This is a genomic window from Actinosynnema sp. NPDC004786, assembly GCF_053601135.1.
Genome location: NZ_JBSGBG010000039.1, coordinates 56,545 through 97,580, shown reverse-complemented (window position 1 = coordinate 97,580; position 41,036 = coordinate 56,545). Strand labels below are relative to the sequence as shown.

Genomic DNA, 41,036 nt, shown 5'->3' with positions numbered 1-41,036 from the left:
GGGGAAGAGCGTCCCGCCAGGCCTGCCGGCTTCGTCCAGCCTAAGGCACCCGAACCCATGTCAAATCGAGCCTCGGTGGTGGTGTGGCGGGTCCGATGTGGGCGGGTTGGTGGGGTTGTTGTGGATGGTGAAGGGTCCGTTGTTGTGGGTGGTGGCGGGTCCGTTGGGGGTGGGGTGGGGAACGCCCGGCTCGGTGATTGACGAGTCGTGGGAGTTCCGATGGGCTGGTGATCGTGGAGCACCGCGTGCTGTCGGCCAAGACGATCGTGCTCTGGGCGGTCGGGTTGGTGGTCGTGGCGGTCGGGTCCGTCGTCCTCCTCCTGGTCACGTTGGGTTCCGGGGAGCCGCGGGACGGGGTGCGGTTGGACGTGGTCCGCACGGCTTCCAGCATCGTCATCGGCACCGGTGGGGCGGCGGCGTTGTTGCTCACGGCGCGCCGGCAGCGGTACGCCGAGTTGGACCTGGTGCAGAAGGACCACGATGCGACCGAGCGGCGCGTCACCGAGTTGTACGGCAAAGCCGCCGATCAGTTGGGCAGTGACAAGGCTCCCGTGCGGTTGGCCGGGCTGTACGCGCTCGAACGGCTGGCGCAGGACAACCCGGCGCACCGGCAGACGATCGTGAACCTGGTCTGCGCCTACCTCCGGATGCCGTTCACGCCGCCGCCGGAGGCGCGGGTCCGCACGCGGGTGGGGCCGCGGGACGCGCATCGCTTCCAGGAGCTGGAGGTGCGGCAGACGGCGACCTCGCTGCTGGCCGCGCACCTGCGGCCCGATCGGCCCGAGGCGTTCTGGGGCGACATCGCGCTCGACCTGTCCCACGCGACGCTGGTCAAGCTCACCCTGACGCACGCGCTGATCAGGTCCGCGTCGTTCGCGGGCACCACGTTCGTCGGGCCGGCGACGTTCCGCGGCACCCGGTTCGCCGGCATGGCGGACTTCCGCGACACCTGGTTCCGCGACCTGGCGGACTTCCGGCGGGTCGCGTTCGGCGAGTCGGTGTTCCGGGGCGCGGTGTTCGAGGGCGGCACGGACTTCGGCGTGCACACGGAGGCGTCGCTGGTCGGGGCGCGGGCGCGCACCGGGGGCGCGCGGCGGAAGTGGCCGGCCGGGTGGGTGGAGGAGGCGGTGGAGCCCGGGGTCGCACTGCTCGTAGCCCGGCGGTGACGCCTGTTGACCTGAACGGGGGACGTATCCCCGGACGCGCCGCCGGTACCTTCACAGTGTGACTACCCGTGAGCGGAGGTGTGACGTGTGCGCCTACTTCCGCATGTCCCTCCGCGTGACCGCGGTCAGCTGAGCAGTCGTCCTTCCAGGACCGCTCCGGATTCTCCCACGCACGGATGCCGTCGCACGGCCCTCGACGGGCCACGCGGGTAGTCCGCCCGGCTTGCCGGTCGGGCAGCCGCCCGCGGGACCGTCACGAAGGCCGGTCGCCGATCCGGCTCCCGCTCGCCGGTGAACCAACGCGCGACTTGCCGGTCACGCGCACCGCGGTGGGACGTCGTCAGGCGACGGGCGGGGCGCCGGCGGGAGGGATGACGGGCAGCCCCGGGGGCGACCCCTTCTCCAACAACGCCCACACCGCGTCGGTGTCGAGGTGGTCGGCGACCAGGTCGCCGAGCAGGTCGAGCTGCGCGGCCCGCCGACCGGCGAAGTCGACGTCCGGCGCGGGGGTGAATCCTTCCCGGTCCGCGTGACCGGCGGCCCAGCGCAGGAACGCGCGGCGGAAGCCGTCGTTCTCCAGCAACCCGTGCCAGTGCGTGCCGGCGACCCGGCCGCGCACCGCGCCCTCCGGCGTGCCGTCCGGCAGGGTGATCAGGCCCTGCTCGCCGTTGCGGGTGACCACGCCGTGGTGGATCTCGTAGCCCGTGACGGGTTCGCCGAACGCGTGCCCGCGCGGCCGGTTCAGCGTCTTGTCCACCTCGAACCGCACGTCCACGTCCAGCAGGCCGAGCCCCGGCACCACGCCCGCGCGCGATTCCACCGCGTCCTCGACCGTCCGGCCGAGCATCTGGAACCCGCCGCAGATGCCCAGCACCGGCCCGCCGTGCGCGGCGATCGCGTCGGCCAGGCCCGTGGCGCGCAACCAGCGCAGGTCCGCCACCGTCGCCTTCGAGCCGGGCACCACCACGAGGTCCGCGTCGGCCAGCCGGGACGGCTCGGTGACGAACCGCACCGACACGCCCGGCTCGCAGGCCAGCGCCTCCACGTCGGTGGCGTTGGAGATCCGCGGCAGCCGCACGACGGCCACGCGCAGCCACCGGTCGCCGTGCGGCGGCTCCGGCCTGCCGATCACCCCGTCCGCCGCGTACGACAGGGAGTCCTCCGCGTCCAGCCACAGCTCTTCCCGCCACGGCAGCACGCCGAGCACGGGACGCCCGGTCAGGGCCCGCAACTGCCGCAGCCCCGGTTCCAGCAACGCCGGGTCGCCGCGGAACTTGTTCACCACGAACCCGCCGACCAGCGCCTGGTCGGCGGGGTCGAGCAGCGCGAGCGTGCCGAACAGGTGCGCGAACACCCCGCCCCGGTCGATGTCGCCGACGACGAGCACCGGCAGGTCCGCCGCCCGCGCCAACCCCATGTTGGCGATGTCGTGGGCCCGCAGGTTGATCTCGGCGGGCGAGCCCGCGCCCTCGCAGACCACCACCTCGAAGTCGTCCCGCAGGCCGTCCAGCGTGGCCAGGACGGTCCGGAACAGCTCGGCCTTGCGCTCGCGGTAGGACAGCGCCGACACCTCGCCCACGGCCCGGCCCAGCACGACGACCTGCGAGCTGCGGTCACCGCCCGGCTTGAGCAGCACCGGGTTGAACCGCACGCTCGGCTCCAACCCGCACGCGGCCGCCTGCACGGCCTGCGCCCGGCCGATCTCGCCGCCGTCCGGCGTCACCACCGAGTTGTTGGACATGTTCTGCGCCTTGAACGGGGCGGTCCGCACGCCGCGCCGGGTGAGCCACCGGCAGAGGCCGGCGGCCAGCACGCTCTTCCCGGCGTCCGACGTCGTGCCGGCCACCAGCACCGCGCTGCGCACAGGACCCCCTCACGTCGGCCGAACCGACACCCGGGCTTTTGTCGGTCGCGGCTGACATCATCCACGGCATGGTCGACGTCCCCGCCACCGCGGTCCTGGTGCACAGCCCCTACCTCGGACCGGCGAGCCTGCGCCCGCTCGCGGACGCGCTGGCCCGGCTCGGGCACCCCGTGGTGCTGCTGGACCTGCGGGTCACGGTGAACGCCGCGCCCGTGCACCAGCGGCTGATCGGGGTGTTCGCCGACGCGGTGGAGGACTCGCTGTCCGAGGGCGAGCTGGTGCTCGTCGGGCACAGCGGCGCGGGTCCGCTGCTGCCCGCGTTCGCGGACGCGCTGGAGACGCCGGTGCGCGGCCTGGTGTTCCTCGACGCCGAGCTGCCCACCCCCGGCCGGAGCTGGCGCGACGACGCGCCGGCCGAGCGCATGGCCCGGCTGAAGGCGATCTCGCGGGACGGGCTGATGCCGCGCTGGGACCTCTGGTTCGCGCCGGAGGCGCTGTCGGCGATGGTGCCGGACGTGCGGCTGCTGGAGGAGATCGTGGCCGAGGCCCCCGAGGTGCCGTTGGCGTTCCTGAAGGAGCCCCGGCCCACCGTGGCGTGGACCGGGGCGTGCTCCTACCTGCGGCTCAGCCCGGCCTACGACGCCGCCGCGCGGGCCGCGCGCGAGCTGGGCTGGCCGGTGGTCGAGCTGGACAGCCACCACCTGGGCGCGGTGACGGCGCCCGACGAGGTGGCCGCCGCGCTGGTGCCGCTGCTCAGCAGACGGTGAGGATCTCCGCGCCGTCCTCGGTGACCACGATCGTGTGCTCGAACTGGGCGGTCCAGCTCTTGTCGCGGGTGGTGACCGTCCAGCCGTCGTCCCACAGGTCGTGCTCGATGCCGCCGAGGGTGATCATCGGCTCGATGGTGAACGTCATGCCCTCTTCGATGATCGTGGGCACGTGCGGCGCGTCGTAGTGCAGCACCACCAGGCCGCTGTGGAAGGTGCGGCCGATGCCGTGGCCGGTGAAGTCGCGCACCACGCCGTAGCCGAAGCGGTTGGCGTAGGACTCGATGACGCGGCCGACCACGTTGAGCTGCCGGCCGGGCTTCACCGCCTTGATGGCGCGCATGGTGGCCTCGTGGGTGCGCTCGACCAGCAGGCGCGCCTCCTCGCTGACGTCGCCCGCCAGGAAGGTGGCGTTCGTGTCGCCGTGCACGCCGCCGATGTAGGCGGTGACGTCCACGTTCACGATGTCGCCGTCCTGGACCACGGTCGAGTCGGGGATGCCGTGGCAGATGACCTCGTTCAGCGAGGTGCAGCAGGACTTGGGGAACCCGCGGTAGCCGAGCGTGGACGGGTACGCGCCGTTGTCGCACAGGAACTCGTGCGCGACCGCGTCGATCTCGTCGGTGGTGACGCCGGGCACGATGACCTTGCCGGCCTCCTGCAACGCCTGCGCCGCCAACCGGCCGGCGACGCGCATGGCCTCGATCACCTCGGGCGGCTGCACCCACGGGTCGGTGTTGCGCCGGGGTTCGGGCCGGTCGACGTACTCGGGTCGCTCGATGCCCGCGGGCACCGGACGACGCGGGGACAACTGGCCTGGCACAAGGGCGGCACGAACGGACATGCCTCCAGATTACGGCTCTGCGTGACGGGACCTGCGCCGCGTGTCCGTCAGGCGGGGCTCCGGGTCACCAACGCTCCTCCGCCCGCATCGCCGGCACCACTTCGGACAACGGCGGACCGGATGTCGCGGGCAGCGGCTCGATCAGCAGCTCGTCCCGGCTCCCGGCGGCCGGGATCAGCTCACCGGCCGCGATGAGCCGTTCGCGCAGCCCTTCGTCCCGGTCCACGCGCGCCATCGTGCCACAGCCGACCGCCCGTTCAGCCCAACGCGGCCAGGAAGCGGGCGGTGGCGTCGACCGCCGGGGCGGAGCTGTTCGTGCCCAGCAGCAGCGTGGCGAACGCCACGTCGCCGCGGTAGCCCACGAACCAGCCGTGCGAGTTCGTGCCGTCCCCGAACTGCGCCGTGCCGGTCTTGCCCCGCACGTCCCCGTACGGCTTGAGCTGGGGCGCGGTGCCGGACTCGACCACTTCCCGCATCATCGCCCGCAGCGGCTCCAGCACCGCGGGCGCGGGCGGGGTCGGCGTGCGGTCGGCCTTCGTCTCCCGGCCTTCGAGCAGCGTCGGGACCGGCGCCCGGCCCGTCGCCGCCGTCGCGGCCACCACGGCCATCCCGAACGGGCTCGCCAGCACCTTGCCCTGGCCGAAGCCGTCCTCCGCCCGCTCGACCACGTCGGCGGCGGGCGGCACGGAGCCGGTGATGGTGGTGATCGCCGGGATCTCGAAGTCGACGCCCAGGCCGAACCCCTCCGCCGCCGCGGTCAGGGCGTCGGGCGCCATGCCCGCCGCGAGCTGCGCGAACGTGGTGTTGCACGAGAACGCGAACGCCGAGTGCAGCGGGATCGTGCCCTTGTCGAACTCGTGGTCGTTCGGCACGACCCGACGCCCGTCGATCACCGCCTTGCCGGGGCACGGCAGCGGGCTGTCCGCCGTCGCCTGCCCGGACGCCAGCGCGGCGGCCGCCGTGACGATCTTGAACGTGGACCCCGGCGGGTAGCGGCCGGTCAGCGCGACCGCGCCCTCCTTGTCGGCCGGGTCGTTCTGCGCCACCGCCAGGATCTCGCCGGTCGAGGCCTGCAACGCCACCAGCATCGCCGCCTGCGGCACCGGCTCCAGCGCGTCCTCGGCCGCGGTCTGCACCGCCCGGCTCAGCGTGGTCGAGACCGCCTGCGCCGGCTCCGGGGCCTGCTCGTGCAGGGTCTCCACCTCGTCGCCGGCCGCGTTCACCGTGTAGACGCGCCGCCCGGCCTTCCCGGCGATCTCCTCCTCCACCGCCTTGCGGATCGCGGGCAGCACCTGCGAGCCGAACGTCCGCGACGGCGCGAGCAGGCTCGTCTGCGTGGTGAACCGCACCCCCGGCAGCTCGTAGATCTGCGGTTTCACGGTCTGGTAGTCGGCGTCGCGCAGCGCGGCCACCTGGTAGACCTGCCCGGCGGGCACCTTCGACGCCCCGTCCAGGATCGACTGCCGCGTGATCGCCGCGTCGATGGGCGACAGGGCCGCGGCCAGCGCGTCCGCCACCGCGTTCACGTCGCCCGCGCCCTTGGCGTCGAGCAGGATCGACACGACCTGCTCCGGCGCGAGCAGCGGCGTGCCCTCCCGGTCCAGCACGGGCGCCATCGGGGCCTTCACCTCGGCCACGCCCAGCGTCTGCTGCACGGCGAGCTTCGGGTGCACGACCTTGGGCGCCCAGTGCACCTTCCAGTCGTCCTCCGCGCGCCGCAGCTCGAACTTCGTCTCGTAACCCCACGCCTGGTCGGGCCCGAACCGCCAGTCCAGCCGGGCGGTCGCCTCGGCGGTGTCCGAGCCGCCGTCGGAGCGCACCTGCTCGACCTTCGCGTCCAGGCCGGAGGGCTTGAGCGCCTCGCGGACCTTGCCCAGCAGCCCCTTCGCGCCGTCCGGGTCGTCGGTCAGCCCGGCCGCGCCGTCGACGTCGCCCGCGGCGAGCTTCGCCAGGAAGTCGCCCGCCACCTGCTCCGGTCCGGGCCGCGACGAGAACAGGCCGCAGCCGCTGACGAGCAGCAGGACCACCACGGACAGGACCAGCCGGGACGGGGCAGGCGTGCGCGCGATCACGGGGCCGAGTATGCCCGGTGGCACCGGCGCGGCCGTGGGCCGCCCGCCCGCGCCCCCGTCAGAACAGGACGGTGGCGTACTGGCCGACCTGGGAAAACCCGATCTTGCGGTAGGCGGCCCTGGCCACGTCGTTGTACGAGTTGACGTACAGCGACGCGGTCCGGCCCAGGCCCTTGACCAGGCGCTCGGCCACCGCCGCGGTGCCCGCCGCGCCGATGCCGCGGCCACGCCGGTCCGGCCGCACCCACACGCCCTGGATCTGCCCGACCCGCGCCGACATGGCCCCGATCTCGGCCTTGAACACCACGTCGCCGCCCTCGAACCGGGCGAACGCCCGCCCGCCCGCGATCAGCTCGGCCACCCGGGCCCGGTAGGACGCGCCGCCGTCCTCGGCGCACGGGTCGACGCCGACCTCCTCGATGAACATCGCGATGGCGGCCGGCAGGTACCGGTCCAGCTCGTCCGGCCGCACGGGCCGCACCAGCGGGTCCAGCGGGATCGACGGGCTGCCGCCCAGCGCCATCAACGGCTGGTCGGCGCGCACCTCGCGGGCCGGGCCCCAGTCCGGGGCCAGCTCCTCCCACAGCCCGAGGACCTGCTCGGCGGGCCCGACCAGCGAGGAGCACATGCGGCCCCGGCGGCGGGCCCGGTCGGCGAAGCTGCGCAACGCGGGCCCGTCACCCCGCAGCGGGATCAGGTTGGGCCCGGCGAAGCACAGCGCGTCGACCCGGCTGCCGCGCAGCGACCGGTGGTCGTACGCCCACACCTCACCGCCGAGCCGCCACGGGTCCAGGCCCGCGACCTCGACCCGTGCGGCGACCATGCAGGACGCCACCGGGTCGGCCGCGAGCACGGCCAGGACCTCGGGCAGGTCCCGCTCGTCGAGCAAGCGCGCGCCAGCCAACCTCAGCACGCGTCCAAGCCTGCCAGATGCACGGCGTTACCCGCGCGTCCGCCACCCGCTCAGCCGACCGTCACGACCGGTTCGCCGCCTTCGACCGTCTCGCCCATCTCCTCGGCGATGCGCATGGCCTCCTCGATCAGGGTCTCCACGATCTGGTGCTCCGGCACGGTCTTGACGACCTTGCCCTTCACGAAGATCTGGCCCTTGCCGTTGCCGGACGCCACGCCCAGGTCCGCCTCGCGCGCCTCGCCCGGCCCGTTCACCACGCAGCCCATCACGGCGACCCGCAGCGGCACCTCCATGCCCTCCAGACCGGCCGTGACCTGGTCCGCGAGGGTGTAGACGTCCACCTGGGCCCGGCCGCACGACGGGCACGACACGATCTCCAGCTTGCGCGGGCGCAGGTTGAGCGACTGGAGGATCTGGTGCCCGACCTTGACCTCCTCGACCGGGGGCGCGGACAGCGAGACCCGGATCGTGTCGCCGATGCCCTGCCGCAGCAGCGCGCCGAACGCGACCGCGGACTTGATCGTGCCCTGGAACGCCGGACCGGCCTCGGTCACGCCCAGGTGCAGCGGGTAGTCGCACTGCTCGGCCAGCAGCTCGTAGGCCCGGATCATCACGACCGGGTCGTTGTGCTTGACCGAGATCTTCAGGTCGTGGAAGTCGTGCTCGGCGAACAGCGACGCCTCCCACAGCGCCGACTCGGCCAGCGCCTCCGGCGTGGCCTTGCCGTACTTGGCGAGCAGCCGCGGGTCCAGCGAGCCGGCGTTGACGCCGATGCGGATGGGCGTGCCGTGGTCGCGCGCCGCCGCCGCGATCTCACGCACCTTGTCGTCGAACTTCTTGATGTTGCCCGGGTTGACCCGCACCGCCGCGCACCCGGCCTCGATCGCCGCGAACACGTACTTCGGCTGGAAGTGGATGTCCGCGATCACCGGGATCTGCGACTTCTTCGCGATCGCGGCCAGCGCGTCCGCGTCGTCCTGCGACGGGCACGCCACCCGCACGATGTCGCAGCCGGCCGCGGTCAGCTCCGCGATCTGCTGCAACGTCGCGTTGACGTCGGCGGTCACGGTGGTGGTCATCGACTGCACGGACACCGGGAACTCGCTGCCGACGCCCACCGACCCCACCATGAGCTGGCGGGTCTTGCGCCGTTCCGACAACACCGGAGGAGGCATCGCCGGGAGACCGAGCATGACGCCGTCACTCATGTACTGGCACCTCTCACTGGAAGAGCTTGATGGGGTTGACGATGTCCGCGGTGATCGTCAACAACGTGACCGACCCGCCGACGAAGATCACGAAGTAGGTCAGCGGCAGCAGCCGCAGGTAGTTGACCGGAGCGCCGTCGGGCAGGCCGCGCAGCTTCCGGATCCAGTTTCGCACCCGCTCGTAGAGGTTGACGGCGATGTGACCACCGTCAAGCGGCAGCAGCGGCAGGAGGTTGAACACACCGACGAAGAAGTTGAGGCCGGCGAGCATCAGCCAGAACAGCTGCCACAGGCCCCGGTCGACCGCCTCGCCGCCGAGCCGGCTCGCGCCGACCACGCTGACCGGGCTGTCGATGTCGCGCTCGCCGCCGCCGATGGCCTCGATCACGGCCGGGATCTTCTTCGGGAAGTTGATCAGGCCGCGCCAGGTGTTCTCGAACATCGTGCCGGTGAACGACGTCGCGCCGCCGAGCGCGGTGAACGCGTTGTACTCGAAGTTGCGCTGCTGGATGACGCCGATCGCGCCGATCTCGGTCTTGTAGCGGGTGCCGTCCTTGCGCTCCAGCTCCCGCTCGACCCGGGCCACGTCGGCGGTGAGGGTCAGCTCCCGGCCGTCGCGGAGCACCCCGAACTCGGTCGGGCCGGACCGCTCGCGGGTCTTCTCCAGCACGTTCGCCCAGGTCGGGGTGGGCGTGCCGGCCACGGACACGATCTCGTCGCCGGGCTGGAAGCCCGCGTCCCTGGCCGGGGCGGGCGCACCGGGCGCGCACTCGTCCTGGGTGCTGGTGCTGCTCTGCACGCACGGGGCGACCTCGGCGATCACGGCGCTGTCCCGGAGGTTCGGGATGCCCATCGTGAAGGCCATGAAGTACAGGATGACGAACCCGACGATGAAGTGCGTGATGGAGCCCGCGGAGAGGACCACCACCCGCTTCCAGGTCTTCTGCCGGTTGAACGCGCGGTGCCGGTCCTCGGGCGCGACCTCCTCCAGCGCGGTCATGCCGGTGATCTCGCAGAACCCGCCCGCCGGGATGGCCTTGACGCCGTACTCGGTCTCGCCGCGGCGGAACGACCAGATGCGCGGCCCGAACCCGATGAAGTACCGGGTCACCTTCATCCCGAACATCTTCGCGGTGGCCAGGTGGCCCAGCTCGTGCAACGCGATCGAGATGCCGATGAGCAGGGCGAACAGCAGAATGCCCAGGAAAACGAGCACGTCAGTCCCTTCCAGACCCCACCGAAGTGGCCACGAGTTCCCGCGCCCGCGTCCGGGCCCAATGCTCCGCCGCGAGCACCTCGGCGACGTCGGCCGGCTCGTGCGCCCAGCCGTCCGCCTCCGCGAGCACCCGTTCGACAGTGTCCACGATGGAGGTGAACGACGTGCCGCCGTCGAGGAACACCGCGACCGCTTCCTCGTTCGCCGCGTTGTAGACCGCCGGGAGGCAGCCGCCGCCGGAACCCGCCTGCCTGGCCAGCCGCACCGCCGGGAACGTCTCGTCGTCCAGCGGCTCGAACGTCCACGCCGTCGCGACATCGAAGGTACACGCGGCGGCGGCGCCGGGGACGCGGTCCGGCCAGCCGAGGGCCAGCGCGATCGGCAGCCGCATGTCGGGCGGGCTGGCCTGGGCGAGCGTGGAGCCGTCGGTGAAGGCGACCATCGAGTGCACCACCGACTGCGGGTGCACGACCACGTCGATGCGGTCGTAGGGCACGCCGAACAGCAGGTGCGCCTCGATCAGCTCCAGCCCCTTGTTGACCAGGGTGGAGGAGTTGATGGTGATGACCGGGCCCATCGACCACGTCGGGTGCGCCATGGCCTCACGCGCGGTGACGTCCGCCAGGTCGGCGCGGGTGCGGCCGCGGAACGGGCCGCCGGAGGCGGTGAGCACCAGCCTCGCGACCTCGTCGGCCCGCCCGCCGCGCAGGCACTGGGCGAGCGCGGAGTGCTCGGAGTCGACCGGCACGATCTGGCCGGGCTTCGCCGCCTTGAGCACCAGCGGGCCGCCCGCGATCAGCGACTCCTTGTTGGCCAGGGCGAGCGTCGCGCCTGACTCCAGGGCGTGCAGGGTGGGCGCGAGGCCGATGGACCCGGTGATGCCGTTGAGCACCACGTCCGCGGGCGTGGAGTCGACCAGGTCCGTCATGGCGGTCGGCCCGGCGAGGATGCGGGGCAGCTTGAACGCGCCGGACGGGTAGCCGCGCCGCTGGGCCTCGGCGTAGAGGGCGAGCGTGACGTCCTCGACCGCGGTGGCCCGCGCCACGGCCACGGCCTGGACGCCGTGCTCCAGGGCCTGCGCGGCGATGGTGGCCGGGTCGGCGCCGCCGGCGGCCAGGCCGACCGCGGTGAACCGGTCGCGGTTGGCCGAGATCACGTCGAGGGCCTGGGTGCCGATCGACCCGGTGGAACCGAGGACCAGGACCGTGCGTGGTGTGCTCATCACCCACCATTGTTCCCGAACCGCCCCGATAGCCCGCACAGCGGTACTTCGATAACGGAACGGTAACGAGGGCGTGGCTTCACACGAACGTGGGCATTCCTCGATCAAGCGCCCGACGGATCCGCCCGTCGCGGCCTTCAGGAAGGAGAGCCCCCGTGGGCATCTTGGGTTGGATCGTCCTCGGCCTCATCGCGGGTGCCATCGCCAAGGCCATCATGCCTGGTCGGGACCCCGGCGGCATCATCATCACGATGTTGCTCGGCATTGTCGGCGCCATCATCGGCGGTTTCATCGGCCGGGCCATCTTCGGGACCGACATCAACACGTTCTTCGACCTGAGCACCTGGCTGCTCGCCATCCTCGGCTCGCTGATCGTGCTCGGCATCTACCGCATGGTGACCGGTTCCCGCGCCAGGGCATGACCTCGTCCGAACACCGATCCACGGAGCGCCCCGCCGGTCGACCGGCGGGGCGCTCCCGCGTTCGCGGCCGGTTCAGTTCGCCAGCCCGGCGTCGCGCGCCAGCAGCGCGGCCTGCACCCGGTTCGTGAGCCCCAGCTTCGCCAGCAGCCTGCTGACGTAGGTCTTCACGGTCGCCTCGCTCATGTGCAACCGCTGGCCGACGTCGGCGTTCGACATCCCCAGGCCGAGCAGGGACAGCACCTCGACCTCGCGCTCGGTCAGCGCCTCGACCTGCCGCATGGCCGCCTGGCGGCGCGGCTGGCCGACCTGCGCCACCATCCCCACCACCCGGCTGGTCACCATGGGTGACAAGTACGCCTCGCCCGAGTGAACGGCACGCACCGCGCGGAGCAGTTCCTCCGGCGCGGAGTCCTTCAGCAGGAACCCGGCCGCGCCGTCCGAGAGCGCGCGGACGATGTTGTCGTCCTCCCCGAACGTGGTGAGCATCACGACCCGCACGTCCGGTGCCATGGTCCGCAGCTCGCGGGCGGCGGACAGGCCGTCCAGCCGGGGCATCCGGATGTCGAGCACGGCGACGTCGATCCGCCGCTCCAGCGCGATGCGCACGGCGTCCCGGCCGTCGCCCGCCTCGGCGACCACGTCGATGTCGTCGGCGGTGCCGAGGATGGCCTTGATGCCCGCGCGCATCAGCGGCTCGTCGTCGGCGATGAGGACCCGGATCACGTTCACATCCCCTGCAGGTGGGTGTTCTTCTCGACGAGCCTGCCGTCCGCGAAGCAGAAGCGCACGATCCTGGTCGCCCGGGACGAGTAGGTCTGCCGGTCGGCCACGCGGTACTGGCACTGCGCCCCGGCGGGCTCGGGCTCGGCGTCGGACCTGATGTCGCCCACCGGCGGCTCGGCGCCGCCCGGGAGCCTCGCCATCACCTCCGCCTGCGACTGCCCGACCGTCACCGAGTCGTACAGCTCGTCGGACACGACCTTGGTCACCGGCTGCGTCCCGATCCACGTGTAGCCGCCGACGACCACCAGCACCACGAGCCCGGCCAGCACGATCGACCCGACGCCCGCCCACTTGCGGATGCCGGTCGGCTTGGCGGGCTCGGCCGGCTGGTCGTCGGACGGCTCGTCGCCCGCCGCGGCGGTGTCCTCGTACGGCAGCACGGCCGCGATCCGGAACCCGCCGGTCGGCAGCTCGCCGACGTGCAGCATGCCGCCCGCGAGCCGCACCCGTTCGCCCAGGCCGATGAGGCCGAACCCGGCCCCGGCCGGGAGCCTGGCGCGGGACGGGTTGTTGCGGACCTCCACCACCAGCGCGTCCGGCTCGTACTTCACGGTGACCTGCACGCTCGCGCCCGGCGCGTGCTTGTTGGCGTTGGTCAGGCCCTCCTGGGCGATCCGGTAGGCCGCGTGGCTCACCTTCGCGGGCAGCGGCACGGGCTGCCCGCCGCGCACCAGGCCGACCCGCACCCCGGCCCGCCGCGCGCCGTCGACCAGCTCGTCGATCGCGTCCACCGTCCGGTTGTCGGCGCCCGTCCCCCGCACCGGGTCCTCCGCGGGCTCCTCGTCCCGCCGCAGCACGCCGATGACCCCGCGCAGCTCCTCCATCGCGGTGAGGGCGGCGCTGCGCAGCACCCGCACCGCCTCGCGCTGGCGCTCGCCGAGTTCCGGGTCCATGGCCAGCGCGCCCGCGTGCACGGAGATCAGGCTGAGGCGGTGGCCGAGGCTGTCGTGCATGTCCTGGGCGATGCGGTTGCGCTCGCGCAGCCGCACCTGGCGCGAGACCATCCGGCGCTCGCGCACCTGCCGCTCCTCGCGTTCCTGCAACGCCGCGACCAGCGCGTTGCGCTGCGCCGCGTACCGGCCGACCAGGAACGGCAGGGCCACCACCATGCAGTAGACGGTGAGCATCACCCACGAGCCGAACGGCCCGGACAGGCCGGGCGTGGACAGGCCCCAGGCGAACATGTGCACGGCGAGCGCGAGGACGGCGGTCAGCAGCGAGCGCTGCCACGCCGCGATCCGGTAGCCGGCCGCGTAGGACAGCATGACCACCATCGCGATGCCGCCGTGCTCGGAGCTGAAGACCACCCACGTGCCGATCAGCAGGGCGAGCGCGGGGAACAGCAGCCGGGACAGGTAGAGCGCCACGTACCCGGTGCCCAGCGCGAGCAGCACCCACCCGGACGGCCGCCAGTCGCCCGTGACCCAGCCCGGGAACACGTCCAGCCCGAGGAGCACGAGGACGGCCAGCACCTCGCGCCCCACCCGCCACGGCGTGACCGCGCCGAGGCGCTCGGCGTGGGTGCGCAGGAACGCGGCGGGCGCCTCCCGCAGGTCCGGCAGGGCGGGCCGGAGCCGCTGCACGACAGACGTCACAGCCGACCACGGTAAAGAACAACCCGGGCGACCGGGGCGTTCATTGGTCTCGACCGCCGCCGACGAAAGTTGACGCCGACGCCGCGCGCCGGGCCCGCCAGGCGACCACGAGCACGCCCGCGACCAGCAGCACCGCGCTCACCGCCACCATCGCCGTGGACAGCGCCACGATCTCCGGCGACACGCCACGCCGCCCCGCCTGGGCGTACACGAACACCGGCAGCGTGGTGGAGCCCACCCCGGTCAGGTAGCTCGACGTCACCACGTCGTCGAACGACAGCAGGAACGCGAACGCCGCGCCGGCCGCGACCGCGGGCGCCACCAGGGGCAGCGTGATCGTGCGGAACGCCACGAGCGGGCTCGCGCCGAGGTCGGCGGCGGCCTCCTCCAGGCGGTGGTCCATGCCCGCGACCCGCGCCCGCACCACGACCACCACGAAGCTCAACGAGAACGCGACGTGCGCGGCCAGCAGCGCACCGAACCCCAGCGGGATGCCCGCGAGCTTCACGCAGAACCCGAGCAGCGCGACGCCCAGCACCACCTCGGGCACCACCAGCGGCAGGCTCAGCAGGACCGTCCACGCGCCCCGGCCGGGGAACGCGCGGCGCAGCCCGAACGCCGCGAGCGTGCCGATGGCGGTCGAGACGACCGCGCTCGTGGCCGCCAGGCGCAGGCTCAACCCGAGGGCGTCGAGCACCCGCGCGTCCTCGGCCAGCGCGACGTACCAGCGCGTCGACAACCCGGTGACGCGGCTCAGCGACCGGGAGTCGTTGAACGACACCAGCGCCAGCCACGCGATCGGGGCGTAGAGGAACAGGAACACCAGCGCGGAGACCGCGCCCAGCACCCACGGCCGCCGGTTCACAGCACGTCCTCGCCGCGTCGGCCGCGCGCCACCAGCACGAGGACCACCAGCCCCAGCAGCAGCACCGCCATCGCCGACCCCAGCGGCCAGTTGTTGCCGCCGCGGAACTGGTCGTCGATCACGCTGCCGAACGTCGACTGGTCCACCCCGCCCAGCAGCCGGGGCGTCACGAAGTCGCCCGCCGCCGGCACGAACACCAGCAGGGACCCGGCGAGCACCCCCGGGAGCACGCCCGGCAGGACCACCCGGGCGAACGTGGACGCCCGCCCGTGGCCCAGGTCGTGGGACGCCTCCACCAGCCGGTGGTCGAACCGCTCGCACGCGACGTACAGGGGCAGCACCATGAACGGCAGGAACCCGTAGGTCAGCCCCACGACCACCGCGCCGTGCGTCAGCAGGAAACCCCCGTCGCGGTCCAGGCCCACGGTGGCGAGCAGCCGGTTGACGAGCCCTTCGCCGTCCAGCAGGGCCTTCCACGCGTAGATCCGGGCGAGGTAGCTCGACCAGAACGGCACCAGCACCGCCACCAGCAGCGCCGTCCGGTACCGCCCGCTGCTTCGGGCGATGAACCACGCCAGCGGGAAGCCCAGGAGCAGGCACAACGCCGTGGTCGCCGCCGCGTACGCGACGGTCCGGCCGAAGATCGGCAGGAACGCCGGGTCCAGCGCCGTCGCGTACGCCCGCAGCGTCCACGGCAGCACCGCGCGGGCCACCCCGGTGTCGCGGGTGGCGAAGCTGAACTGCACCACCAGCGCCAGCGGCGCGATCAGGAACAGGCCGAGCCACACCCCGGTCGGCGCGAGCAGACCGGTGGCGACCAGCCACCGCGGTCGGGCCATCAGCCGGTCTTGACCCTGGTCCACGCGTCCGCGTAGCGGGCCTCCACGTCCGCGCCGAGGTCCTTGGTGAACGGCAGCTTCGCCAACTGTTCGTCCGACGGGTACACCAGCGGGTCGTTCAGCAGCTCCGGGTCGATCAGGGGCTTGGCGGCCTCGTTCGGGCTGCCGTACCGGATGGCGTTGGCCAGCGCCGCGCCGACCGACGGCTCCAGCACGTAGTCGATGAACCGGTGCGCGTTCTCCGCGTGCGGGGCGTCCTTCGGCACGCAGAGCAGGTCCACGTAGGACAGGCCGCCCTCGGCGGGGATGGCGTAGGCCAGGTCCTCGTTCGCGTCCCGGGCCTGGAACGCGTCGCCGGAGTACGCCTGCGCCAGCGGCACCTGGCCGGAGCTGAGCGGCTCGATCACGTCGGAGGTGATCTGGCCGAGCTTCTTCTTCAGCTCCAGCAGCACGGTCACCGCGTCGGCGAGGTGGGCCGCGTCGGTCGTGTTCGGGTCGTGGCCCGCCTTGAGCAGGCCGAGCGCCAGGGCGTCGCGCGCCTCGTCCAGGATCGTGCTGCGGCCCTGCGCGGCGGCCAGGTCGAACGCGGAGAAGCCGGTGACCTCACCGAGCTGCGACTTCGAGTAGGCCAGGCCGGTCGTGCCCCAGGCCCACGGCACGGAGTACGCGTTGCCGGGGTCGTAGTCGGCCTCGGTGAACCGCTTGGCCAGGTTCTTCAGGTTCGGCAGCAGGTCGTGGTCCAGCGGCGTGAGCAGGCCCGACCGCAGGAACCGGCGCAGGAAGTTGTCGCTGGGCACGACCAGGTCGTACCCCGCCGCGCCGGAGGCGATCTTGGCCTCCATCTCGTCGTTGGAGCTGAAGTTGTCGTAGGTGACCTCGATGCCCGAGGCGTCCCGGAAGCCGGTCAGCGTGTCGGGCGCGATGTAGTCGGTCCAGTTGTAGAAGTTCAGCTTCGGCTCGGCCACCGCGTTGGTCGCCTTCGCCTTCGTCGTGGGCGCGCCGGACGTGCCGGTCGGCGGCGCGCTGCCGACCCCGCACGCGCCGGTCGCGGCCAGCGCGAAGAACGTCGCCGAGCGCAGCATGGTCCGGCGGCTCACGCGGGGGTCCCAGAGTCGGGCGATCCGCAGGTTGTCGTCACTCATCGGCGTTCTCCAGCAGCACGGTGAAGTCGGGGTCCCAGGCCATCCGCACGGGCTGGCCCGGCGAGCCCGCGTCGGCGACGCGGTGGGTGTTCTGGACGAACGCGACCAGTTCCGCGCCGCCCGGCACGTCCACCACGTACTGCGTGGACACGCCCGTGTAGACGACGTCGCGGACGGTGCCGGTGAGCACGCACCAGCCCGCCGGCGGCTCGTCGGCCAGGTCGTGCAGGTGCACCTTCTCCGGGCGCACGGTCGCCGCGACCCGCTGGCCGTGGCGCAGGGCGCGGCCGTTCAGCGGCGCTCTCAGGCCGGTGACGCCCGGCGCGTCCAGCACGGTCCAGCGGCCGTCCACGCCGGACACCCGCGCGTCCAGGATGTTGGAGGTGCCGATGAACCCGGCCACGAACCGGGTGGCCGGGCGCTCGTAGACGTCCTCGGGGTAGCCGACCTGCTCCAGCCTGCCCGCGTTCATCACGGCGACGCGGTGCGACAGGACCAGCGCCTCCTCCTGGTCGTGCGTCACGTACAGGAAGGTGGTGCCCACCTCGCGCTGGATGCGCATCAGCTCGATCTGCAGCTCCTTGCGCAGGACCGCGTCCAACGCGCCCAGCGGCTCGTCCAGCAGGAGGAGGCGGGGACCGGCGGCGAGCGCGCGGGCGATCGCCACGCGCTGCTGCTGGCCGCCGGAGAGCTGCGCGGGCCGCCGCCGCGCGTACCGCTCCAGCCGGACCAGCTCCAGGTGCTCGCCGACCACCTGCCTGAGCCGCTCGCCCCGCACGCCCTTGCGCTTGACGCCGTAGGCGACGTTGTCCCAGACCGACATGTGCGGGAACAGGGCGTAGGACTGGAAGACGGTGTTCACGTCACGCCGGTAGGGCGGCACGCCGACCACGTCCACGCCGTCGAGTTCGATGCGGCCCGCGGTCGGGTGCTCGAACCCGGCGATCATGCGCAGCAACGTCGTCTTGCCGCAGCCCGACGGCCCGAGGACGGAGAAGAACTCGCCTTCGTGGATCCGCAACGTGACGCCGTCCACCGCGGTCTGGTCGGAGAACCGCTTGGTGACGTCGTGGAGGCCGACCTCGACGGGTGCGAAGGTGTCCGGCATCCGGCCCTCGGCGGGGTGGAAGTTCGCTACCGGCTGTTCGGTCAACCTCGTCGCCTTCCTGGGCACGCGCGGAGCCCTGGGGCCTGGCGGGGTGGGATGCGCGCACGTGCGCGGGGTGAGGGTAGACGCCGCGGCGGGTGCCGCGCACCTCACGTGCCGGGTCGCGCGCGCGTGTGCGACGATGACCACGGAAGTGACCCTGGTGGGGTTGTACGTGATCGGGCAGGAAGGTCGTGCGGCTGTGTCTTCGTCCTCGGAACTGGACAAGCGTCCGGCGGTCGACCCCCACGACGAGCCGTCGGTCGAGTGGGGTTGGCACGGCACGTTCCCGAAGGGCATCAAGATCGCGGGCTGGCTGTCGACCCTGGCGGTGTTCGCCCTGCTGATCGGCAACCACCACGGCCGCACCGAGAACATCTGGGTGATCGCCGTGGGCGTCGGCATGGCCGCCCTGCTGATCTGGGACCAGGTCCGCAGCCGCACCTCCTGGCGCCGCTGACGCCTCGAACACCCCCCGGACGGCCCCGCGCACACCGTGCCGGGGCCGTTCGCGTGGCTCGTCCACCTGCTGGGTGGCGGGCGGCCGAGTGGTTCCACGCCGTGGACAACGGTTGCACGCGGGCGCGTGCGGCAGTTGGCTCAGTGTCGCGCGGCGCGACGGCACGACCACTCCCAGTGAAAGAGGCCCACCATGTCCGTCACGGACGACCTCATCGCGAACAACGCCGCCTACGCCGCCCGGTTCACCGGCCCGCTGCCCCTGCCGCCCTCGAAGGGCGTCGCCGTGGTCGCGTGCATGGACGCCCGGCTCGACGTCTACCGCGTGCTCGGCCTCCAGGAGGGCGAAGCCCACGTCATCCGCAACGCGGGCGGCGTGGTGACGGAGGACGAGATCCGCTCGCTGGCGATCAGCCAGCGCCTGCTCGGCACGCGCGAGGTGATCCTCATCCACCACACCGACTGCGGGATGCTCACCTTCACCGACGACGAGTTCAAGCGCGCGATCCAGGACGAGACCGGCGTCAAGCCGGCGTGGGCGGCCGAGTCCTTCACCGACCTGGAGGAGGACGTCCGCCAGTCCGTCGCCCGCATCCGCAACAGCCCGTTCGTGCCGGTGCGGGACTCGATCCGGGGCTTCGTGTTCGACGTGGCGACGGGCAAGCTGAACGAGGTCCCCTGACCCACCGGGACGGCGCCGGCCCCCGAGGGGGCCGGGTCGCCGTCGGTCCGGCTCAGCCCTCGGCGGCGAGCTGGCCGCAGGCCGCGGCGATCTCCTGACCACGCGTGTCGCGCACCGTGCACGCGACGCCCTGCTCGTTGACCCGCCGCACGAACTCCCGCTCCACCGGCTTCGGCGACGCGTCCCACTTCGAGCCCGGCGTCGGGTTCAGCGGGATCACGTTCACGTGCACCAGTTGGCCGAGGTGGCGGCGCAGCAGCTTGCCCAGCAGGTCCGCCCGCCACGGCTGGTCGTTGATGTCCCTGATCAGCGCGTACTCGATCGACACCCGGCGGCCGGTCCGGTCCGCGTAGCCGCGAGCCGCCTCCAGCACCTCGGCGACCTTCCACCGCGTGTTCACCGGCACGAGCGTGTCGCGCAGCTCGTCGTCCGGCGTGTGCAGCGACACCGCGAGCCTGACCTGGAGGTTCTCCTCGGTCAGCTTCCGGATCGCGGGCACCAGCCCGACCGTGGACACGGTCACCGAGCGCTGCGAGATGCCGAGCCCGTCCGGCGCGGGGTCGCAGATCCGGTGCACCGCCTCCACCACGCGCTTGTAGTTGGCCAGCGGCTCGCCCATGCCCATGAACACGATGTTCGACAGCCGGCCGGGGCCGCCGGGCAGCTCGCCGTCGCGCATGGCCGCCGCGCCCCGGCGCACCTGGTCCACGATCTCCGCGGTGGACAGGTTGCGCGTCAGGCCGCCCTGGCCCGTGGCGCAGAACGGGCACGCCATGCCGCACCCCGCCTGCGACGAGATGCACAGCGTGGCCCGATCCGGGTAGCGCATCAGCACGCTCTCGACCAGCGTGCCGTCGTGGGCGCGCAGCAACGTCTTGCGCGTCGTGCCGCCGTCGGCCTCGACGCTGCGCAGCTCCGTCCACAACGGCGGCATGAGGTCGTGCACCAGCCGCTCGCGGGCGGCGGCGGGGATGTCGGTCATCGCGTCGGGGTCGACGGTCAGCCGGCCGAAGTAGTGGTTCGACAGCTGCGCGGCGCGGAACGGCTTCTCACCGAGCGCGGCGACGGCCTCCCGGCGCTGGTCGGCGGAGAGGTCGGCGAGGTGGCGCGGCGGCAGCCCGCGCTTGGGCGCGTCGAAGACGAGGGGGAGGGCAGTCATAGCGCCCTCCAGTGTCCCACGTGCGGGGAGTGCCCAGGACCACACCGGTCGCATCCGACTGTCATCGTTGCATCGCGATACGTTCCGATATATCGTAGACATGTCGGAACCGATCGACAGAAGGAGCAAGACGATGCGATCCCACGAACACCGGCACCACGGACGCCGGCACCACCGCGAGCACGGCTTCGGCGACCCGCGACACGGGTTCGGCGGCGGCTTCGGCCCCGGCGGCCCGTTCGGCGGCGGCCCCCCGATCCCGCCCGAACCGCCCGGCTTCCCCGGTCACGGCGGTCCCGGGCGCGGCCGGGGTCGGGGTCGGGGCGGGCGGCAGCGCAGGGGCAACGTCCGCGCGGCGGTCCTCGCGCTGCTCGCGGAGAACCCCATGCACGGCTACGAGATGATCCAGGAGATCAGCCGCCGCACCGACGGCCTCTGGCGGCCCAGCCCCGGCTCGGTCTACCCGACCCTGCAACTGCTGGCCGACGAGGGCCTGGTCGCCTCCACCGAGGAGGCGGGCGGCAAGAAGCTGTTCACGCTGACCGAAACCGGTCGGGCGGAGGCCGCGAAGCTGGAGGGCGCGCCGCCCTGGCAGCAGGTCAACGACGACCTCGACACGAACGTGGCGAAGCTGCGCACGGCGGCGCGCCACCTCGTCGCCGCCATGCAGCAGATGGCGCACGCGGGCACGCACGAGCAGCAGGCCCGCGCCGTCGAGGTGCTCGGCGAGGCCCGCCGCAAGCTGTACGCGATCCTCGGCGAGCTGGACGTCGAGGAGGACGAGCCGGAGGAGTGACCTACCAGCGGTCGTGGACCAGCGGCCGGATCAGCTCGTCGTACACCGCGCGCACCTCGTCGCGGGCCTGCTCCGAGAGCGGCGCGAGGTCCGCGGCGGCCGAGTTGGCACGGGCCTGCCCGGCGTTGCGGGCACCGGGGATGACCACGGTGACGCCGGGCTGGTCCACGATCCACCGCAGCGCGAACTGCGCCATGGTCGCCCCGGCCGGCACGAGCGGCCGCAGCCGGTCCACCGCCTCCAGGCCGACCTCGAACGGCACGCCGGAGAACGTCTCGCCGACGTCGAACGCGTCGCCGTTGCGGTTGTAGTTGCGGTGGTCGTCGGCGCCGAACGTGGTCGACGCGCTGTACTTGCCGGACAGCAGGCCCGAGGCGAGCGGAACGCGGGCGATGATCGCCACGCCCGCTTCCGCCGCCGCGGGCAGCACCTGCTCCAGCGGCTTGAGCCGCAACGCGTTCAGGATGATCTGCACGCTCGCGACGTTCGGCCGGGCGATCGCGGTCAGCGCCTCCTCGACGGTCTCCACGCTCACGCCGTACGCGGCGATCCGCTTGGCCTCGACCATCTCGTCGAGCGCGTCGAACACCTCGTCGGTCGAGTAGACCGGCGTCGGCGGGCAGTGGAGCTGGACCAGGTCGAGCGTGTCCACGCCCAGGTTGGCGCGCGACCGGTCGTTCCAGGCCAGGAAGTTCTCGCGGGTGTAGTTCTCCGGCGCCTGCTCGACGCGGCGACCCATCTTGGTCGCCACCGTGATGCCGGCGTCGCCGCGCTCGCGGAGGAACTTGCCGACCAGCGTCTCGCTGCGGCCGTCGCCGTAGACGTCGGCGGTGTCGAAGAAGTTCACGCCGGTGTCCGCGGCGGCGTGCAGCACGGCCAGCGCGTCGGACTCCTCGACCTGGCCCCAGTCCGCGCCGAGCTGCCAGCAGCCCAGACCCACGACGCCGACCTGCCGACCCAACCTGCGCGCGTTCCTGTTCTCCACGTCCCGAATACTAGGTGAGCGCTCTCAGGGCACCACCAGCCCGGCCGGCTTGCGCCGCACGTGCAGCCGGTAGCCGACCTCGAACGACAGGCCGGGCGTGGCCGCGATGGCCCGCTCCGCGACCGCGGCGGAGAACTCGATCCGCAGCACGGCCTCCAGGTCGGCCCGCCGCTCGAACCGCCACAGCGCCCGCACGCGGCGCAGCGAGAACCCCTGGTCGGCGAAGAACCGCTCCACCTCCACCGGGTTGTAGCGCGGCTCGTCGGCGCACAGCCACGGGCCGTACGGCGCGGCGAGCCCGTCGAGGTCCACCACCGCCAGCGCGCCGCCGGGCCGCAGCACCCGGTCGGCCTCCCGGAGCCCCGGCTCGCAGCCCGGTCCGAAGAAGTACGCGGTGCGGGCGTGCACCAGGTCGGCGGTCGCGTCGCGCAGCGGCAGGCGTTGCGCGGGCCCGGCCAGCACGTCCGCGTTCGGCACGTCCGCCACCCGCGCCCGAGCCCGCCGCACCAGCGGCGGGTGCGGCTCGACCCCGGTCACCGACCGGGCCTCCCGCGCGAAGACCGGCAGGTGGAAGCCGTCGCCGCAGCCCACGTCGACCACGTCGCGCCCGGCCCAGTCGCACTCCTCGCGCAGCGCGGCCCAGATGGCGCCCTCGACGTCCTGGGCGCGGTTCTCGACCTCGTAGACCTCGGGCCAGTGCCAGATGTTCGGGCTCGGCAGCACGTCGGCGGGCCGGACCGCGGCCAAGGCGGCGCGTACGAATCCCTTCACGGGACGACTCTAGAGCCGTAGCGTGATCACACCGTCGGCCAGCAGGAGGTATGCGTGTCGATCGTCCCCAACTCCCCCGCCCTGGCCGAACTCCACCACGGCGCGCCGTGCTGGGTCGACCTCGCCACCACCGACCTCGACGCGACCCGCGACTTCTACACCGGTCTGTTCGGCTGGCACTTCGCCGACTCGGCCGGCGGCGCGGTCGCGACGGTGGACGGCGTGCCCGTGGCCGAGCTGGTCGCGGCCGACCAGCCGAGCGCGTGGACGCTGTACCTGAACACGCCGCACGCCCGTGCCACCGCCGAGAAGGCGCACGTGCTGGGCGGCACGGTCCTCGCCGAGCCCTCCGACTCGGTCACCGTGCTCGCCGACCCCACCGGCGCGGTGGTCGGCTTCCGGCACGTGCCGCAGGACTGGCTGTTCGGCGCCGACGGGCACGGCGCGTACGCGTGGGCGGAGCTGAACACCCGGGACGGGCACGCGGCGGACGCCTTCTTCGGCGAGCTGTGCGGGTTCGAGATCACCCAGATCGGCGACGGGCAGGCGGTCGACTACACGCTCTGGGCCGTCCAGGGCCACACCGTGCTGGGCCGGCAGCGGATGGGCCGGGCGTTCTCGCCCGACACCCCGCCGCACTGGATGGTGTACTTCACCGCCGCGCCCGAGATCGGCGCCGACTCCGTCGCCACGAGGGTGCTGGAGCTGGGCGGGCTCGTCACGGTCGAGCCGTACGACACGCCGTTCGGCCGGATCACCGTGGTCGCCGACCACACGGGCGCGGTGTTCTCGGTCATCGACCCGTCCCGCACCACGCCCCTCCCGGAGGAGGAGCAGACCGAGACCCGGGTCGAGGACCCCTACGACGACTGAGCGCTAACCGGGCACGAAGGTGTGCAGCAGCAGCCACGCCACCACGGCCGACGGCAGCAGCGAGTCCATCCGGTCCATCAGGCCGCCGTGCCCGGGCAGCAGCGTGCCCATGTCCTTGATCCCGAGGTCGCGCTTGATCAGCGACTCGACCAGGTCGCCCGCCGTGGCGGTGACCACCAGCGCCGCGCCGAACAGCGCGCCCTGCCACCACTGCCCGTCCAGCATCAGGTCGACGGTGAGCGCGCCGCCGACCACGCCCGCCACCATCGAGCCCGCGAAGCCCTCCCAGGACTTCTTGGGGCTGATGGTGGGGGCCATCGGGTGCCTGCCGAACAGCACACCGGCCACGTAGCCGCCGGTGTCGGACAGCACGACCCCGATCAGGAACGCGAGCACGCGGAACACGCCGTCGTCCGGCACGACCAGCATGACCGCGAACGACCCGAACACGGCCACGTACGCGACCGTGAAGACGGCCGCGGTGACGTCCCGCAGGTAGCCGTCGGCGCCGTCCTTGAGCCGCCAGATCAGGCAGACCAGCATCGTCACCACGAACGCGCCCAGCACGCCGGCCCGCTCGTACGGCCAGGCCAGCCACACCACCGCCTGCGCGCCCACCAGCACGGGCAGCAGGGGCAACCGGATGCCCGCGCCCCGCTTCAGCGCGCCCGCCAGCTCGTACACCGACACCGCGACCGCGACGGCCACCACGGCGACGAACAGCTGGCGCACCGTGAACAGGGACACGAGGATGACCGCGCCCAAGCCGACGCCCACGGCGATGGCCGCGGGCAGGTTGCGCCCGGCGCGTGACGCGCTCTTCCCCGGCGCGCCCTGGTCACCGCCGCTGCCTGACACCTGTTGTGCTCCTATCACGGCCGCCCACCGGCCAAGCGACGCGCGCGACCGGTGGTGACCCGGTCCGCCGGACCCGACGTGACCACCTAGACCTCGAGCAGCTCGGCTTCCTTGTGCTTGACCAGCTCGTCGATCTGGGCCACGTAGCGGTGCGTGACCTGCTCCAGCTCCTTCTCGGCCCGGGTGCCCTCGTCCTCGCCGACCTCGCCGTCCCTGACCAGGCGGTCCAGCTCCTCCTTGGCCTTGCGGCGGATGTTGCGGATGGACACCTTGGCGTCCTCGCCCTTGCCCTTGGCGACCTTCACCATCTCGCGGCGGCGCTCCTCGGACAGCTGCGGGATCACCACGCGGATGATCGAGCCGTCGTTGCTGGGGTTCACGCCCAGGTCGGAGTCGCGGATGGCCTTCTCGACCGCGTTGAGCTGGCTCGCGTCGTAGGGCTTGATCACCGCCATGCGCGCCTCGGGGATGGCGATGCTGGCGAGCTGGTTCAGCGGGGTGGGCGAGCCGTAGTACTCGACCACGATGCGGGAGAACATCGAGGGGTTGGCCCGGCCGGTGCGCACCGCGGCCAGGTCCTCCTTCGCCACGGACACCGCTTTTTCCATCTTCTCCTCGGCGTCGAGGAGGGTCTCGTCAATCACGGCTGACTCCCTTGGTGTGCGCAGTTCGGCTCGAATCCCAGCAGGTCTAGAAGGACGGGCGACCACCGGGGGTGCTCACCAGCGTGCCGATCTTCTCACCACGCACGGCGCGCGCGATGTTCCCCTCGGTCAGCAGGTTGAACACCATGATCGGCATGTTGTTGTCCATGCACAGGCTGAACGCGGTCGCGTCGGCGACGTTCAGGCCGCGTTCGAGCACTTCCCGGTGGGTGATGTTGTCGAACATCAGCGCGTCCGGGTCGATCTTGGGGTCGGCGGTGTAGACGCCGTCCACGGCCTTGGCCATCAGCACGACCTCGCAGCCGATCTCCAGAGCGCGCTGCGCGGCGGTGGTGTCGGTGGAGAAGTACGGCATGCCCGCGCCGCCGCCGAAGATCACCACGCGGCCCTTGTCGAGGTGCCGCATGGCCCGGCGGGGGATGTAGGACTCGGCGATCTGGCCCATCGTGATGGCGGTCTGCACGCGCGTCTCGATGCCGTGCTCCCGCTCCAGGAAGTCCTGCAGGGCGAGGCAGTTCATCACGGTGCCGAGCATGCCCATGTAGTCCGCGCGGCTGCGGTCCATGCCGCGCTGCTGCAGCTCCGCGCCGCGGAAGAAGTTGCCGCCGCCGATCACGACCGCGACCTGGACCCCGGTCCGGACGACCGCGGCGATCTGCCGCGAGACGGTCTGCACGACGTCGGGGTCGACGCCGACACCGCCCCCGCCGAACATCTCGCCGCCCAGCTTGAGCATCACCCGGCGGTAGCCGTGGATGGGCTCGTCCTCGACGTGATCCGCTTTCGCGTGGTCTACCTCTGCGCTCACAGGTGCTCCTCTGGACACGGCAAGGGCGGGGTCGCGACGTCTGCGCGCAACCCCGCCCTCACGCGGATCAAGCCTGGCCGACCTCGAACCGGGCGAAGCGGGTCACGGTGACCCCGGCCTCGTCCAGCACGGCCTTGACGGTCTTCTTGGACTCCGTCACGGAAGCCTGCTCCAGGAGCACGACGTCCTTGAAGAAGCCGTTCACGCGACCCTCGACGATCTTGGGCAGCGCCGCCTCCGGCTTGCCCTCCTCGCGAGCGGTCTCCTCGGCGATGCGGCGCTCGTTGGCGACCACGTCGGCGGGCACCTCGTCGCGGGTGAGGTAGCGGGGGCGCATCGCGGCGATCTGCATCGCGGCGCCGCGCGCGGCGTCCTCGTTGTCGCCGGTGTACTCGACCACGACGCCGACGGCGGGCGGCAGGTCGGCGGCGCGGCGGTGCAGGTAGGTGGTGACGGTGCCGTCGAAGACGGCGACCTTCGCCAGCTCCAGCTTCTCGCCGATCTTGGCGGAGAACTCCTGGACGACCGCGTCGACGGCCTTGCCGTCGAGGTCGGCGGCCTTGAGGGCCTCGACGTCCGCCGGACGGGTGGCCTTGGCGACCGCGACGATCCGGGCGGCCAGCTCCTGGAAGTCGGCGTTCTTGGCGACGAAGTCCGTCTCGCAGCGCAGCTCGATCATCACGCCGTCCTCGGCCACGACCAGGCCGTTGGAGGTCGTGCGCTCGGCGCGCTTGCCGACGTCCTTGGCGCCCTTGATGCGCAGGATCTCGACCGCCTTGTCGAAGTCGCCGTCGGCTTCCTCGAGCGCCTTCTTGCAGTCCATCATGCCTGCGGCGGTCAGCTCGCGGAGGCGCTTCACGTCAGCGGCGGTGTAGTTCGCCATCGTGCGATTTCCGTTCCTTCTGCGGTCTGGTCGTCGGCTTGGCCGCTGACTCTTTCAGTCGACTCCGCCGACGCGGTTACGCGCTCGGTGGTGCGGGTGTGCTGGTGCGGTGCCGATCCCGCGGCGCGCCGCGCCCGCCTCGGTCGAGGGCGGGCGCGGCGCGCGGGCGGCGGACATCAGGACTGGACGGTCTCGGTGCCCTCGGCCGGCGTGGCCGGCTTGTCGGTCGCCTCGGCGCCGACCAGCAGCTCCTGCTCCCACTCGGCCAGCGGCTCGTCGGTGGCGACGCCCGGCTCGGGCTTGTCGGCGCCGTCGGCGGCCTGGGTGCGGGCGCCGGAGCGCGCCATCAGACCGGCGGCCGCGGCCTCGGCCACGACCTTGGTCAGCAGCGCGGCGGACCGGATCGCGTCGTCGTTGCCCGGGATCGGGTAGTCGACCTCGTCCGGGTCGCAGTTCGTGTCGAGGATCGCCACGATCGGGATGTTGAGCTTGCGCGCCTCGCCGACCGCGATGTGCTCCTTCTTGGTGTCCACGATCCACACGGCGCTGGGCACCTTGGACATGTCGCGGATACCGCCGAGCGTGCGCTCCAGCTTGTCCTTCTCGCGGTTCATCATCAGGATTTCCTTCTTGGTGAAACCCTGGAAACCGCCGGTCTGCTCCATCGACTCCAGCTCCTTGAGCCGCTGGAGGCGCTTGTGCACCGTGGAGAAGTTGGTGAGCATGCCGCCCAGCCAGCGCTGGTTCACGAAGGGCATGCCGACGCGGAGGGCCTCGTTGGCGATGGCCTCCTGCGCCTGCTTCTTGGTGCCGATGAACAGGATCGACCCGCCGTGCGCGACCGTTTCCTTCACGAACTCGTAAGCCCGGTCGATGTAGGTCAGCGTCTGCTGCAGGTCGATGATGTAGATGCCGTTGCGCTCGGTGAAGATGTAGCGCTTCATCTTCGGGTTCCAGCGCCGGGTCTGGTGCCCGAAGTGCACGCCGCTGTCGAGCAGCTGCTTCATGGTGACGACGGCCATGGCCGGGTTCGCACCTCTTCGTTCAGGCGCGACCGGCCTCGGGCCGGCGCGCGTTCCGGTTCGTCGCGGCGGACCGGGTCGGACCGCCGCCCTGGTGCCCCTGCCGCCGTCCGAACCGGAGGACGTCTCGCCTCAGGACCGCCGGACGCCGTGACTCGACCACAACGGAATGGCCGGATCTGCATTGGCACGCGAAGTCGCCCCGCACTCACACGGGCCGCGCACCGAGTGTACGCCGACGGGGCCGGGGACCACGAACCGGGCCTGGAGTTGTCCACAGGGCTCCGAGTTGTCCACAGGTACGCGGAAGCCACTGGTAGCCCCCGGTGCGCCCCGCAACCCTGGACCCGTGACTCCCACCATGCGAACACTGCTGGTCCTGGCCTTGACAGTCGCCTCGACCCTACCCGTCCACCCGGTCGGCGGTCCGGCGTGGGCCGCCCGCCCGCAACGCTTCACCTGGCCGCTGGCACCACCGCATCAGGTGACACGCGCGTTCGAGGCCCCGGCGACGGCGTACGCCCCCGGCCACCGCGGCGTCGACCTGGCCGCGCCCCGCGACGCCCCGGTCCTGGCCGCCGCCGACGCGGTGGTGCTGCACGCCGGTCGGGTGGCCCACCGGCCGGTGGTGTCACTGCGGCACGCGGGCGGGCTGCGGACCACCTACGAACCGGTGGAGCCGACCGTCCGCCGGGGCCAGTTCGTGCGTCGCGGGGACCGGATCGGCACCCTGCGCGAGGGCCACGAGGGCTGCCCGACCGAGGCGTGCCTGCACTGGGGCGCGCTGCGCACCGCCCCACCGGCCCCACGCACCTACCTGGACCCACTGCACCTGCTGACCACCACCCGCGTCCGCCTGCTGCCGAGGGCCGACAGCGGCTGACCACCACCCGCACACCACCCGCTGCCAGGCCATTGCCGCTCCCGCCACCGCGTCCGGCCGTCACGCCGCGCCCCGCCGCATCCGCCCTGAACCCACTGGCTGCCGCGCGGTTCACCGGGGTCGCCACCAATCCCGGCCTCAACGCCACTGCGCCGGGCCAGGCTTCAACGCCACCGCGCCGGACCAGCGGACGGCCCCGCTCACCGCCCGGCGCAGCGAGGTTGAGGCAGCGGGATTGACGCAGCGGGTTGAGGCAGCGGGGTTGAGGCGGGGCAGCCACCGGGTTCGGGTGTCCCGTGCGGTCCGGTCCGGTGCCTGCCGTGCGGTGCGGCGCGTGCGGCGCAGGCGCGGGCGGTGCGCACGCGGGTGCGTGCGGTGCGCCGCGGGTGCGTGCAGTGCGGCGCAGGCGCGGGCGGTGCGGCGCGGGTGTGCGGGGTGCCCGCGGTGCGGTGCGGTGCAGATGCGCGGGCTGCCTGCGGGGGCCTGCGGTGTGGGTGTGCGGTGCGGGTGTGCGGTGCGGTGCTCGTGGTGTGGGTGCGGGCGGTTGCGGAAGGCCGTGGGCCGTGAGCCGTGGTCGGTGGCGGTCAGGTCTCGAGTTGTTCGTTCAGCTTGGTGCGCAGGCGCAGGACCGCGCGGGTGTGCAGTTGGCACACGCGGGACTCCGTGACGCCCAGGACCTTGCCGATCTCGGCCAGGGTCAGGTTCTCGAAGTAGTACAGCGTGACCACGACGCGGTCCCGTTCGGCGAGCTGCGCGATCGCGTCGGCGAGCTGGCGGCGGCTGTCCTGGTCGACCAGGGTGGCGATCGGGTCCTCCGCGCCCTCGTCGGGCAGGGACTCCGCCAGCGACGAGCCGGCGCCGCCCGTGCTGCGGCCGGCGGCGATCAGCTCGTCCAGCGCCACCACGCTGGTGAGCTGGAGCTGCGCGTACAGCTCGCGCAGCTCGCCCAGGCCGATCTTCAGCTCGGCGGCCAGCTCGCGGTCGGTCGGGGTGCGCTGGAGGCGTCCGCCGAGGCGTTCGAGGGCGCGCTCCACGTCACGCGCGCGGCTGCGGACCGAGCGCGGCACCCAGTCCTGCGAGCGGAGGTCGTCGAGGATCGCGCCCCTGATGCGCTGCATCGCGTAGGTCTCGAACTTGAGGCCGCGCTCGGGCTCGAACTTCTCGATGGCGTCGACCAGGCCGAAGATGCCGGACTGGATGAGGTCCGCCACGTCGACGTGCGCGGGCAGGCCCGTGCCGACCCGGCCGGCGACGTACTTCACCAGCGGCGCGTAGTGCAGCACGAGGCGGTCCCGCAGCGCCTGCTCGCGCGATTCGCCGTAGGTGTGCCACAGCGCGATGATCCCGGCTTCCACGTCGTCGGCGGTCCGCGACTCGGACGCCGCGTGCGCGGGCCTCCCGGGCACGACGTGCCCGTTCGCACGCGGCGGCTCGTCCACGTGGTGACCGTTCGTCCCAGCCGCGGAGCGCGCCGCCGACGAGGTCCCGACGTGCGCGGCGGAGGGAGAGGTCACGGTTGCGGTCCGCGAACCTCCCCCTGCGACGTCAGGAGCGGGGGTGGGTTCGGTCATGGATCGCCTTCAGCCGTTCGACGGTGACGTGTGTGTAGAGCTGAGTCGTTGCGAGCGTAGCGTGACCAAGGAGCTCTTGGACGGTGCGCAGGTCCGCTCCCCCTTCCAACAGGTGCGTGGCCGCTGAGTGGCGCAGGCCGTGGGGCCCGGTGTCGGCCGTGCCCGGCACGGCACCCACTACATCGTGGACAACCCTCCTGGCGGTACGCGGATCGAGCCGGCCGCCGCGCGCGCCGAGCAGCAGCGCGCGCTGGGAGCGGTCGTTGACCAGGGCTGATCGACCGTGTTCCACCCAGCGCCGTACTGCCCGTTCGGCCGGAACGCCGAACGGCACTGTGCGCTCACGACCACCCTTGCCCAGAACCCGAATCACCCTTTGGGAGTAGTCCACGTCGTCGAGGTCGAGACCGCACAACTCGGCGACCCGGACACCTGTTGCGTACAGCAACTCCACCACGGCTCGGTCACGCAGCGCAACCGGATCGCCCTGTTCCGCACCTACTTCGGCAACTGCCATGGCCGCGCCGGCCTGGTCCGGCCGCAGTACGGCGGGCAGGGTCCGGTGCGGACGGGGTGCGCTGAGCCGAAGGCCGGGGTCGGCGTCGAGCAGGCCCGTGCGGGTGGCCCACGCGGTGAACGTGCGGGCGGAGGCGGCGCGGCGGGCCATCGTCGTCCGGCTCGCGCCGGCGGAGTGCTGCGAGGCCAACCACGACCGCAGGCCGGCCAGGTCGATCGCTTCGACGGTGGCGTTCTCGGGCGCGTCGCCGGATAAGTGCGCCAGCAGCGCGACCGCGTCGCCGAGGTACGCGCGCACCGTGTGCGGGGACAGGCCGCGTTCCATCGCGAGGTGGCGTTCGTAGCGGTCCAGGGCCTCGGCGACGTCTCCGGGCAGCGCGCGGCGCAGGCGAACGAGGTCGGCACGACGTGTCCGAGCGGGCGGCGGCGGGGACATAGCCCCTGACGCTGCGCCCTTGAGCGCTCTTGGTCAAGTATCGCCACGCCAACTCCCCTTCTGGGAACGCTTCCAACCGGTTTCGGACCGTTCGGCGAGACCGGCCAGTTCCAGTTGTGGCAACAAAGCGCGCACCCGTGGCAGCTCCACGCCGGACTCCACCGCGATGGCCTTGGTGCTGTGCCCGACCGTCAGCCCGAGCGCTTCGAAGACCCGCATCGCGTCGCCCTGCGGCGGGTCCGGGTCGGTGTTGCGGGTCGCTTCGACGAGGTCGACGCCGAGCCGTCCGGTCGACTCGATGACCTCGGCGACGCTCGTCACCGGCAACGCTTGCCCCGACCGCAGCAGCTCGTGGCAGCCCGACGAGCTGATCGAGGTGATCGGCCCCGGAACCGCCATGAGCACCCGCCCGAGCGCGGCCGTGGACGCCGCGGTGTTCTTGGCCCCGCTGCGCTGCCCGGCTTCGACCACCACGGTGCCCTCGGCCAGGGCCGCGATGAGCCGGTTGCGGGTCAGGAAGCGGTGGCGCGCGGGCGTGTGCGTCGGCGGGTATTCGCTCACCAGCAGGCCGTGGCTCGGGATGCGCTCCAGCAGGGCGCGGTGGCCGGCCGGGTAGGCGACGTCGATGCCGCAGGCCAGGACGGCGATCGTCGGCCCACCCGCCGTGATGGCACCGCGGTGGGCGGCCCCGTCGATGCCGTAGGCCGCCCCGGACACCACCGTGACCCCGGCCTCGGCCAACCCGAACCCGAACTCGCCCGCGACGTGCTGCCCGTACCCGGACGCGGCCCGACTGCCCACCACCGCGACCGCGCGCTCGGTGATCGAGGCCAGGTCCGCCTCGCCCCGGACCCACAACGCCAACGGTTCCAGCCCGCACCGCAGGCCGTTCGCGGCGGCGAGGGCGAGGGCGTTGAAGGGCCACCGCGGCCACTCGTCGTCCTCGGGGACCACGAGCCGCCCACCGACCTTGGCGGCGGCCTCCAGGTCCTGCTCGGCCTGGTCCAACGCCCGCCGGGCCGAGGTCTGGCTGTCGACGGCCGAGGGCACCTCCCCGGCCCGGACCAACTCGGCCGCCCGCACCGGGCCGACCTCGGCCACGAACCTGACCAGCGCGGCGGCGGGCGGCTCGGCGACCCGGGAGAGGTAGGCGCGGGCCAGCCGGACGTCGTCGGTGGTCACGGCGACCTCCACCAGTCACGCGGGCGAGGGCGCGTGGTCCGGCTCGGGGCGCGGGCCACCACGAGGGGGAGGTCGCGGTCGGAGGCGGGGTCGGGGTCGCGGTCGGGCGCAGGGGCGGGGGCGCGGTCGAGGGCGCGGTCGAGGGCGGGGTCGGCGGCGCGGTCGGGAGCAGGGCCGCAGTCGGGAGCACGGCCGCGGCCGGCGGCGGGGGCGCAACCAGGGGCGGGAGCGCGGTCGGGAGCGGGGGCGCAGTCGGGAGCGGGGTGCGTGTCGGTGGGTGGGCGGACCGCCTTGGAGCCGAGCGGGGCGGGACCAGCCGGCGGAGGCGTCGGTGGCGGAATGGTCGCCGGTGGAGGAGGTGGCGAGGCGGCCGAGGGCGAGGGTGAAGACAGGGAGGCAGGGGGCGGTGCGGCTGGCGGCGGATAGGTGGAGGGCGGTGACGTCGAGGACGGTGAGGTCGAAGGTGGTAGGGGAGGTTGAGGGGCGGAGGGTGGTGGGGTGGTGGTGCGGGAGGTGGGGTTGTTGGTGGTGGTCATGACTTCCTGCGCTCTCGGAACTCCAGGGCGGCTGCCACGTGGTCGCCTGTCGGTCGGTCCACCTCCGCCAGGTCGGCCAGGGTCCAGGCGACCCGCAGGCACCGGTCCGCGCCGCGGCCCGTCAGCGCGCCGGTGCTCAGCGCCCGGTCCAGGACGGTGGTCGCTTGGCGGGGCAGGGCGAACTCCCGCCTCAGGACGGGGCCGGGGACGTCGGCGTTGGTCAGCCAGCCGTGCTCCGACCAGCGCTCCGCCGCCCTCGTCCGGGCCTTCTGCACCCGCTCCCGCACGGCGGCCGTCGGTTCGGGCGGTCCGAGGTCCGCGGCGCTCATGACGGTCAGGGGGCGCATCACCACCCGCAGGTCCACCCGGTCCAGGAGGGGGCCGGACAGCTTGCTCTGGTACCGCCTGCGGGCGGCCGGGAGGCACACGCAGTCGATGTCCTTCGGCGGCGCGCACGGGCACGGGTTGGTCGCCATCACGAGCTGGAACCTGGCCGGGTAGCGGGCGATGCCGTCGCGCCTCGCCAGGCGCACCTCGCCCTCCTCCAGCGCCGTGCGCAGCGCCTCCAGCTTGGCCGCGCCGAACTCCCTCGCCTCGTCCAGGAACAACACGCCCCGGTGCGCCGTGCTCATCGCGCCCGGCCTCGCCATGCCGGTGCCGCCGCCGATCAGGGCGACCACGGACGTCGAGTGGTGCAGTGACACGAACGGCGGCCTGGTGACCAGCGGCGCATCCGGGCTGAGCAGGCCGGCGATGGAGTGCACCGCGGTGACGCCCAGGGCCTCCTCCGGCGACAACGGCGGCAGGAGGCCGGTCAGGCGCTGGGCCAGCATCGTCTTGCCCGTCCCGGGCGGGCCGGTCAGCAGGACGTGGTGGCCGCCCGCCGCGGCGACCTCCAGCGCCCACCTCGCCTCCGGCTGCCCCACCACGTCGGCCAGGTCCGGGCCGTCCGGCGGAGGGGCGATCGCGGGCGGGGTGGTGCGGTGCAGTTCCCGCTCGCCCGCGAGCCAGGCCAGGACGTCGGCCAGGGTCTCCGCGCCGAGCACCGTCATGCCCTCGACCAGCGCGGCCTCCGCCAGGACGTCCACCGGCACGACCGCTTCGGCCAGACCCGCCCGCTTGGCCGCCAGCAACGCGGGCAGCACGCCCCGGACGGCGCGCACCCGGCCGTCCAAGGCCAGCTCGCCCAGCAGCACGGTCCCCGCCAGGCGCTCCCCTGGGATGGACCTCGCGGCGGCCAGGACCACGCACGCGATGGCCAGGTCGTAACCGGAGCCGTTCTTCGGCAGCGTCGCCGGGGACAGCCCCAGCGTCACCCGTTGCGACGGCCAGTCGTGCCCGCTGTTGCGCACGGCCGCCTTCACGCGGTCCTTCGACTCGTGCAGCGCGGCGTCCGGCAGGCCGAGCAACTGCGTCTTCACCGTGCCGACGCCCACGTCGGCCTCGATCTCCACCGGCACGCCGTCCACCCCGAACAACGCCACCGACCACGTCCGCGCGAGCGCCATCACACACCCCGCACGTGGTGCAGGCGGACCCGACCGGACGGCGGCCACTCGATCGCGATCACGTCGAGCCGGATCTCCACCCGGCCGACCCGGTGGGCGCTCGACCAGCGCAGGGCCGCCTTGCGAATCCGCTCCACCTGCTCCGGCGTCACCGCCTCCAGCGGCGTACCCCGCGAGGTGCCCGAACGGCACTTGACCTCGACCACCACCAACCGCGTGCCGTCGGTGGCGACGACGTCCAGCTCACCGTCCTCGCACCGCCAGTTGCGCGCCAGGATCGACAGGCCCTGGTGCTCCAGGTACCGGCACGCCGCGTCCTCGCCGCGCCGGCCCAGCTCGGTCGCCGTGCTCATCGCTCCCACCTCCGGAATCGGTCCTGGTTGCGACCTTGCCGGGGGTGGGGCGGGCTGACGAGCGGGAGTGCGCGAACTGTGGACAACTCCCGGGGCTGTGGACAGCTCCGAGGGAATTGTCGGTATCGCGTGGTATCGGCGCGAAAAGACGCGAAGGGGCCCGCCTCGCGGCGGGCCCCGGAGACTTCGCGGGTGTCAGGAGTTGAACGGGCCGTCCTCGGGCAGCCTGAGTTCAGGTTTGTCCAGCTCCTCCACGTTCACGTCCTTGAAGGTGATCACCCGGACGTTCTTCACGAAACGGGCGGGGCGGTACATGTCCCACACCCACGCGTCGGACATCCGCACCTCGAAGTAGACCTCGCCGTCCGCGTTGCGGACCTGCACGTCCACCGAGTTGGCCAGGTAGAACCGACGCTCGGTCTCCACGACGAACGAGAACTGGCTGACGATGTCGCGGTACTCCTTGTACAGCGACAACTCCATCTCGGTCTCGTACTTCTCGAGATCCTCTGCACTCATCACGCCTCCGCGCGGGTAATCATCGAATCCGCGCCCCTCCTCGTCGCGAGCCTGCCACCGCTGGTCTGCGGGGTTGTCCCATTCTGGACCACGGTGGCCGCGACCACGCCGCGCGCCACCCGGTGCGGCGGTTCCAGCCCGTGCCGGAGCGCCGCGGCGGCCACGTTCGCATACGACCAGCGGTGTTGCCCACTCGGGCCGTGCTCTGCCAGCGCCGCCTGGTGCTCGGGGGTGCTGTAGCCCTTGTGCACGTCGAACCCGTAGACGGGCAGCTCCTCGTGCAGGCCGGCCATGATCCGGTCCCGGGTGACCTTCGCCAGCACGGACGCCGCCGCGACGCACGCCGCCACCCGGTCGCCCTTGACCACCGGCATGTTGGGCGCGGTCAGGCCCGGCACCGGGAAGCCGTCGGTCAGCACGTACCCGGGGTGCGCCCCCAGCCGCGCGACCGCGCGCCGCATGCCCTCGATGTTCGCCACGTGCACGCCGATCAGGTCCACCTCGGCGGCCGGGATCACGATCACCGCGTAGTCCAGCGCGCGCTTGAGCACCAGGTCGTACATCCGGTCGCGCGCGGCGGCGGTGAGCAGCTTCGAGTCGGTGAGCCCGTCGAACTTCGCCGCGTCACCCGGCTTGAGCACGCACGACGCCACGACCAGCGGCCCCGCGCAGGCCCCGCGACCGGCCTCGTCCACGCCGGCCACCGGGCCGAACCCGCGCCGGTCCAACGCGGCTTCGAAGGCCCAGATGCCCGCGGCCTGCCGTACCTGGACGCGAGGCGGCTTGCGGATCACCCCTCGACCCTATCTCAGCCGCGAACCCCGGAGCCGGGCCCTCACGCGCTTGCCGAGCAGCAGCACGGGCCACGCCGCCGCGAAACCGACGCCCACCGGCAGCGCGTCCTGCCACGCGGGCGCGCCGATGGCCGTGACCTGCGGGTTGTGGTCGCCGATGCCCTGCCAGCGCGACGGCGGCAGCACGATCACCCGCGCCTTGCCCACCACGTTGTCCACCGGCACCAGACCGCCCTCGCGGCCGTCGCCCTGGCACCGCGAGTCGCACGAGTCGTTGCGGTTGTCACCCAGCACGAACAGGTAGCCCGGCGGGATCTTCAGCTCGGCGAACGACTCCTGCACCGTGCTGCGGCCCGGGGCCCAGTACACGTACGGCTCGTCCAGCGGCTTGCCGTCGACCACGACCCGGTTGCGGTCGTCGCAGCACTGCACGGTCTGCCCGCCGACCGCGATGACCCGCTTGACGAAGTCCTCCTCGTTCGGCGCCGGGAACCCCAGCAGCGAGCCGAGGCCCTGCACCGCGCGGGTCACCGGGTTGGTCGGCTCGGCGGCCACGAAGTCCTGGTTGATCCAAGTGTCCGGGCCGTGGAAGACGACCACGTCACCCGGTTCGGGGTCGGTGAAGTCGTAGGTCAGCTTGTCCACCAGCACCCGGTCGCCGAAGCAGCCGCCGGAGCAGCCGTGCAACGTCTGCTCCATCGACTCCGACGGGATCATGTAGACCTTCGCCAGGAACGACTGGATCAGCACCGCGAGCACCACCGCGACACCGATCAGGATCGGCAGCTCTTTCCAGAACGAGCCCTTGCGCTTGGTCGATTTGCGCGCGCGGGCACGCCACCGCTCGACCTTCTCCTCGTGCTCCGGGTCCCCCTCGTCGGAGGAGCCCCGGGACGATGCGACGTCCACCACCCCGCCAGCGTACCGATCAGGGCTGTGAGGCCCTGGTCAACCGCCTGCGCAACCGGCGGCCGAAGAACACCAGGGGCCACGCCGCGGCCAGGCCGGCGCCCGCCGGGATGGCGCTCTGCCACGCGGGCGCGCCGAGCGCCACGGCCTGCGGGTTGTGGTCGCCGATGCCCTGCCAGCGCGACGGCGGCAGCACGATCACCCGCGCCTTGCCGATGACGTTCTCCTCCGGCACGGTGCCCGCCACGCCGCCGCCGCCCTGCTTGCGCGAGTCGGTGGAGTTGGTGCGGTTGTCACCCATCACCCAGAGGTGGCCCTCGGGCACCTTGACCGGCTCGAACGGGTCGTGGTTCTCCGGCGACGTGCCGGGCTGCCAGTAGATGTACGGCTCGTCCAGCGGCTTGCCGTCCACGAGCACCCGGTGCTGCTCGTCGCAGCACTGCACGGTCTGCCCGCCGACCGCGATGACGCGCTTCACGAAGTCGCGCTCGTCCGGGGGCGCGAGCCCGATCAATGACGCGATCGACTGAATTCCGGCCACGATCGGGTTATCCGAACGGCTGGAGGTGAAGTCGTTGTTGCCCCACGTCTCGGGGCCGCGGAACACGACGACCTCACCGGGCTCGATGTCGGTGAAGTCGTAGACCAGCTTGTCGACCAGCACCCGGTCGTTGTTGCACCCCGGGCAGCCGTGGAGGGTCTGCTCCATCGACTGCGACGGGATCACGTACACCCGCGCGAGGAACGTCTGGATCAGGACCGTGAGGACGAGCGCCGTCGCGCCGAGCACGAGCAACTCGCGCCACAGCGGGGGCTTCTTCTTGTCCTTCTTCGACTTGCCGCCCGCAGCCGGGTCCGGAGTGGACTCGGCTGCGGGTTCCTGACCGTCTTCGTCAGCGGAGCGGTGCACGGGGTCTGCCACGAGTGGCAGGCTACTGCTTCCGCGTGTGCCCGGCGTCAGGAGGCCGGCTTGGCCTCGCGCTTCTCCTTGATCTTCGCGGCCTTGCCGCGCAGGTCGCGCAGGTAGTACAGCTTCGCGCGGCGGACGTCGCCGCGGGAGGCGACCTCGATCTCGGCGATGTTCGGGGAGTGCACCGGGAAGGTGCGCTCGACGCCGACGCCGAACGAGACCTTGCGGACGGTGAAGGTCTCGCGGATGCCGCCGCCCTGGCGGCGGATCACGACGCCCTGGAACACCTGGACCCGCTCGCGGGAGCCCTCGATGACGCGGACGTGGACCTTCAGCGTGTCGCCCGGCCGGAAGCTGGGGATGTCGGAGCGCAGCGACTGGGCGTCAAGAGCGTCCAGGGTGTTCATCGGTGGTCCGTCCTCGTCCTCACGTGTATTGCGTACTCCCCCAGGGCGCGGCCGAACTCATGTCACACACGCGCGGGGGCGGGCCTAGCGCACGCCGGATGAGTAGAACCGGGTGCAGCAACCTGTCCAGTGTGCCAGACGAGGGGCGGCGGCACGAAATCGCCCTAGTCGAGCCCGTCGAGCAGCGCGCGGTCGTGCTTGTCCAGCGCCCCCTCGGGCAGGGCGTCGAGCAGGTCCGGCCGGCGCTCGCGGGTCCGGCGCAGGGCCTGGTCGCGCCGCCACCGGTCGATCGCCCGGTGGTTGCCCGAGCGCAGCACCTCGGGCACGGCGAGGTCGCGCCACACCTCCGGACGGGTGTAGCTGGGCCCCTCCAGCAGGCCGTCGGAGAACGAGTCCTCGGCGGCCGACTTCGGGTTGCCCAGCACGCCGGGCAGCAGGCGGACGACGGCCTCGACCATCACCAGCACCGCCACCTCGCCCCCGACCAGCACGTAGTCGCCGATGGAGACCTCGTCCACGCGCATCCGGCGGGACGCGTCGTCCACCACCCGCTGGTCGATGCCCTCGTACCGGCCGCAGGCGAACACCAGGTGCTCCTCGGCGGCCAGGTCGTGCGCCATCCGCTGGGTGAACGGCCGACCGGCGGGCGTGGGCACGATCAGGCGCGTGGCCGGGGTGCACACCGCGTCCAGCGCCTCGCCCCACACCTGGGGCTTCATCACCATGCCCGGACCGCCGCCGTACGGGCTGTCGTCGACGGCCTTGTGCACGTCGTACGTCCAGTTCCGCAGGTCGTGCACGCCGACGCTGATCAGGCCCCTGTCGATCGCCTTGCCCAGCAGGGCGGCGCGGAGCGGGTCCAGGTACTCCGGGAAGATCGTGACGACGTCAATCCGCATCGAGCAGGCCCTCGGGCGGGTCCAGCACCACGCGCCCGCCGGGGACGTCCACCACGGGCACGATGTCGCGCACGAACGGCACGAGCGCCTCGTCGCCGTTCTCGCGCTTCACGACCAGCAGCTCGCCGCCCGGACCGTGCACGACCTCCAGCACGACGCCGACCCTGGTGCCGTCCGCCAGCTCGGCGGTCAGCCCCTCCAGCTCGTGGTCGTAGAACTCGTCCGGGTCGCCGGTCGGCGGCAGGTCCTCGGTGCTGCCCAGCAGCAGCGTGCCGCGCAACGTCTCGGCGACGTCGCGCGTCAGCACTTCCTCGAAACGCACCAGCAGCCGCCCGGAGTGGTTCCGGGCGGCTGCGACGGTGAGGTTGCGGGACGAGCCGTCGCGCAGCTTGGCGGCCAGCACCGAGCCCTTGGCGAACCGGGTCTCCGGCGAGTCCGTGCGCACGTCCACGGCCAGCTCGCCGCTGATCCCGTGCGCCTTGGCCACGCGGCCGACGACGACGTCCATGTGCGCGGTCAGCGGTCGGTGTCGACCACGTCGACGCGCACGCCACGACCACCGATGCCGGCCATCACGGTGCGCAGGGCGGTCGCGGTGCGGCCGCTGCGGCCGATCACCTTGCCGAGGTCGTCCGGGTGGACGTGCACCTCGAGCGTGCGACCGCGCCGGGTCGTGACCAGGTTCACCCGGACGTCGTCCGGGTGGTCGACGATGCCTCGAACGAGGTGTTCGAGAGCGTCAGCCAACAAGCTCACGCCTCGTCCTTGGCAGCCTCGGCGGCGGGCTCGGCGTCCGCGGCCTTCTTGGCCGACTTCTTCTTCGGGGTCGTCGCCTCGGTCGTCGGGGCGTCGCCCGCGGCGGCCAGCGCGGCGGCGAACAGGTCCGCCTTGCTCGGCTTCGGCTCCTTGACCTTCAGCGTGCCCTCGGCGCCCGGCAGGCCCTTGAACTTCTGCCAGTCACCGGTGATCTCCAGCAGGCGCTGGACCGACTCGGTCGGCTGCGCGCCGACGCCCAGCCAGTACTGCGCGCGGTCGCTGTCCACCGCGATGAACGACGGCTCTTCCTTCGGGTGGTACTTGCCGATCGTCTCGATGGCCTTGCCGTTGCGGCGGGTGCGGGCATCGGCGACGACGATCCGGTAGTACGGCTGACGGATCTTGCCAAGCCGCTGAAGCTTGATCTTGACGGCCACGGGTGTGGGTGCTCCTCGTGCTCTCGTGTGCTCAGGTGCGGGCAGTCCTCACCCGAGTGGGGCACGGGTGGTGAAAGCCCAGGTGTCTGGGGCGCCATGGCACGGTGAGAGGGACCGACCTCGGCGAACAACCAACCATTCTGCCAGACCGGTCTACCGCGGCACGAATCGGGCCACGGGGACGCCCGCCCCCGCCAGCGCGGCGCGGACCCGCTTCGCGTGCTCGACCGCGCCCGGCGTGTCGCCGTGCAGGCAGACCGAGTCGACCTCCGCCCGCAGCACGGTGCCGTCGGTGGCGACCAGCTCGCCGCGTTCGGCGAGGCGGAGCACCTGCGCGACGACGGCGTCCGTGCCGCTCAGGACGGCGCCGGGCTCGGACCGCGGCACGAGCGTG

General features: G+C 72.6%; 45 protein-coding genes (1 of these 45 running past the window's edge). 8 read left to right on the top strand and 37 right to left on the bottom strand.

What is annotated here, in order from left to right:
• Nucleotides 1–227: 227 nt before the first annotated feature.
• Complete coding sequence (locus ACWEFJ_RS29360) at nucleotides 228–1,166, top strand: pentapeptide repeat-containing protein (RefSeq protein ID WP_449715685.1); 939 nt, start codon at nucleotides 228–230, stop codon at nucleotides 1,164–1,166.
• 340 nt (nucleotides 1,167–1,506) lie between these two features.
• Here ACWEFJ_RS29360 and ACWEFJ_RS29355 read toward each other — a convergent pair whose 3' ends face one another.
• Complete coding sequence (locus tag ACWEFJ_RS29355; protein WP_449715684.1) at nucleotides 1,507–3,030, bottom strand: cobyric acid synthase; 1,524 nt, start codon at nucleotides 3,028–3,030, stop codon at nucleotides 1,507–1,509.
• Between the two features lie 68 nt (nucleotides 3,031–3,098).
• On the opposite strand from ACWEFJ_RS29355, the gene ACWEFJ_RS29350 reads away from it, so the two are divergent.
• Nucleotides 3,099–3,797, top strand: a complete 699-nt coding sequence (locus ACWEFJ_RS29350; RefSeq protein ID WP_449715683.1) for an alpha/beta fold hydrolase — start codon at nucleotides 3,099–3,101, stop codon at nucleotides 3,795–3,797.
• Here ACWEFJ_RS29350 and map read toward each other — a convergent pair.
• The 7 genes from map to dxr form a co-directional block, all read right to left on the bottom strand.
• Nucleotides 3,784–4,641: a type I methionyl aminopeptidase gene (gene map, locus ACWEFJ_RS29345; protein ID WP_378096840.1), complete on the bottom strand. Its 858-nt coding sequence runs from the start codon at nucleotides 4,639–4,641 to the stop codon at nucleotides 3,784–3,786. The two genes, ACWEFJ_RS29350 and map, sit on opposite strands and share 14 nt — an antisense overlap.
• Nucleotides 4,642–4,705: 64 nt before the next feature.
• Nucleotides 4,706–4,867: a hypothetical protein gene (locus tag ACWEFJ_RS29340; protein WP_449715682.1), complete on the bottom strand. Its 162-nt coding sequence runs from the start codon at nucleotides 4,865–4,867 to the stop codon at nucleotides 4,706–4,708.
• Between the two features lie 31 nt (nucleotides 4,868–4,898).
• Complete coding sequence (locus tag ACWEFJ_RS29335) at nucleotides 4,899–6,713, bottom strand: penicillin-binding transpeptidase domain-containing protein (protein WP_449715681.1); 1,815 nt, start codon at nucleotides 6,711–6,713, stop codon at nucleotides 4,899–4,901.
• A 58-nt stretch (nucleotides 6,714–6,771) separates the two neighbouring features.
• Nucleotides 6,772–7,626 (bottom strand): GNAT family N-acetyltransferase, encoded by an 855-nt coding sequence (locus ACWEFJ_RS29330; protein WP_378096836.1) that lies wholly within the window; start codon nucleotides 7,624–7,626, stop codon nucleotides 6,772–6,774.
• A gap of 50 nt (nucleotides 7,627–7,676) precedes the next feature.
• Nucleotides 7,677–8,834, bottom strand: coding sequence for a flavodoxin-dependent (E)-4-hydroxy-3-methylbut-2-enyl-diphosphate synthase (gene ispG, locus ACWEFJ_RS29325; RefSeq protein WP_378096833.1), 1,158 nt, complete (start codon nucleotides 8,832–8,834; stop codon nucleotides 7,677–7,679).
• Nucleotides 8,835–8,847: 13 nt separating this feature from the next.
• Nucleotides 8,848–10,050: a M50 family metallopeptidase gene (locus ACWEFJ_RS29320; RefSeq protein WP_378096830.1), complete on the bottom strand. Its 1,203-nt coding sequence runs from the start codon at nucleotides 10,048–10,050 to the stop codon at nucleotides 8,848–8,850.
• Between the two features lies 1 nt (nucleotide 10,051).
• Complete coding sequence (gene dxr / locus ACWEFJ_RS29315) at nucleotides 10,052–11,272, bottom strand: 1-deoxy-D-xylulose-5-phosphate reductoisomerase (RefSeq protein ID WP_378096827.1); 1,221 nt, start codon at nucleotides 11,270–11,272, stop codon at nucleotides 10,052–10,054.
• 155 nt (nucleotides 11,273–11,427) lie between these two features.
• Here dxr and ACWEFJ_RS29310 point away from each other — a divergent pair, with 155 nt between their 5' ends.
• Nucleotides 11,428–11,694 (top strand): GlsB/YeaQ/YmgE family stress response membrane protein, encoded by a 267-nt coding sequence (locus tag ACWEFJ_RS29310; protein WP_378096824.1) that lies wholly within the window; start codon nucleotides 11,428–11,430, stop codon nucleotides 11,692–11,694.
• 72 nt (nucleotides 11,695–11,766) lie between these two features.
• Here the strand turns inward: ACWEFJ_RS29310 and ACWEFJ_RS29305 are convergent, their stop codons facing one another.
• From ACWEFJ_RS29305 to ACWEFJ_RS29280, 6 genes are read right to left on the bottom strand one after another with little or no spacing between them, the layout of a single operon-like run.
• Nucleotides 11,767–12,417 (bottom strand): response regulator, encoded by a 651-nt coding sequence (locus ACWEFJ_RS29305; RefSeq protein WP_449715680.1) that lies wholly within the window; start codon nucleotides 12,415–12,417, stop codon nucleotides 11,767–11,769.
• 2 nt (nucleotides 12,418–12,419) lie between these two features.
• Nucleotides 12,420–14,072 carry a sensor histidine kinase gene (locus tag ACWEFJ_RS29300; protein ID WP_449715679.1) on the bottom strand — a complete coding sequence of 551 codons (1,653 nt, stop codon included), beginning with the start codon at nucleotides 14,070–14,072 and terminating at the stop codon, nucleotides 12,420–12,422.
• Nucleotides 14,073–14,112: 40 nt separating this feature from the next.
• Nucleotides 14,113–14,937: an ABC transporter permease gene (locus tag ACWEFJ_RS29295; RefSeq protein ID WP_449715678.1), complete on the bottom strand. Its 825-nt coding sequence runs from the start codon at nucleotides 14,935–14,937 to the stop codon at nucleotides 14,113–14,115.
• On the bottom strand, nucleotides 14,934–15,776 hold the full coding sequence (locus ACWEFJ_RS29290; protein ID WP_449715677.1) for an ABC transporter permease: 843 nt from the start codon (nucleotides 15,774–15,776) through the stop codon (nucleotides 14,934–14,936). The genes ACWEFJ_RS29295 and ACWEFJ_RS29290 overlap by 4 nt, the downstream gene beginning before the upstream one ends.
• Nucleotides 15,776–16,918: a polyamine ABC transporter substrate-binding protein gene (locus ACWEFJ_RS29285; protein ID WP_449715676.1), complete on the bottom strand. Its 1,143-nt coding sequence runs from the start codon at nucleotides 16,916–16,918 to the stop codon at nucleotides 15,776–15,778. Before ACWEFJ_RS29285 ends, ACWEFJ_RS29290 begins: the two co-directional genes overlap by 1 nt.
• A complete protein-coding gene (locus ACWEFJ_RS29280; RefSeq protein WP_378095787.1) occupies nucleotides 16,911–18,071 on the bottom strand; it encodes an ABC transporter ATP-binding protein in 1,161 nt (386 codons plus the stop codon). The genes ACWEFJ_RS29285 and ACWEFJ_RS29280 overlap by 8 nt, the downstream gene beginning before the upstream one ends.
• A gap of 196 nt (nucleotides 18,072–18,267) precedes the next feature.
• On the opposite strand from ACWEFJ_RS29280, the gene ACWEFJ_RS29275 reads away from it, so the two are divergent.
• Nucleotides 18,268–18,525: a DUF2631 domain-containing protein gene (locus tag ACWEFJ_RS29275; protein WP_378095785.1), complete on the top strand. Its 258-nt coding sequence runs from the start codon at nucleotides 18,268–18,270 to the stop codon at nucleotides 18,523–18,525.
• 192 nt (nucleotides 18,526–18,717) lie between these two features.
• Entirely contained in the window at nucleotides 18,718–19,206 is a 489-nt protein-coding gene (locus ACWEFJ_RS29270; RefSeq protein ID WP_378095782.1) for a beta-class carbonic anhydrase, read from the top strand.
• A gap of 52 nt (nucleotides 19,207–19,258) precedes the next feature.
• Here ACWEFJ_RS29270 and rlmN read toward each other — a convergent pair whose 3' ends face one another.
• Nucleotides 19,259–20,365: a 23S rRNA (adenine(2503)-C(2))-methyltransferase RlmN gene (gene rlmN / locus ACWEFJ_RS29265; RefSeq protein ID WP_378095780.1), complete on the bottom strand. Its 1,107-nt coding sequence runs from the start codon at nucleotides 20,363–20,365 to the stop codon at nucleotides 19,259–19,261.
• 133 nt (nucleotides 20,366–20,498) lie between these two features.
• Between rlmN and ACWEFJ_RS29260 the strand changes: the two genes are divergently transcribed.
• Nucleotides 20,499–21,161 carry a PadR family transcriptional regulator gene (locus ACWEFJ_RS29260; protein WP_378095777.1) on the top strand — a complete coding sequence of 221 codons (663 nt, stop codon included), beginning with the start codon at nucleotides 20,499–20,501 and terminating at the stop codon, nucleotides 21,159–21,161.
• Between the two features lies 1 nt (nucleotide 21,162).
• On the opposite strand, the gene ACWEFJ_RS29255 is transcribed toward ACWEFJ_RS29260, so the two are convergent.
• Both ACWEFJ_RS29255 and ACWEFJ_RS29250 read right to left on the bottom strand, forming a co-directional pair.
• Entirely contained in the window at nucleotides 21,163–22,146 is a 984-nt protein-coding gene (locus tag ACWEFJ_RS29255; protein ID WP_449715675.1) for an aldo/keto reductase, read from the bottom strand.
• A gap of 24 nt (nucleotides 22,147–22,170) precedes the next feature.
• Nucleotides 22,171–22,917 carry a class I SAM-dependent methyltransferase gene (locus tag ACWEFJ_RS29250; protein WP_378095772.1) on the bottom strand — a complete coding sequence of 249 codons (747 nt, stop codon included), beginning with the start codon at nucleotides 22,915–22,917 and terminating at the stop codon, nucleotides 22,171–22,173.
• A gap of 54 nt (nucleotides 22,918–22,971) precedes the next feature.
• Between ACWEFJ_RS29250 and ACWEFJ_RS29245 the strand changes: the two genes are divergently transcribed.
• Complete coding sequence (locus tag ACWEFJ_RS29245) at nucleotides 22,972–23,790, top strand: VOC family protein (RefSeq protein ID WP_378095769.1); 819 nt, start codon at nucleotides 22,972–22,974, stop codon at nucleotides 23,788–23,790.
• A 3-nt stretch (nucleotides 23,791–23,793) separates the two neighbouring features.
• On the opposite strand, the gene ACWEFJ_RS29240 is transcribed toward ACWEFJ_RS29245, so the two are convergent.
• The 5 genes from ACWEFJ_RS29240 to rpsB all read right to left on the bottom strand — a co-directional run bounded on the left by ACWEFJ_RS29240 (nucleotide 23,794) and on the right by rpsB (nucleotide 28,026).
• Nucleotides 23,794–24,648, bottom strand: coding sequence for a phosphatidate cytidylyltransferase (locus ACWEFJ_RS29240; protein ID WP_378095766.1), 855 nt, complete (start codon nucleotides 24,646–24,648; stop codon nucleotides 23,794–23,796).
• A gap of 86 nt (nucleotides 24,649–24,734) precedes the next feature.
• The gene (gene frr, locus ACWEFJ_RS29235; protein ID WP_378095763.1) at nucleotides 24,735–25,292 is read right to left on the bottom strand and encodes a ribosome recycling factor; all 558 of its coding nucleotides are present in this window, start codon (nucleotides 25,290–25,292) and stop codon (nucleotides 24,735–24,737) included.
• A gap of 46 nt (nucleotides 25,293–25,338) precedes the next feature.
• Nucleotides 25,339–26,049: a UMP kinase gene (pyrH, locus tag ACWEFJ_RS29230; protein WP_141984185.1), complete on the bottom strand. Its 711-nt coding sequence runs from the start codon at nucleotides 26,047–26,049 to the stop codon at nucleotides 25,339–25,341.
• 139 nt (nucleotides 26,050–26,188) lie between these two features.
• Entirely contained in the window at nucleotides 26,189–27,004 is an 816-nt protein-coding gene (gene tsf, locus ACWEFJ_RS29225) for a translation elongation factor Ts (protein ID WP_378095761.1), read from the bottom strand.
• A gap of 176 nt (nucleotides 27,005–27,180) precedes the next feature.
• On the bottom strand, nucleotides 27,181–28,026 hold the full coding sequence (gene rpsB / locus ACWEFJ_RS29220; RefSeq protein WP_378088048.1) for a 30S ribosomal protein S2: 846 nt from the start codon (nucleotides 28,024–28,026) through the stop codon (nucleotides 27,181–27,183).
• A gap of 484 nt (nucleotides 28,027–28,510) precedes the next feature.
• Here rpsB and ACWEFJ_RS29215 point away from each other — a divergent pair, with 484 nt between their 5' ends.
• A complete protein-coding gene (locus ACWEFJ_RS29215; protein WP_449715674.1) occupies nucleotides 28,511–28,909 on the top strand; it encodes a M23 family metallopeptidase in 399 nt (132 codons plus the stop codon).
• A gap of 584 nt (nucleotides 28,910–29,493) precedes the next feature.
• Here ACWEFJ_RS29215 and ACWEFJ_RS29210 read toward each other — a convergent pair.
• The 15 genes from ACWEFJ_RS29210 to ACWEFJ_RS29140 form a co-directional block, all read right to left on the bottom strand.
• Complete coding sequence (locus ACWEFJ_RS29210; protein WP_378088052.1) at nucleotides 29,494–30,480, bottom strand: FliA/WhiG family RNA polymerase sigma factor; 987 nt, start codon at nucleotides 30,478–30,480, stop codon at nucleotides 29,494–29,496.
• Nucleotides 30,455–31,432 carry a tyrosine recombinase XerC gene (locus ACWEFJ_RS29205; RefSeq protein WP_378088054.1) on the bottom strand — a complete coding sequence of 326 codons (978 nt, stop codon included), beginning with the start codon at nucleotides 31,430–31,432 and terminating at the stop codon, nucleotides 30,455–30,457. The genes ACWEFJ_RS29210 and ACWEFJ_RS29205 overlap by 26 nt, the downstream gene beginning before the upstream one ends.
• Before the next feature lie 33 nt (nucleotides 31,433–31,465).
• Nucleotides 31,466–32,614, bottom strand: coding sequence for a DNA-processing protein DprA (gene dprA / locus ACWEFJ_RS29200; RefSeq protein WP_449715673.1), 1,149 nt, complete (start codon nucleotides 32,612–32,614; stop codon nucleotides 31,466–31,468).
• Between the two features lie 532 nt (nucleotides 32,615–33,146).
• The gene (locus ACWEFJ_RS29195; RefSeq protein WP_449715672.1) at nucleotides 33,147–34,658 is read right to left on the bottom strand and encodes a YifB family Mg chelatase-like AAA ATPase; all 1,512 of its coding nucleotides are present in this window, start codon (nucleotides 34,656–34,658) and stop codon (nucleotides 33,147–33,149) included.
• Nucleotides 34,658–35,011, bottom strand: coding sequence for a YraN family protein (locus ACWEFJ_RS29190; protein ID WP_378088060.1), 354 nt, complete (start codon nucleotides 35,009–35,011; stop codon nucleotides 34,658–34,660). The genes ACWEFJ_RS29195 and ACWEFJ_RS29190 overlap by 1 nt, the downstream gene beginning before the upstream one ends.
• A 195-nt stretch (nucleotides 35,012–35,206) precedes the next feature.
• Nucleotides 35,207–35,530, bottom strand: a complete 324-nt coding sequence (locus tag ACWEFJ_RS29185) for a DUF2469 domain-containing protein (RefSeq protein WP_033431454.1) — start codon at nucleotides 35,528–35,530, stop codon at nucleotides 35,207–35,209.
• Nucleotides 35,530–36,324 carry a ribonuclease HII gene (locus ACWEFJ_RS29180; RefSeq protein WP_449715671.1) on the bottom strand — a complete coding sequence of 265 codons (795 nt, stop codon included), beginning with the start codon at nucleotides 36,322–36,324 and terminating at the stop codon, nucleotides 35,530–35,532. Before ACWEFJ_RS29180 ends, ACWEFJ_RS29185 begins: the two co-directional genes overlap by 1 nt.
• A gap of 9 nt (nucleotides 36,325–36,333) precedes the next feature.
• On the bottom strand, nucleotides 36,334–37,236 hold the full coding sequence (gene lepB / locus ACWEFJ_RS29175; RefSeq protein WP_378088064.1) for a signal peptidase I: 903 nt from the start codon (nucleotides 37,234–37,236) through the stop codon (nucleotides 36,334–36,336).
• Between the two features lie 16 nt (nucleotides 37,237–37,252).
• Nucleotides 37,253–38,155 (bottom strand): signal peptidase I, encoded by a 903-nt coding sequence (gene lepB / locus ACWEFJ_RS29170; RefSeq protein ID WP_378088066.1) that lies wholly within the window; start codon nucleotides 38,153–38,155, stop codon nucleotides 37,253–37,255.
• 35 nt (nucleotides 38,156–38,190) lie between these two features.
• A complete protein-coding gene (gene rplS, locus ACWEFJ_RS29165; protein WP_073896548.1) occupies nucleotides 38,191–38,550 on the bottom strand; it encodes a 50S ribosomal protein L19 in 360 nt (119 codons plus the stop codon).
• Between the two features lie 164 nt (nucleotides 38,551–38,714).
• Entirely contained in the window at nucleotides 38,715–39,449 is a 735-nt protein-coding gene (trmD, locus tag ACWEFJ_RS29160; protein ID WP_449715670.1) for a tRNA (guanosine(37)-N1)-methyltransferase TrmD, read from the bottom strand.
• Complete coding sequence (rimM, locus tag ACWEFJ_RS29155) at nucleotides 39,439–39,957, bottom strand: ribosome maturation factor RimM (protein WP_449715669.1); 519 nt, start codon at nucleotides 39,955–39,957, stop codon at nucleotides 39,439–39,441. Before rimM ends, trmD begins: the two co-directional genes overlap by 11 nt.
• An 8-nt stretch (nucleotides 39,958–39,965) precedes the next feature.
• The gene (locus ACWEFJ_RS29150) at nucleotides 39,966–40,205 is read right to left on the bottom strand and encodes an RNA-binding protein (protein WP_015104447.1); all 240 of its coding nucleotides are present in this window, start codon (nucleotides 40,203–40,205) and stop codon (nucleotides 39,966–39,968) included.
• Nucleotides 40,202–40,642 (bottom strand): 30S ribosomal protein S16, encoded by a 441-nt coding sequence (rpsP, locus tag ACWEFJ_RS29145; protein ID WP_378088073.1) that lies wholly within the window; start codon nucleotides 40,640–40,642, stop codon nucleotides 40,202–40,204. The genes ACWEFJ_RS29150 and rpsP overlap by 4 nt, the downstream gene beginning before the upstream one ends.
• 153 nt (nucleotides 40,643–40,795) lie before the next feature.
• Nucleotides 40,796–41,036, bottom strand: the 3' end of a protein-coding gene (locus ACWEFJ_RS29140; protein WP_378088075.1) for a LamB/YcsF family protein. It continues 527 nt past the right edge of the window; only the last 241 of its 768 coding nucleotides appear in the window; the start codon falls outside the window, past its right edge — the gene reads right to left on this strand; the stop codon is at nucleotides 40,796–40,798.

Coding starts and splice junctions, on each gene's coding strand:
- tsf (WP_378095761.1), bottom strand. CDS start 27,004: ATGGCGAACTACACCGCCGCTGACGTGAAGCGCCTCCGCGAGCTGACC.
- rplS (WP_073896548.1), bottom strand. CDS start 38,550: ATGAACACCCTGGACGCTCTTGACGCCCAGTCGCTGCGCTCCGACATC.
- ACWEFJ_RS29290 (WP_449715677.1), bottom strand. CDS start 15,776: ATGGCCCGACCGCGGTGGCTGGTCGCCACCGGTCTGCTCGCGCCGACC.
- ACWEFJ_RS29190 (WP_378088060.1), bottom strand. CDS start 35,011: ATGAGCACGGCGACCGAGCTGGGCCGGCGCGGCGAGGACGCGGCGTGC.
- rimM (WP_449715669.1), bottom strand. CDS start 39,957: ATGGACGTCGTCGTCGGCCGCGTGGCCAAGGCGCACGGGATCAGCGGC.
- ACWEFJ_RS29260 (WP_378095777.1), top strand. CDS start 20,499: ATGCGATCCCACGAACACCGGCACCACGGACGCCGGCACCACCGCGAG.
- ACWEFJ_RS29210 (WP_378088052.1), bottom strand. CDS start 30,480: ATGACCGAACCCACCCCCGCTCCTGACGTCGCAGGGGGAGGTTCGCGG.
- ACWEFJ_RS29195 (WP_449715672.1), bottom strand. CDS start 34,658: ATGGCGCTCGCGCGGACGTGGTCGGTGGCGTTGTTCGGGGTGGACGGC.
- rlmN (WP_378095780.1), bottom strand. CDS start 20,365: ATGACTGCCCTCCCCCTCGTCTTCGACGCGCCCAAGCGCGGGCTGCCG.
- dxr (WP_378096827.1), bottom strand. CDS start 11,272: ATGAGCACACCACGCACGGTCCTGGTCCTCGGTTCCACCGGGTCGATC.
- rpsB (WP_378088048.1), bottom strand. CDS start 28,026: ATGGCCGTCGTCACCATGAAGCAGCTGCTCGACAGCGGCGTGCACTTC.
- ACWEFJ_RS29285 (WP_449715676.1), bottom strand. CDS start 16,918: ATGAGTGACGACAACCTGCGGATCGCCCGACTCTGGGACCCCCGCGTG.
- ACWEFJ_RS29350 (WP_449715683.1), top strand. CDS start 3,099: ATGGTCGACGTCCCCGCCACCGCGGTCCTGGTGCACAGCCCCTACCTC.
- pyrH (WP_141984185.1), bottom strand. CDS start 26,049: ATGCTCAAGCTGGGCGGCGAGATGTTCGGCGGGGGCGGTGTCGGCGTC.
- ACWEFJ_RS29270 (WP_378095782.1), top strand. CDS start 18,718: ATGTCCGTCACGGACGACCTCATCGCGAACAACGCCGCCTACGCCGCC.
- ACWEFJ_RS29205 (WP_378088054.1), bottom strand. CDS start 31,432: ATGTCCCCGCCGCCGCCCGCTCGGACACGTCGTGCCGACCTCGTTCGC.
- ACWEFJ_RS29185 (WP_033431454.1), bottom strand. CDS start 35,530: ATGAGTGCAGAGGATCTCGAGAAGTACGAGACCGAGATGGAGTTGTCG.
- map (WP_378096840.1), bottom strand. CDS start 4,641: ATGTCCGTTCGTGCCGCCCTTGTGCCAGGCCAGTTGTCCCCGCGTCGT.
- trmD (WP_449715670.1), bottom strand. CDS start 39,449: ATGCGGATTGACGTCGTCACGATCTTCCCGGAGTACCTGGACCCGCTC.
- ispG (WP_378096833.1), bottom strand. CDS start 8,834: ATGAGTGACGGCGTCATGCTCGGTCTCCCGGCGATGCCTCCTCCGGTG.